Raw genomic sequence first — 46,522 nt, forward strand, 5'->3', positions numbered from 1 at the left:
AATATGGGCACGTCCCATGCGGTGGCTTACCATACCCTGGATGGCTTTGAGATATGTGGTATTGTATCTACCGGTTCCAGCAAACGGGTATTAAATGATAAGCTGGGCGGCGGTTACCCGCTTTACAGTAACTACGAAGAGGCGCTGGCTGCCACGCAGCCGGACGCGGTATGTATCTCCACTTACCCGGATACACACGAAAGTTATGCGATCAAAGCCCTGGAAAGCGGCTGTCATGTCTTCATTGAAAAGCCGGTGGCCGACTCGGTGGCAGGTGCTGAAAGGGTGGCTGCTGTGGCGCGCAAAACCGGTAAAAAACTTGTGGTAGGGTATATCCTGCGGCATCATCCTTCCTGGGAACGTTTCGTGGAAATTGCCCACCAGCTGGGTAAACCACTGGTGATGCGGATGAACCTTAACCAACAAAGTTCCGGCAGCAAATGGGGCGTACACCGCAACCTGCTGCAAAGCCTGAGCCCTATTGTGGATTGCGGCGTGCATTATATTGATGTAATGTGCCAGATGACCCGCTCCAAACCGGTGCAGGTGAGCGCTATCGGCGCCCGGTTGTCCAACGATATTCCGGCCGATAACTACAACTACGGCCAGCTGCAAATCCGTTTTGAAGACGGTTCGGTAGGCTGGTACGAAGCAGGATGGGGACCTATGATCAGCGAAACGGCTTTCTTTGTAAAAGACGTCATCGGCCCGCAGGGCTGCGTATCTATCGTGGCAAAAGAATCCGGCGCCGCTGGCAACTCGGATAACATCGAAGCACATACGAAAACGGAATCACTCCGGCTGCACCATGCGGCATTAAATGATAAAGGGGAATTTGCGAAAGAAGATACCTGGATCAATATGGAAGATGAACCGGACCACCAGGAACTGTGTAACCGTGAACAACGTTATTTTCTGAAAGCCATCCGCGAAAACATCGATCTGACAGATCATGTACAGGATGCGGTTAACAGCCTGCGCATTGCCTTTGCCTGCGATGAGTCGGTCCGCACCGGGAAGATCGTCAGCTTATAAATTATAGAAGCCCGCCACCGTGCGGGCTTTTTCTCTACCACCACCAGCCGCAGGCGCCGGCTACCAGGGCAGCGAACAACGTGTTACCAAAATTCACGGCGTCGTTACCGATATAATGTTTCCTTTCCAGTGCCGCCCCCAGTATGGAGTCCATCAGGTTGCCCAATACTCCCGCTATCACGATAAAGGCTATACGGCGATCGAAACCTGCCGCTAATGCATATACGATAGCTATCACCACCGCCCCCGCAGCGCCCAGCAGCGTGCCTTCCAGGCTGATGACACCATCCAGCCCTTTGGCTTCTTTCCTGAAAGTAAGAATATTAAAAAAGCGCCGGCCATAAACGGTGCCCAGCTCGGAAGAGAGGGTGTCTGCCGTAGCGGAGGCCAGGCTGCCGGCCAGCATGAGGCCGTACAGCTCGCGGCGCGCTGTATCCGTCAGCATCAGCAAAGCCATGAGAGCGGCTGCGCCACCGTTGGCAAATACCTGGCTGGCCTTTCTTTTCTCGGGATGCGCTCCCTCCGCGGTAATGGCGGCTTTCAGCTGCTTCTGATGGGAGGTGGCTAAAGTACCCAGCAGAAAAAATGTTCCCAGCTGCGCAATGCCGGGATATCCGGCGCCGGTAAAGACCAGGAGACCGACAAGCCCCGCTGCCAGCGCGGCAGACACAGAGAGCTTGCCCGTACGGATACAAATCGCCATGAAGACGAGCAACAGCAGGGTAAAAAGACCGTAATGTTGAAATGTTGTTTGCATAAAACGAGGTCAGCAAAACTAATTAATTACTTTTGCTGGCTGAAAATTTTATATGAAAACAATATTAAACCTGGAAGAAATCGGGATGTTCCTGGCCGCAGTAATATTATTTAATGCGAAGGTGCCTTACAGCTGGTGGGTATTCCCGGCCTGCCTGCTGCTGCCGGACCTCAGCATGGTCGGCTATGCGGCGGGTAATAAAACAGGCGCCTGGGTATACAACTTTTTTCATCATAAAGGGGTGGCTATCCTCACCTGCGTGGCAGGCATCTACCTGTCACTCGACTGGCTCACATTTACCGGCATCATCCTCTTTGCGCACTCCTGTATGGACCGCGTATTCGGTTATGGCCTGAAATACCTGACAGGCTTTAAATACACGCATCTGGGAGAAATCGGTAAAAACGCAAAAAAATAAAAAGCCGGAATGAAAACACTCCGGCCGTTTATTGATATTGATTGTAAGTTTAAAAGAGATAAAATTCGCTAATCAGCGAAATCAGCACTAATCCAGGCTATCACAGTTAGAATTTAAACGCTACGCTGGCAGAAAATCTCCGTGGCATCATTCTCTCTACCGTGGTCCATCCGCTGTAGTATGCTTTATCAGTGATATTATCCAGTTTTAAAGCGATCCGGTAAGCATTCACCTGGTAGAACAGCCCTGCATTCAGCACGGTATAGGAAGGCAACGTAAATGTGCCGGTAGCTTTGCTGTTCACCACCATATTTTCGCTGCCATAGTTACCGCCGAAGCCGATGCCCAGTCCATGCAGTTTGCCGCTGGTAGCGGTATAGCTGATCCACCAGTTCACCAGGTGCTCAGGACCGGCACTGGTAGGACGGCGGTCCAGTATACTGGAATCAGATTTTACCATTTTACTGTCGTTATAACCATATCCGGCCACCATGTTCAACCCTGGCAGCGGATTGGCGATCAGGTCCAGTTCTACGCCTTTGCTGCGCTGGGAGCCATCCTGGATGGTAACCTGGTAGCGGTTGCCGCCTTTCTCCACATCGATGCTGCGGGTCATATTGGACACGAGAATATTATAGTAGCTGGCGCTCATGCTCAGCTTATTATTGAATACATTCAGTTTCACACCGCCTTCAAACTGGTTGGCCTGCTGGGGTTTGAGGACACCGCTGTATTCCGGTAACGGCTGCGTTACAGGTGATACGTTCTGGAAACCATTCATATAGTTGGCAAACAGGCTCACCTTATCTTTTACTACCTGGTATATTAAACCAAATTTCGGGGAGACGGACGTCTGACTATAATCATCGTCGCTTTTTTCACCCGTCGTATAGTCCTTGCTGGGTTTGGCAACGAAGTGATCTACCCGTACGCTGGCCATCGCAATTAGCTGATCCGTGATGTTTAACACGTCGGACACATAGGCGCTGTAGGTGTAGTTGGTCGTCGCATTTTTTACCTGTCCGCCTTTTGCCTGTGCCAGCAGGGCGTCTACCGCGGGCCTGTTGAGCTGGGAATACCGCGGATCTTTCGGATTGATGGCATTTACCAGATCAAAGCGCACATAAGGGGAGTTATCGTTCTGGGTGTATTGGCTTAAGAAGTCCAGTCCCGCTACGAGGCGGTTACGCATACTGCCGATGCGGAAATCACCGATGAAGTTCTGTTGAACATCCGTAGCGGTGGTAGTGGAATTCTGGTGCGTTACATAGCGGCTGAGCAGCGTATCGTTGGGCACTGCAGCACCCTGGTCGAGGAACATCACATAGGAGTAGTAACCATTGCTGCGACGGGTACTTCTGGATACGCTTGTCTGCGAGGTCCATTTATCGGACAGTTTATAGTTAGCCTGTCCGAAAATGTTCACGGACGGTGTTTTCATCACAATATCATTGCCGGTAAAAGAGCGGGTGAAGTCGATCCCCAGCTGGTCGGGCGTTCTGGCAATCAGCTGCCGGCCACGGTTGAGGAACACCATGGTAGGGTTGGTGCTTTCGCCGCTATAAAATTCGGTATTGACCAGGAAAGACAGCCGGTCGTTTACCCGGTAAGAGAGGCTGGGGGCCAGGAACCAGGAGCGTTTGAATCCGGCGTCCTGGAAGCTGCCTTCGGAATGGTAGGCCGCATTGGTACGCAGGAGGGCTGACTTATCCTTGTTCAGCGGAGTATTGAGATCGGCTGTTACACGGTTAAGACCGTAGGTACCGCCGGTATAGCTGATTTCGCCGCCAAAGGCGTCGTAAGGTCTTTTGGTAACGATGTTGATCAGCCCGCCGAAAGATACCAGGCTGCTGCCGAACAATGTGCCGGAAGGGCCTTTGATGGTTTCAATACGTTCTATATCAGCCGGATCGGGCGTACCGTTGGAGATGCCGGCAATACCGTTGACCATAGTGGGCTGTACCGCGAAACCACGCATGGTATAATAACCGGCGCCATCGCCGCCACGGCCGGTGGAAGACCAGAGCCTGGTTACACCGGGCGCATTTTTCAGGGCATCATCAAAACTGCTGATCACCTGTTCTTTCATCAGTTCTTTCCCTACTACGTTGTACACCTGCGGATTTTCCAGGTTTTTGATGGGCAGTTTAGCGATAAAGTCACTTTCTTTATTGGCCAGTTTATTTTGTCCGCCCACCACCGTCACTTCCGACAGCTGTGTTTTGGATACCTGCAGCCGTACGGTGATGCTGGCAGTATGATTAGCCGTTACCGTTACTGTTTCCGCTACCGGCTCATAACCCAGCAGGGATACCTGTAATACGTATTGCCCCGGCTCCAGGCGGCGGAAAGCAAAATCTCCTTTTGCATCGGTGACAGTGCCCCGGCTATGCTGTTCTATGCGAACGCTCACAAAAGCGGCGGCTTCTCCCTCGCTGGTAACGATATTCCCTTTAATTCCTCCGGTGCTGCTTTGTGCATGTACACCGGCTATAAAGCTGAAGAGCATCAGTAACAATGCTGATATTTTTCTGATCATGGTAGTACTATTCTGTTGATAGATAGAGGTATGACAATCACGGCCGCAAAATTCTATCAGCAAAAAGGAAGTATACCATCCGATCGGGAAAAATATTTACGCATTCGGGAATTATACATGACGGTTCAACTGACTTATCTGACAATTCAGCAAAAAATGGCTGGCCAGGCCGTAGGGAGGTTGCACTTTTGTACCGTTCCATCAACAGCTTATCATGAAATTTGACAAAGTGCATAACAAAGGGCAGGCGAGGCTCTTTAAAAGCAGGTACCTGGAAATGCTGACCAAAACACATCCGGCAGTGATTTTCGGGATGTACCTGCCTGTAATCGCGTACATGTTATATTATAGTCACGCTACACTGGGGTATTCCATTTTCAGGATTATACTGACTTATTTCGGCGCCATGTTCTGCTGGACGTTGTTTGAATACGTGGCTCACCGGTTTATTTTCCATTTGGTGAGTGAACAACCGGCTGTCCGCCGGGTGGTGTATACCTTGCATGGTAACCATCACGAATACCCGCGCGACCGGCAGCGGTTGTTTATGCCGCCGGTGCCGAGTGTGATCATCTCTTCGTTTTTATTCTGTATTTTCTATGTCCTCCTGAGCAACCATGCGTTCATGTTTTTCCCCGGGTTTGTGTCGGGATACCTGTTATACGGAAGCATGCACTACGCCATCCATGCCTGGGCGCCACCATTTAAATGGCTTAAACCGCTTTGGCGTAACCATCATCTGCATCACTACAAAAACGACGACCTGGGATTTGGGGTGAGCTCTACCTTGTGGGACCGTGTGTTCCGGACAATGTTCATGTTTTGCGCGGTACTCTGTTTATCATCCGGCGCGTATGCGCACCAGCAGGCAGAAGGAGCGTACCGGCTGGTGAAAAAGGACAAGTCCATTTTCCTGTATGAACGGTGGATTACAGCCGGCAATGACGAAAGTGTGCGGGAAATCAAGGCGGTGTTTACCGTACGTTCCGATGTGCCTTCCGTGGCCCGGCTGTTGACCGACCAGCGGCAAGGCGTGGTGTGGAACGCCCGCGCCAAAGCATACCAGGTACTGCCTCTGAGTGAAGGCCGGGAATGGATCACGTATCTGAAATACAATATTCCCTGGCCTTTCGGTGACCAGGATTGTTGCCTGCTTTTCCACCTGAAAATGCGGAATGAACGCTCCGGCGAAATCAGCTTTGAAAGCACCCTTAACAACCGTTTCCCTGTCTCCGGTGATGTAACCCGCATCACCGGTACCCGGGGCCGGTGGCTGATGGAAGACCAGGGCAACGAGGTGATGCAGATCACCTATACCATCACTACCAACCGCAGCGCCCGGATTCCCCGCTGGGTGTCTGATCCGATTGTTCGTAATAATATGTTTGAAACCATGTCCACCTTCAGAAGTATCCTGGAAAAGCGCTGAGCAACTTGTCCTGTATTTGATTATTTTTGGTAAAACCGCCGATGAATGATCTACCGGGAGTTTGCACCACATCCGCAACTGGCGCCATATGTTGAATGTTACTGGAAAGCCGATGCCGACAGGCCGCCTTTCCGGGAGGAGGAGTCCCTGATTCCTGATGGCACCATTGAGCTGATGTTTAACTTTGGTGATAATTATGCCCGCATCAAAGATGGCGCCCGTCAACCGGTAAAAGGGTCTCATGTCATCGGCATCCGCCAGCATGCTTTGCGTATCTCCCAAACGCACCACCAGCATGTGTTCTCCGTTCGTTTCCGCCTGGGCGGCGCCTATCCTTTGTTCCATATTCCTACGTACCTGCTGGCCAATGATTTCTGGAGCCTGCCCGATATATTGGGCAAAGACTACACCTACCTGGAAGAACGGCTATACGAAGCCGCTACCGATGAGCAGCGGGTAGCGGTAGCAGATCGTTTTCTGCTGGACCGGCTACAGTTCGGTGATCAAACGCACCGGTTTTTGCAACAGTGCACCACCTGGATGCTGCAACAGGAAAACGTTACCATAGCCGATACCTGCAACGCTTTTGGGGTTTCCTACAAAGTGCTGGAACGCCGTTTCAGTCAGGCAGCAGGACTAACACCCATTGAATTGCTGAAAATTCGCCGCTTCAATAAAGCCATTCTGGCTATGTACAGCTGTCGTTACGCATCACTGACTGCTATTGCCTATAGCTGCGGATTTTATGACCAGTCTCATTTTATCCGGGAGTTTAAACAGCTTTCCGGGACCACCCCGCGTCATTTTCTTCAGGAACAATATACCATTGTACAGGTGATACAGCCCGCGTTGGCGACGAGGTTGGCTAAATCGTACAATTTATAATCATCTGCATTCATCATCTTCGTAAAAAATATATGTCATGGAAGGAAAAAAATATGAACTGATTCCCTATCTCTCTTTTGGTGGTAATTGCGAAGAAGCAATGAATTTTTACGCCGCCGCACTGGGTGGGACTTTTAAGGTGTGGACCCGTTACGACAATCCGAATATGAATGCGCCGGAAGCATATCGTGACAAAGTACTCCACAGCAGGCTGCATTTTAATGACCTCGCTATCTATGCCAGTGATACCTTTCCGGGTAAGGAAACGAAGGGCAATAGCGGCGATGTGTCATTATCCCTCACTTTTCCGGATGATAAGACCGCCCAGGCGGCTTTTGATAAGCTGTCGGCAGGCGGTACGGTCAATATACCGTTTGGCAAGCAGTTCTGGGGGGATTGGCACGGCAATTTTACGGACAAGTACGGTGTTAAGTGGATGGTAAATTGTTGATAAAGCAAACGGAGTTTCTCCATCAGGAAGAAACTCCGCTTTTTTTTATCATTATTTCACCTGCGATAAGGCGATCAGATTACCGCACTCATCTTCAAAGATGGATTCTATACCCCAATCGGCCGGTGTGGGTGGTTTACGGAATACTACGCCTTTGGCTTTCAGCCGTTCATAATCGGCCTGTACATCTTTGGTCCCCATCATAAACGCCGGAATATTGGAGGCGTACAGCCCCTCCATATATGCTTTGGCGATAGGATTATAAGATGGTTCCAGCATCAGCATGGTACCATTCGGGTCTTCAGGAGATACTACGATGGCCAGCATGGCTTCCGGCATATATACCTTTTCCAGGTAACCGAGTTTTTCTGTGTAAAAGCGAAATGCTTCCAGGGGATCTTTCACATGGATCCCGATCATACCTATTGTCATATGAGCAGATTTTTAATAATGTGTGATCATTGAAGAAGTATCCTTCCCTTTTTTACGTTTCAGGATCAGGGCGCTGATCAGCGCGATGGCCGCCCCGATGGGCAGTACTTCCCAATAGGTGATGAGAATCACCATCAGTGGATTCTTGTACCACTGCCTGAACTGTTCCATTTCCGCTGCCTTTTTGCTGAGAGTGGCAGCGTCGGCGCCAGCGTCCTGCGTGGTTTTCAGTACATGGGCACTGTATTTATCCATGAAATCGGGGACAAAGAGATAAAAATCGAACAGCCACACCACCACGTATATCGTGGACGCAACCAGGGCAATCAGCAGGCCTACTTTAAAGGCCTTGCCGAACGTGATGGTTTTGTTGTTGTACTTGTCGCGATAGTTTTTAATGCCTATAAAAATGAAAGAGAAGGCCACCAACATACCGGCATAACCGAGGAACATGTTGCCCATGTAGTTGGGGTCATTATAACAGGCTATCACAGAAAATACCATCATCAGGCTCACGATGGCGCCGGCAATCAATCCGAAAACGAGCACATTTTTTTTCATCTGGTCAGGATTTAGTAGTAGGTGCAAAAATGCTGGTCCCGCCTCATTTTTCGTTCATACTTTAGGGTGATTTTTCCCTTTTATCCCTTTTTCCTGCTTTTGGGTGATGATGATTAAGATATGATATTCAATCGTTTAGCTTTATCCACTGCTTGTGTTCTTCTTTTGACGTCCAGTTTTTCGAACAGGCGGGAGGCGTGTGTTTTAACCGTATTCAGGGACACAAATAACCGGCCGGCAATCTCCTGGTTGCTCAGTCCGTCCGCCATCAGTTGCAATACTTCCAGTTCCCGCGTGCTTAAACCGAGGCGGTCCTGTTCATCCGTATTTAAGGAGGAAGGCAAGGGTGCTGCTACCGGTACCGGTTTTTCGATGATCACCGTTTCTACCCTGGGCTTTGCCAGTTTTAAAGCCAGCCAGATACCCAGCGCCGTAAAAAGCAGGGCTATCACGCCAACATAAACTTCGACAGCGTGTTGTATAACCAGGAAACGCAGTTCCAGCCATTTCAGCAGAAAAAGCAATACGGCCAGTGAGAGGCCATACAGTATATTTTCCCGGTTCCTGGTAATTGCGTGCCACTTCATATGTTATTCTTTTGCCGTTATCGTAAAGTTATCATATTTAACGAAAAGTAACATTTAAGTATTCATGTGCGTTGTACTGCTCTGTCGGCCACTGACGAAGGCCGGCTCCCGAATGTTCAATTGCATACTAGATAAATAAATTACATTTGACACCAGAAAAATTCAAATTTCCCATGAACAGACGTACTGTTATTGCATTGCCATTGGTTTGCCTCACGCTGCAAAGCCATCCGTTAGTAAGCCGGGCAGCAAATGTTCACCCCGCTACTACAACTATGGAAACAGCTGAGCAGGCAAAAAACGCCAAAGTGATCGATTACGGCCAGGGTATAGATCTGATCGTGAAAGCACTGGGCCTTAACATCGACAATATCCGGTTTATCAAAGCGCCGAAGGCAACGGATTATTGCCAGTATGCAGACGACAAGGCTGCTTACGCTTCTTCCGTGATCATCGCGGCCAACAACGGCATCACACTGGACAAAAAACAACGTTTCAATGTACCGATGACCCGGGAACAGTTTGCCCTGGCGCTGTATGAAGGCATTGAACGTACCGGCCCCTATCCGATGAACATGATGTGGATCAATATCGGCGATGCCAATTCCTTTGTGAACAAGGACAAAAGCAATAACGCCGTACAGGCGCTGATTAAATTTGGTGTGGTAGCGCTGGAAAAAAACAATTTCCGTCCCCGTGCTTTGGTAACGCCTTCCGAAGCCAAGGCAATGGTAACTAAAGCAGCTGCTTTTGTGAAAGAACACAAAGAGCGCTCCAATGCCCATCAGCAGGAAAGTGAGGTAACGGTAACGACTACCCCGGTGAATGCGCAGGTAAATACGGTGGTATTGTCAAGAGGCAGCAAACCTAATTCCGGTTACCAGATTGCCATTACCGGCATCGATTTCGCCGAAGGTACTGCTACCGTACGTTACAAACTCTCCGATCCGGAGCCAGGTAAAATGTATATGCAGATGATGACCGAGCCTAAAGCGGAAACCTTTGTGGGTAGTAGTTATAAAGTGGTATTACAGCAGGATAAATAAAGAAGCTTGTACCGGTGAGCAAGCAACCTGCTCACCGGTATGCTCTGCCTACAGGAACAAATCCGGTTGCAATTTTCCTCCCGGTGTTACTGCATAATGTGCCAGATCCGTTATCCCTTCCGCCTTTAACACGGCTTCATCAATGAAATTATTGCCGGTGCAGGATGCCGCCGGTTTTCCCAATACATAGTACGCTGCATCTGCCATGATATCCGGTTTACGGCTGACTTTCATCAGCATTTCCCCACCCAGCAGGTTTTTGATGGCGGCAGTAGCGATAGTCGTGGCGGGCCATAGCGAGTTGGCTGCGATACCGTATTGTTTCAGCTCTTCCGCCCATCCGAGGGTGAGCATGCTCATATTGTATTTGCTGATGGTATAGGCTACGTGTGGTCCCAGCCATTGCGGCGCCAGGTTCACCGGCGGCGACAGGGTGAGAATATGTGGATTGTTGCCTTTTTTAAGATAGGGAATACAGTGTTGGGTGACGAGGAAAGTACCTCTCACATTAATATCGTACATCAGGTCGAAACGTTTGCTGGGCGTTTGTTCGGTGTTGGTCAGCTGAATGGCTGAAGCGTTATTGATGACCACATCGATGCCACCGAATTTGTCGACCGCCTGTTGAACGGCCTGTTGTATTTGTGCTTCTTCGCGGATATCCACTTTAACGGGCAGGGCTTTACCACCGGCTTTTTCCACGGCTTTCGCCACTGAAAAGATGGTACCGCCCAGGCGGGGATCTTCTTCCGTGCTTTTAGCTGCAATGACGATGTTAGCGCCGGCGGCGGCCAGTTTCAGGGCAATGGCTTCACCGATGCCTCTGCTGGCGCCGGTAATGAAGATAGTACGGTTTTGAAAGCTCATATCAGGCTGCTTTTGTTGGGTGTAAGAAATTGTTATGGCCGGACGGGTTTGCCGGCTTTGTATACCGTCACAATGTGACGGGTGTTTTTGATGTCTTTTTCAGGATTGTCTGCCAGCACCAGCAGATCGGCCACCTGGCCGGGGGCAATGGTACCGGTATTGGGCAATTTCAGTACCCGGGCGGCATTGCGGGTGCCTGCGCTGATAGCTTCCAGGGGTGTAAGGCCTGCCTGCACCATCAGCTCCAGCTCCAGGTGTTCGGAGAAACCCTGTGCTCTCACCGGCGTGGCGCCGGAATCGGTGCCCAGCGCCACCAGGATACCGGCTTTGTATATTTTGTACAGGTTACGCAGCGCTGTTTCAAAGGCGGCTTTGTTTTTATCGAAGCCTGGATTGCGCTGCAGTTGTTGCCGGTATTCGGGAGAGGTGATCATTTCATATACACCCGGTTCCAGTGAACGTTTGAAGAACTCGTCGTGTAGCCATTCCGGTTGGCGTGTATAGATGTACGCGTACTCATCCAGAGATAACGTAGGGACATATACGATACCTTTCTTTTTCAGGGTTTGCAATAGTTGATCATCGATATCACGGTCACGGATACTGTGCGCGATGATGTCCATGCCTGCATCGGCCAGCTGTTGGGCATCTGCGGCGTAATATAAATGGGAGGCTGCCCGCAGGCCATGACGATGTGCTTCCGTGATAACCGTTTTATACACCGCCGGTTCCATCTTTTTGAAACGTCCGCCAAAATCATCTACCCATAACTTCACCACATCCGGATGTACCTGCGCCACTTTATCCATCGCTGGTGCTACATCGGCGGCAGTAGCCGGACGGTTGACCAGATCCATGCCGAAATCCACGGGGGGCGCGGCATTGGGTACACCGAAGCCATAGCCGGCGGAATGCAGGCGGGCGCCGGGTAATAAGCCGTTGGCGGATGAGTCGCGCAGACCGCTTTCAAACAGCATAGGCCGGTCGGTTCCCATGGCCAGCACATGCAATACGCCATAGCCGGCATATTGCTGCAACTGCCGCAGGATATTCTCCCGGGTATAGTTGACGGCATTGGTGGTGGTACCTCTTAATGTGCCTACATGTGTATGCACGCTGATCAGCGCGGGCATGACGGTTTTGCCGTTGAGGTCTGTCACGGTTGCGCCAGGGGCCGACAAATGAGGGCCTACCGCTGCAATGGTATCTGCCTGTATCAGTATATCGGTGTGCGGCAGCGGCTTGCGGCCGTTGCCATCTATCACGGTGGCGTTTTTCAGCAGTACCGTTTGTGCCGATGCCGCTGTTCCTGCAAACAAGGTTGCCGACACCAGCAGCGCAGAAAAGGTTGTTGTCATCCTCATCAGTTTACGGATCTATCTTAAATATAACCCAGACTGCATAAACTACCATGTAAAATTTTGCAGGATGTTTCAGGGATTTTGCAGAGAAAACAGCCGATATCACACAACAGGGCTTTTTCGCGTACCGGGGCGACCTATTTTTGAATTCCATCATCAACATGCATTTATGAAATACTGCGTTGAAGTGTCAGGGCTGGCCTACCAGTTTGGCAAGGGGGACCCTGTTTTACGCGACATACAATTACAGGTGCCACAGGGCGCTATCTACGGTTTTCTCGGACCTAACGGCGCCGGCAAAACGACGACGCTGCGCCTGATCACCGGGTTACTGCGAATGCAGGCAGGCAGTGTACAAGTACTCGGGCAATCCTTTCCCAGGCATCGCCTCGACATCCTGCGGCAGGTGGGTTGTTTGATTGAAAGTCCGGCTATCTACGAACACCTGAGCGCCACGGAGAACCTGCTGGTATTGCAGCGTATTTACCAGTGTCCGCGAAGCTACATCGCGGACGCGTTGCAAACCGTTGGACTGGCGGCAGTCGCCGGTAAAAAAGCCGGCCAGTTTTCGCTGGGCATGAAACAGCGGCTGGCGCTGGCGATGGCTTTGCTGCATCGCCCAAAGCTGCTGATACTGGACGAGCCCACCAATGGCCTCGATCCCAACGGCATCATTGAAATGCGGGAACTGCTGAAAAAAATCAACAGGGAACAGGGTATCAGTATTTTGATATCGAGTCACCTCTTGCCCGAAATAGAGCGTTTGGCCACACATATTGGTATTATCAGTAAAGGCCGTATGGTGTTTGAAGGCAGCCTGGAGCAGCTGTCAGGCTTACGGCAGCAGGTACAGGGTTGCCTGCTGGACACGACGGACAATACCGCAGCCTTGCAACTGTTAAGTACATACGAAATATGCGTGGTTACCGATACCGGCCGGATACAGCTACCAGCCTTACCGGTAGCGGCCATCGCGGAGCTAAACACTCATCTGGTACAACGTGGGATTGGTGTTTACGGTATTCAGCCGGTTAAAAATGATCTCGAAACAATTTTCATGGACCTCGTCAACGCATAAACGATGTTAGCATACCTCCATAGTTTTCAGAGTGAATGGATCAAGAGAAGGCACAGTGCGGCCACCTGGCTTACTGTTTTGGGAGCCGCGCTGGTGCCATTGATCGTATTATGTTACCGTTTTTATTATTTTGAACTGCTGGCCGCGCAAAACGCGTCGGCTGATATTTGGGAGCAGCTGTACAATCGCTCCTGGCAATACATGGGATTTCTTTTGTTGCCTATGGGTGTTATTCTGATCACAAGTTTGATTACGCAAATGGAGACCCGCAGCAACGCCTGGAAGTTGCTGCATATAACGCCACAGCGACTGACAACGATCTTCTTTGCCAAACTGACTGTCATTTTGGTCATGCTGTTGTCGTTTTTTCTGTTGTTTAACATTGGTATTTACCTGACGGGCGTGTTACCGGCTCTGTTGGTAAAAGAAGTGCCATTTCCTACGGAGCCTTTCCCCTGGCTGAAGTATCTGTATGGTAACGGAACGTTTCTGATGGCGTGTCTGCCAATAGTAGCATTGCAGTACCTGATGGGATTGCAATACCGGAATTTTATAGCGCCGCTGGGGGTGGGACTCGGCCTGTATATAGTGTCCTTTATCGCATTCAAATGGGAATATGCCTATTTTATTCCCTACATTTATAGTATACTGGCATTTATTGATGGTATGCATCAAACAGTAAGGCCGGTGAACATTTATCTGCTATCGGCAGGTTATTTTGTGGGATTCAGCGCGTTAGCGTATATCTTATATATCCATAAAAAAGAGAAAGGATAATCGATGAAAAGGACAGCGGCTATTCTCTTCAACATCGGCTACTGGATTATGTATTGCCTGTTGCTTTTCATTTTGCTGGCGATCATGAGCAAAGGCCATATCAGGTCTGTTGAATGGACTAGCCTGGTTCCGGTGGGTATTTTTTGTTTCCTGCCTGCTTTGTTGGGGTTCTATAGTTTTTACGCGGTGTTATTCGACCGGTACTTACATCCGCAACGGATTGGCTGGCTTTTAGCTGCCGGCATGGTTACCGTAATGCTTTGTGGCCTGGTGACGGTATTGGCATTATTGCCCTGGAAAGGGATGGTTAGTATATGGCTGCATTTGGAACTCACGGTGGTATTGGCATTGCTGGCGGCCATTCATGGTATCATCGGGTTGGTGCTAAAGGGATTCATCAGCTGGTATAATGACATCAAACTAAAAGAAGAATTAAACAGGAAAAACTATGAGATTTCGATGGCCCTGATTAAGGCACAGATCAACCCTCATTTCCTGTTTAATACCATCAACAACATTGATGTACTGATTGCCAAAGACGCTGACAAGGCTTCGCTTTATCTCAATAAACTGTCCGGTATCATGCGGTTTATGCTGTATGAAACGAAAGCGGAAATGATACCGCTATCGCGGGAGATGACCTACATTGACCAGTATATTGACCTACAGCGCATCCGTTCTTCCAATGCGCGGTATGTGACGTATGAAGTAACCGGAACGCCGGACAACCGTATGATTGCGCCGATGTTGTTTATCTCCTACATCGAAAATGCTTTTAAACATGCGGAACATAAGAAGTCTGAAAATGCGATTTATGTCCGTGTGCAGATAGAAGCGGAGCGGTTGGTATTTGTTTGCCGTAACCTGTACAGCATTGTTGATGCGGCGCCATCGGAGCATAACGGGCTGGGCAACGAACTACTGCGAAAACGATTGGCTTTATTGTACCCCGACAGGCATGTACTGGATATTACCCGGGAAGCGGGCGTTTACCAGGTAAATCTAACTATTCAGGATATATGAAGATCAATTGTATCATAGTGGAGGATGAACCGCTGGCTATGGAACGTGCCCGGGAATACGTGGCTAAACTGCCTTACCTGCACCTGATGGCCACTTTTGATAATGGCGCGGATGCCATGGTATACCTGCGTTTACATACCGTTCAGCTGATCTTGCTCGATATCAATATTCCTGGTATCTCCGGTATTCAATTGCTGGAAACAGCGAATACCCGCTGTGAAGTGGTATTAATCACCGCCTACGAAGAATACGCCCTGAAAGGATATGAGCTGAATGTCACCGATTACCTGTTGAAACCCTATACGTTCGATCGTTTTGTGCAGGCCATGGACAAAGTGCTGTATAATCTGCAAAGACAGGCCCCTGCGGCCCCGGCATTTATCTTCATAAAAACTTCCTGGCGGCTGGAGAAAGTAGCACTGGACGATATCCTGTATATAGAGGGCCGTCGTGACTACCGTAAAGTATATACGCAGCAGAAACAAATTATGACCCTGCAGCCGTTTGGCTGGTTTGAAAAAGAACTGCCGCCAGCCCAGATTTGCCGGGTGCATAAGTCGTATATGGTGGCTGTTGGGAAGATAGACAGCATAGAAAAGGAAGGTATCCGGATTGCAGGTATTACCATCCCGGTGTCGGAAACGTACCGTAAGCAGTTTTATGCGTTGATTACACGGGGATAGTGGATATTGTTTAGAAGGTTGTTACTTTGTGTATGTACAAGTTGCAACCCAAGCCGGTGATCGTTACCCTGGAAATAGCTTCAGCAGACATGGAGCAGTTCAATACGCTGCGTGCTTTACATTTTCCCGGTCATGCCAATTACCTGGAGGCCCATCTTACCTTGTTTTACCGGTTACCGGGTATGGAAGCAGCTATTCCGGAGATATTGCAACAATATGCTCAACGGCCTGTTATGCCCCTACAGGTAAGCGGTGTTGTTAACTTCGGTACCGGTGTGGCCTATACGTTACAATCTTCTATGCTACAGGAGCTGCATGCTTCACTACAAAAAGACTTCGATCCCTGGCTGGTGAAACAGGACCGGCATCCGCTCCGGCCGCATATTACCATTCAGAACAAAGTGACGGCTTTTAAAGCGGCTCAGCTGCACGCTCAATTAACGGAAAGTTTTACTCCTTTTGATATTACAGCTGTCGGCTTTGGAACCTGGGCTTATTTGCGCGGCCCCTGGAAAGCGTTGGATAGGTTTATGTTTGAGGAAAGATAGTGCGGACGATGTTTTCAGCTTAAGACAATAAAAAACGCCTCTCACACGAGAGGCGTTTTCCTTATAAAATAAAGTTCTGCTTACTGTTGGGCTGCTTTTTTCTTTTTCGCGTGATCTACGATCGCGCCCGTACCAGCGCCTACGCCTGCACCGATGATAGTGCCGATAGCGGCGCCCTTCAGGTGGTCAGGGTTGACGATAGCGCCGGTGATAGCGCCGGCACCTGCACCTACAACGGCACCTTTAGCGGTGTGGCTCCAGCCTTTTTTCTTAGGGGCAGGAGCTGGTGCGGGAGCAGCAGCTGGTGTATTGTCGGCCGCTACAGAGTTGGGTGCCGCATAGTTGTTGCGGTCAGGCGCTTCTACTGTTTGGCGTTTATGGGCAGTGTGTTTGATAGCATTGATAGAATCGATTACCTGTTGTTTGGCCACATTCACGGCGTTGATGGAATCGAGGGTCTGTTTTTTTGCCTGTTCAACTGCGGCTGCAGTACTTGCACTGTTGTTGTTACATGCGAAGAGTGTTACTACAGTGGCTAAGGCTAAAACTATCTGTTTCATGGTTTAAATTTTTTAAAAAACTTTAGGTTTAACCTGCTGCCAGCGAAAATTATGCCATATGTGTAAAAAATGATATAAAAATATAGTTCTATGACCTATATGGTTATTGTAAATTTAATATATGATTGACCGTTAGGCTTTTGTGAGCCCCCAAAATTATATCCTGACAACAGCAGGCCGGAGCCGGCGGGCGATGAGCCAGGCGACGAAAATATTCGGTACCCAGCAAAGCCATGCTACCACCCGGTAGGCGATGATGAAAAAATGCAGTTCATATACCAGCAACGGGAGCCATAGTCGCAGTGTTACCGCAGCCAGGGAGGCGGCGTAGCTATAAATCATGAGTCGTTCATGCTGTAACGTGTTGCCTTTGCGGATAGTCGTGTAGGCCAGCAGGGTAGTGGTGAACCAGGTGATGCCGAGGCCGATGAAGCCGGTTTGGGCAATGGGGCCACCGGTAGCGGTGAAACCAATACAGGTGGCGGCAACGCTGCTGATCAGCACAGCGATCACATATACCTTGCCCAGGCGCCGATGCCATTGTACATTCCGTTCCCGCAGTTTCCGGCTGAATTGCAGCCAGCCAATCAGCAAGGCCAGTCCACCGGGGATAATATGCGCATAGAAGCCAATGCGCCAGAGCAGGTTTGTGAGCAAGGCCGGGGGCTTGGACTTCAGCAGACCGAATTTTTCACCCAGTATAAAATATAGGGAAGGATAAAAGCCTATAATGATGGCCAGGAGACATATTAGTATCCAGGAGGCGCTCCGGAGAATTTTGGTGGTGGCGTGCACAGTCATGGGGTAAAGGAAGTTTATCTGCATAAATTGCAAATAAAATCCCGTATTAACAACGCTGATTTTCACCATGATAAAGGGGCTTCCCGAAGGGATTGTGTGTCAATCTCTTTTTTTCAGGCAGGGGATGTTTGTTGTTGGCGTGTATTTTTCCTGTGCATGCCCGGTGTGATGCCCCGGTGTTTTTTAAATAAGCGGGATAGATAACTTTCATCGGTGAACCCAAATTCCTGTGCTATTTCCCGTACACGCATATTACTATAAGAGAGCCTGATCTCTACCAGTTTCAGTTTGTAGCTGATGATATAATCCTGTATGCTTTCGCCGGTATGTTTCTTAAAGTATTCGCCGAGATAATTCACCGACATGTTGAAAGTCTCCGCCAGCACCGGCATACGCAGCATTTCCGGTTGATAGATATGTTCCTGGAGATGACTGATCATGCGCAGTACGGAAAATTGTCCGCTGTTTTCCTGTACATCCTTCGACTCTGACATCAGGAGGTTACGGGCCACCAGGTTGAGCAGGATAGAGATGGACTGGCGGATGATAAGCTGATAACCTTTTCCCCGTTGCTGGTGTTCACGGGCGATGCTGCAGAGCAGGGAACGGGCCATGGCTTCGTCTGCCGTATCGCGAAAGATGCAGGCGGATTTAGCATGGTAGTTATGGAAGATATAGTCTGTTTTTTTCATCCAGTCGCACAGTTCCACCCGGTCCGCTTCATCCTTCAACTGAGTGATAAAAAGCTGTGTGAAGCGAATAATGATAAAAGTGGTTGCTTCTGTGATATCACAATGGTACTGATCCTCCGGGGCCACGAGGAATAGTTTGCCAGGGCTGTACTCATAGCGGTTGCCATTGATATAATGATATCCTTTTCCGTCACGGATATAGACCAGCTGAAAGGCGGGTTGGGGGAGCCGTGTGCTTTCCCAGGTATCTTTTTCTTCCAGTATGATGTCGTATGGTTCGTGTATCAGTTGGTGAAACATATCACAAAAGTACTGACAAAACCCCTTAAAGTGCAATTTTTTATTGTACAAATGGGGCTTTCTTTGCATCCATTAAAGCAAGGAATTTTATGGATGCAATGGAAAGCCGCCGTTGGTGGGCATTGGCGGTGCTATGTATGGGTGCGTTTTTGTCGCCGCTGGATTTTTTTATTGTCAACGTGGCGTTACCGGCTATCAAGGATAGTCTGCATGCTTCGGAGGGGGCGTTACAGTTGGTCATTGCTGGTTATGGTGCTGCGTATGCCGTGTTGGTAGTGACTGGCGGGCGGCTGGGAGATATTTACGGGCGCAAGCGGATTTTCCTGCTAGGTATGGCGATGTTTACCCTGACATCGGGTATTTGTGCGATGGCGGGGGATATCCGGGTGTTGATAGCAGCGCGGGTGGTACAGGGGTTATCGGCCGCATTGCTGGCGCCGCAGGTGCTGTCTACTATCCGGCTGATTTTTCCGCCGAAGGAACAGCCGCTGGCGATGGGAATTTTCGGATCTGTATTCGGGCTGGCCTCTATCGGGGGGCAATTGCTGGGCGGTATCCTGATGAAGGCGGGGATTTTCGGCTGGACCTGGCAGAGTGTGTTTATGATTAATATACCCGTGGGCATGATCACAGGGGTAGCGGGGATGTTTATATTGAAAGAGAATCGTCCAACCGTACGGCAAAGACTGGATATTCCCGGCATGTTGCTGATCACACTGGCACTGGGTTTATTTATCTATCCGGTGATTATGGGAAGGGAAGCACACTGGCCGGTGTGGATATTTGGCTGTTTGCTGGCATCGCTGGCGGCAGGTGTGTGCTTCGTGTACACGGAGCGGTATACGTTGCAACAGGGGCGTGCACCATTGATACATCTGCCTTTATTCAAAGACCGGCATTTTGTGAACGGGCTGGCGATTATGTATTTGTATAATCATACCGCAGCATTCTTTCTGGTGTATCCTTATTATCTGCAGCATGAATTGCATCGCGATGTGTTGTCAGCCGGATTGGCGGTGTTGCCTTATGCTGCGGGTTTTTTCGTAGGGCCGTTGATTAGTCCGTTGCTGGCAAAACGGATGGGCGTGCATATTGTCAGCCTTGCCCAGGGCCTGCTGGCAACGGGTTTCGTACTGGTAGTAGTAGGTTTATGGTATTCTCCGGAGCCGTCGGGTATCGTGCGGTCCGGGTTGTTTCTTGCGGGTATTGGTCACGGTATGGTGATGCCTTCCATTATGCGTATCATACTGGCGGAAGTGGCGTCGTCAGTAGCGGGGCAGGCTGCCGGTATTGTGAGTACTGCTATCCAGGTAGGCAGTGTGATGGGCGTAGCGTTGCTGGGAACATTATTCTTCGCATTGCTGGACGCTTTTGCCGCACCGGTAGCCGTGGGCGTTACGCTGGGCGTTCTGGCGGCTTTGCAGGTGACGGGGCTGGTGTTGGTCTTCGCGCTAAAATCATCTTCAAAAAATCAAAAAATCATATATGGACAATCTTAGTAAAGCAAAAGAAGAAGTTACCCGGTTTTGTGAACATATCGGCGGCTGGTTCCGGGGAGAAGAAGGTATCGCTGCTGCAGGTACTGCCGGGCTGTTGACCAATTTTAGTCCTGATTTCAGGATGATAGCACCGAATGGCGCCCGCAAAACCCAACAGGACCTGGAAGCCTGGATGCCGGAAGTGTTGGGCCGCTTTCCTCATATGCGTGTAATCGTCACCGATATGCAGGGTTACGCCACAGAACACCATGCACTGCTGACTTACACCGAGATCCAGTCAGACGGAGAGCAGGAAAATATCCGTTACTCCAGTGCGGTGTTTATCCGCGACGGTGACCGTATGTTATGGCTGGACCTGTGGGAGCGCTCTTAAGTTCTGAATAATGCTGTCGAGGAAAATGATGGTATTGGTATAGTCTTGTGGACGGGTACCTTTCAGCATCTGATCCCGGAGTATTTTTTGCCTGGCCTCGATGTCTGCATATGCATCTGCGCCGGCGGCGGTGAAGCGCAGGACCTCGTTGTGCCAGGTAATCCATTCCCGTTTTTCCAGCGAGGCAATGATTGTTTGCAAGATATCCTCTGTGATAAAACAGGCCACCTGGGGGTAGTAGTCTTTCGTGCATACTTCCCCGTTATCGGCGATGTTTTTTAGCAGTTGCCAGTGAAAGCGGGTCAGTCCGTAGCTTTCAAAGGCGTTGGCAAAGGTAGCGGTGATGAGGCTGTCGGCTTCTTTCAGGTACCAGCCTATGGGTTTATGATGTTCCATGTGTTAGTTGTTGCTGGCGGTCGTGATTTCAATCATGATGTTATCATAATGGAAATAGAATCCAAAGGTTTTACGAATTTTCTGCGGCTGCTGCGGAAGGGGGATGCCTCCTTCGTGTAGTTGTTGCCAGGTGTGGTGTACGGCGGCCTGGTCCGGCAGGTAAAAGCCGATATGAAATGCGTCGGGGTAAGCAGACAGACCGCTTTCATTGAACCGGTTGTGCATGAGTACCAGCAGGAAGTCGTCCGGACCGTTTAATACAGCGAGGCTATCGTTGGGTTTGGTATCGGCAGCTTTGAAGCCGAGATAGGTCTGAAAGAACTGGCTCGCTTCCAGGATATTGCTAACGGTTAGGTTTAAGTGGTTGATTACCATTTTATTGGATCTTTAAAAAAGAACAATTGTTCGTTTATATGATGCAAATATAAGCGAACAATTGTTCTTTTTTAAAAATTTATTTCTGGCTATTTTACTACCACCGGCAGCCCGGTAAAAGTGCTGTATTGTTGGATAGCTTTTTTCAGTGCGGGTAGTTGTGTTTTTTTCAGTGCTTTGATAGGATTGAGTTCCAGGGAGATATCTTTTTTATTGACGGTACGTTTCCAGGTACCGGTGATTTGTCCATCGGCCACGATTACAGGACCGAGGCTGGCCATGGGAGCGAGGCAGCCGTCGATTTGCAGTTGTTGTATATCCCGTTTTTTATAGGCTACGGTAAATTCATCGTAAGCCGGCAACAGGAAAACGGAGGGTTTCTTAGCTGCTGTTTGGGTTGGGGGCATCCAGTAGGTTTTGTCATCTGCTTCCACGGCAACGAAGTGTTCTTTCACGGCTTCCAATCCGCTTTTGGCTTCTGTGATCGTTAACCCCGACCACCAGGCGAAGTCCTGAATGGTAGCAGGACCGTGGCTGTTGAAATAACGTTGAGCCAGGGTAGCCATGGAGTCCGCCTTGGAAAGCACCGGCGCCGGCGGAACATGTTCTTCCAGTAATACATAGGTGAACTGTTTGCCATGCCGGGGACCGCTGCAGATAAGTCCATCCAGCTCCGCGTATGCCAGGATAGAACCGAGACGGTATTCATCTGTTTCGATACCGGCTTTTTGCAACGCCGGTACTATCTCTTGTCGTGTAAGCTGTTTTTTACCCAGCAATACTTTCTCCAATACTTTCTGACTTTTGTTGATAACCGCCTGGGTAACACCCCAGCGGTTATTATTATACGCACACAACGCCTTTACCCGCGGCGCACTTAATTTCAGCATCCAGCGAAGATCTGCCGGCGCCACAAAATGCCAGGTAGGCCGCAACACATGGGTACGGATAATTTCCCAGTTACCCATTGCATCGTCCAGCATACCATCGGTGGCAGCAGTCAGCCTTTGGCCGATAGCCCATTTGGCTGCTGCATAATCCTGCGCCTGCACGACGCCCATCCAGGATACCAGTTCACCCGGCTGGCTGTGTTGTGGTGTGAGCAGATACTGTTGCTGTAATCTATGTTGTGTGATATCAAATACGTTCATCGTCCTTAAGTTAAAAGTTCTGTTCCTGACTACAAAGAAATAAAGTAACAGTGACAAGCGTATGTCAGCAGGGGGAATTATTTTTTTGTTGGATTTTTTTTGAAATTTTTTTGGAGATGAAAATCTTTTTCCTACCTTCGCGCTCCCTTCAAGGGAATGATTCCGTAGCTCAGTTGGTAGAGCAATACACTTTTAATGTATGGGCCCTGGGTTCGAGTCCCAGCGGGATCACAGACAACTTACAAACCTCGCGCTGGTCGCGGGGTTTTGTTTTTTGGTTGTGTTTAGTCGAGTTCCTTTTGTATAACCCCGGTTTATTTACTGTACAGGTTAATCAGCTTTTACTAAGATACGAAAATATGATTGGGATTTATTTTTAAGACCAGTCACATCCAGCGTTTGTGAAATTTTATTAGGACTAAGAATACGTATAACATCGTGTAAGTACGTCGGATCAGCTGCAATAAAGAGTTTGTTTAATATAGTGAGTGAGAGGTTTGTTAATTTGTGTAACCTCATCATCGTTTAAGTTTGTGTGAAAATATGTTTTGTAGTCACATTTATTTGAGCAGGTGTTATCCGCCCTGATTACTTACAATAAGGCAATACTTTGGTGAAAGCAGAAAGTAGAAACCAATCCGAATATTTGCATTTATTAAGATCCAAATTCCCTATTGCCTTTTCTTTTACATACCCGCAAACTAATGCCTTCAAGTCATTTGGAATATGCTGCTATTTTGGATCAACTTTAGATCATCTGTGAAGCAGCTGACGGGTATATTTCGCGAATATGGCTACGGATTGTGGCATGACAGGCCAAAGATAAGAGGTGTTTAATCTTTCTCAACGCAATGAAATTGCAGCGGAAAAACATCTGTAGCAAGTTGATCTGGCAGACTGTGCATTAACTAATTTAATTAGATTAACTAAATAGAAATTTTTTTATTTAATTTTTTTTATTCTGAACAAAAAACTAATTTAGTTATCGAAGCATAAGAGTTAACTATGTTTGTTAGTGGATAGTAAATGATATTGGATTTTCTTCAATACTAAGCCAGTTTTGAAATCCTAAGAGTGAATGAATACCCTAGCAATTTTTTATTCCACCTGTTGATGTTTGTGACAAACCTCGTTTGTTAATAATATCTGTCGCAGCATTTTTTTGTAACTATTTGCTCGTAATATAGTATGTAAGTGACAGTAGCGATAGCTGTGCCCTCGCGGTTTTCAGGCTATTGTCATCATTTGTTTACCCAGGTCTATGGTGGAATCAGCCCAAAGACAGATCGCCGCGAACCTTTACATGGACCAGCATTCATCATGAAGGCAAACGAATTTACAGATTATTGATTGTTTATACCGCAGTGGAGACCCTCGTAGAAACTGTCACTTATACGTACTCCTTCATCTCCGCCTCAATAGAGAGAGAGCTTTGATAGCGTTGCTTTTCACGACTTGTAGTCGTTTTGACGTAGCTCATTATAATTAAACAGCAATAGCCTATGACCCAGTTTCATCCTTCCTGGTATTTGATCTATACCAGATCCAAGCAAGAGAAAAAAGTCGCAGAACAATTGTCCAGGTACAACATCGGAAATTATTTGCCCCTGAAGAGGGAAAAACGTAAATGGAAGGACCGCTTGAAAACGCTGGAAGTTCCATTGTTTCCTTCCTACGTATTTGTATTCCTGGAAGACTCCTGGCAGTATACAGTCAGCCTGCAACTGGAAGGTATGTGTTACTATGTCAAGTTCGATAACAAAATCACCCATGTCAGCCAACAGGAGATAGATAATATCCGTTTGCTCACCTCTGTAAACGGTGAGTTGGACGTTTCCTATGAACATATCCGGCCCGGTAAGAAATACCTGATACAGGAAGGCCCGCTCAGTGGTCTTTCTTGTGAAATCGTTGATTTTAAGGGACATCATAAATTCCTTGTGAGGATAGAGATCCTGCAAAGGGCTATCCTGATGGATGTTCCGGCCATCTATATCGGAGAAGCGATCCTGGAATAAGCTGTGGAATGCGACTAGCTGTAGCGATAGCTATCTCCCGATCGGATGATAAGGGTTTTCTCCTTTCATCTCTTCCACTTACATAAAAAACTCAATTATATGAGCCATAACATGATCGAGCAATCGGGTTTTCCCGGCATGCAGCACATGCAATTATTCAAGAAGGATAATAACATGGATGGCCGGGATAATCTCGATACAATACCTCAAGAACCTGCTGTATACGCTATTTGCGGCCGTGTAAACGGCGCGCCTGCCAATCCGCGGTTTGTAGGTGCTGCCATGAACCTGCAAGAAGCGGTGCGGGCGCATTTCAGTGCGTATGAACAGGATACCTGCCTGCGCACATTTATGCAGTCTATTAAATTGAAAGATCTCGTGTTTGAAATCATTGACACCCCTTCTCCACAACTCCTGGAGGACAAAGGAGCAGCCTGGATAGAGCGCCTGAAGCCGGCATGCAATGAGATGTTAAATAAAGTGTATTGAATCACATCAGAAGAATATTATTATTATGAATATACTGGGTATTGCTGCATTGTATCATGATGCGGCATGTTGCATATTGAAAGACGGCCACCTGGTAGCGGCAGCACAGGAGGAACGGTTTACCAGGATCAAACACGATCCGGACATGCCCTATCATGCCATGCAGTATTGCTTGAGAGAAGCCGGACTTACCATTGCCGACATCGATATGTTAGCCTATTACGAAATACCTCGCCTGAAATTATCCCGGCAATTGTATAGTGGTTTACCTGAAGTGAGTAACGAGATATTGCGTCACCTCTCCCCGGATGCGGTGGAGCGTCAGATCGCTGAAAAACTGGGCTACGACGGGCCGGTACAATTTGTACCGCATCATCTATCTCATGCGGCCAGCAGCTTTTTCTATTCCGGATTCAAAGAATCTGCCATATTCACGGTAGATGGCGTGGGAGAGTGGGCCACTACCACCTACGGTACTGGTATCGGTAAAGACATCGATCTGTTTGAAGAAGTGCATTATCCACATTCAATTGGCCTGTTATACAGCACGATCACCAGTTACCTGGGATTCAGTGTCAATGATGGGGAGTATAAAGTGATGGGATTGGCGCCTTATGGCAATCCCCGGTATATGGACTGCTTCCGCGAATTGCTGATGCCAGGTGATGGAGGCCAGTACCAACTGAACCTTCCCTATTTTGATTTTATGAACAGCCGGAAAATGTACGCCCCCGGGTTGTGTGATCTCTTTCAACATGCCGCAAGGCTTCCGGAATCAGCGCTGGAGCAATTCCACAAAGATGTTGCGAAAAGTCTGCAAGTATTTCTGGAAGAAGTATTACTGGAAAAAGTGAAATACCTGCACCGGAAAACCGGAATGGAAAACCTCTGTATGGCAGGCGGGGTGGCATTGAATTGTGTTGCAAATGGCCGGATCCAGCGTGAAGGCCCCTTCCGGGAACTGTTTGTACAACCGGCCGCCAATGATGCGGGTTGTGCACTGGGAGCAGCAGCTGTAGCCTATGTAACAGCTACCGGCCGGCGCCCCCCGGAGCAACGCCTGGCAAATGCGTGCCTTGGTCCCGCCTTCAGCGATGAGGAGATCCGCAACAGCCTTCGCGGTCTTTTTATGAAAGCAAGAAACTTTAGCAACAACCCGCAACAGCTCACCGAAAAGGTCGCCACATTACTGGCATCGGGTAAAGTTGTCGGCTGGTTTCAGGGACGTATGGAGTTTGGCCCCAGGGCATTGGGCGCACGCTCTATACTTGCCGATCCCCGTGACCCCGATATGCGCAACAGGATAAATGCCATGGTAAAGAAAAGAGAAGGATTCAGGCCTTTTGCACCGGTAGTTCTCGAAGAGAAAATGCAGGCGCACTTCGACCTCAACCTTCCTTCTCCGTTTATGTTGCAAACCTGCCAGGTGCGGTCCGCAATCGACCTTCCCGCTATCACTCACGTGGATGGCTCTGCAAGGGTACAGACAGTAAATGAACAGACGAATCCCGCGCTAACCTCGTTGCTGAAAGCTTTTGACCGCATCACCGGCTGCCCCATTTTATTGAATACCTCCTTTAACGTGAGAGGAGAACCAATTGTATGCACGCCGGTAGATGCTATTTTATGCTTTATCCAAACCGATATAGATTGTCTTGTATTGGGCAATTATCTATTCCTCCGTGAAGATAATAATCTCGATGCTGTTGCTCATATATACGGTATGTATGGCCATCAGCATAAAGAAGCGATCAGCTCACAACTATATACGTTTATATAACTATCCCCAAACATCATTAAAACAATGAGTGTATCAGAAGCAACCCGCAAAACTGCGGCAGATCAGCTGGCGGAGTTTATCGCCAGCGGAGAAGGTAATGTCACTGATGTGTTGGAGAAAATGAAGGCGTTCAAAACAGATAACGGGAACATACCTCAGCAGCTCCGGAATGATAATGCCGGAAAATATATCGGAATATGGAAAGAGGATGAACAAGGCACCTCTTATATCCGCGACAGACAACTAATGCCTGAATGGGTGAAATGGGCCGGCCTTAATAAGATTCCTGTCTCCACAAATAAAGAACGCCTGTTACTTACGGGAGAATCTGTGGGAAGGGGCTCTTTTTACGGAAATGAATATTCACCGGCCATCATACTGCAACACATACTTAACAGCGTAGCCGGCCATCAGGGATCCGAAATCACTGACCTGGCCAAATCCGGCATGACGCCTGGCGAGATGTTGTCATTGCTTGAAAATGCACAAGCGCTGAAGCCCTCACAGGTAGTGATCATGGCGGGGAACAATTTTTTCTATGGATTGTATGATGATTTCATCCACGGCTCCCTGCCTGAACCTCTGGCTGCCGGTGAACTATCCGGGCGCCGGCTGAAAGCATGGATCGACGAGGCATTGGACCATCAGGTACATGTATTGTTACAGGAGCTGCACCGCATGTTTGTAACAGCGGGCATACCTGTTACCTTCGTAATACCTGCTTTTAATCTTGCCGGCTGGAAGGTCACCCAACAGGAAAGCTGCACGCCGGCCTTGTCCGGCGAGGACCTTCTTCGCTGGGAACAACTCCTGGAAACTGCGCGTGACGCGCAAGCGCAGGGCGATCATGAGAGCCTGAAAAAAGCCGCTGAAGCATTGCTTGCTCTGGATGCATCACACCCCGCCAGCTATGAATGCCTGGGAGAAGCGGCATTGCTGCAACACCAATGGACAGCAGCCAGGCAATACCTGGAAACTGCCAGAGACCATACGTTGCTGTTCAGGTCGGTAGGGAAGCCGCGTATATTATCTTCCGTGCGCAATGCCATTCTTAAATACGCACCGCAATATCACATCGATACGATAGACTTGAACACACTGCTGGCAGCAAATGCGAAAAACGGCATCCCCGGGCATGACTTTTTCATGGATTACTGCCATATGAATATGAAAGGCATCCGCTTGTGTATGGTCGCTGTTGCGGTAACCATCCTTCACCAGCGTGGACTGCAACATATCAGCCTGGACATGCTACACAGCTATGCTGCTGAAATAGCCCCCCCGCGCGATGTAAATTGTATGGCACATATTTATGCGGCTATCCATCATGCACACAATGGACAAGGGAATGATAATATCATGTTTCATTTAAAACAGGCGTTCTCGTTTTCCAGGGAACTGGCTACGGTTTTCTGCAAGTCTTATATCACAATGGTGACATACAGGCTGTCTTCGCCACTTACCCGCGAGTTCATGAAAATCCTGGAAAATACAGCTACCTGTATTGAATATTATCCTGAAGCGGCTTTCCATCCCCGCTCGGGAAAGCTGCTGGACCTGGCGCTTACTGATGCCATGAGTAACATGCTGGTGGAGGCAGGTGCCATAGAACCCGCGGCAACAGCCGCATTGCGTTTATCCGAACACGCAGTGGAGTTGCATCGTGTGGTTGATCTGCTCGAACCGGCATATAGCAGAAGCTCTTACGACAACTATCCGTTTCCATCTAACTATTATACAGCCCGGGATATCAGGTCGTCATTCATATTTTTTACAGACGCCCGCCAATCCCTGCATGGGGAAATGATCTGTCGCTGCAAACATGCGAACAACGGCGCATTGCAATTGTCGGTGAACGGCCGGTCGCTGCTCACACAACCGCTTTCAAAAAGATGGATACCACTGTCATTTACGATAGATCAGTCGCTCCTGACAACCGGCATGAACAGGATAGATATTATTTGGGAACAGCAGTCTATTGACAGTACAGATCAAATAGCGGAAAACATCAGCGATGTGATCACATTGCTTAATCCCATACGGGCAGAGATACATCGTTTTACTATCAGCATATAGCTTTAAAAGAAGATCAACTATGCGCCCCTTGACTTTGCCTGCCTGTTTGCAACATGCTATCCGGAACGGAGAAACAAATATTGTTTTTATTAAAAGCAGCACCGAAGAAGACAGCCTGCCTTATAAAATACTTTATGAGGAAGCCTTGAAATGTCTTGGTTTCCTGCAGCAGTCTGGTATCCATGCTGGTGACGAGTTGATATTGCAGATCGAAGATAATAGGTCGTTCCTCATTTTTTTCTGGGCCTGCCTTTTAGGAAAGATCATTGCAGTTCCCTTATCAACGGGCATTACAGACGATCACAGGAATAAGCTGTATAAAGTATGGAATACACTCTCTCATCCGTTTCTGGCTACGGACGACAAGCAGTTAAACCAGATTGAAAAGTATGCGCAGAAAGAAGGGCTTGGCGGATGGAAGGATGAATTACGTGCAAGGATGATAAACCCGGAGACGGCTTTAGCTGCTTTACAGGCAGGAAGTGAGCTGTCCTGCACATTGGAAGATATTGCATATATACAGTTTTCCTCCGGTTCTACCGGTGATCCCAAAGGAGTTGTGCTCACCCACAGGAACCTCTACTACAACACATCCGACATCAATAGCCGCAGCCGTGTCGGCAGTAACGATCTCGCACTTAGCTGGATGCCGCTCACGCACGATATGGGCCTGATCTGTTTCCACCTTGCATGTGTGATGGCTGGTATTACACACTATATCATGCCGACACCTCTTTTCATCAGGCGGCCCTTGCTATGGCTGGATAAGGCCGCAGCGCACCGTGTGACGCAATTGTATTCTCCCAATTTCGGGTATGAGTACCTGATGAATGCCCTGGAGAATCACGCTGCACCAGCCTGGGACCTCTCTTCGGTAAGAATCATTTTTAATGGAGCAGAACCCATTTCCATACATACCTGCAACAGGTTTCTTCATAAAACGAATCAATACGGCATGCAGCCGCAGGTGCTGCACCCCGGTTATGGACTGGCTGAGGCTTCCGTTGCGGTGGCCTTGCCGGACCCTGGTGATCCGCTGGTAACGTATAGCCTTCACCGTGACCATATTGCCATCGGGGAAGAAATACAGCAACTGGCTTTCGGAGATGAACATGCCGTTTATTTTGTGGAGAACGGATATCCCATCGCGAATTGCCAGGTGAGAGTATGTGACGATAGCGGGAATACCTTGGGAGAGCAGCGCATCGGACATCTGCAGATCAAGGGAGAGAATGTGACCGCAGGATATTATCGTAATCCTGCCGCTACTAAAGAGCTCCTTACACCCGACGGATGGCTGAAAACGGGAGACCTGGGCTTTCTCTGCAATGGCAGGCTGGTGATAACCGGCCGCGTCAAGAACCTGATCATTGTGAACGGGCAAAACTACTACCCGCAGGATATCGAAAGACAGCTAACAGATATTCCGGGTCTCGAAGCCGGCAAGGTCGCCGCCGCCGGTACGGCACGTATCAGCGGTACTGCAAAGCAGGAAGAACTATTGGTGTTTGTTTTGTTCAAAGCCTCACCACAGGCTTTCCTTCCATTGGCCTCAACAATCAGGAGCCGGCTCGCGGAAAAACCGGGACTCCTGCCAGATAAGGTTATTCCAGTCAACAAGATACCCAAAACCACCAGCGGAAAAGTGCAATACTTTCAACTGGTGCAACAATATCTGCGTGGAGATTTCGACGGCTTGCTGCAAGAGATAGCGCGGCTGCAACATGAGGAAAGAAAGACGTATGAAGGAACACCCGATCTGCAAACGAAGATCGCCGCCATACTTTCGGAATTAACGGGAACGCAGGTAGATATGCGGGCTTCCCCACTGGAATTGGGGATGAACAGCCTTCAGATGATGATGTTAGTGAACCGCTTGCAACAGTCGGGCATCCGGCTTGATCTCACCGAACTATTTAGCTTGTCTGCGCTCAGTGAGTTGGCAAGCCGCGCTACTGTTTCTATTCCTGCAACAAAAAAAGCACCCGGGCGGGAGCTACGTGAATATCCACTTTCCCATGCACAACACCGGATGTGGGTATTGTGCGAAATGCAGGGTATGTGGTCTTCCTTTCACCTGTCAGCCGCCGCAAAGATCTCCGGCGCTGTTAATATTGCCGCGCTGGAAAAGACGGTGGCATGGATGGTAAATGCACATGCGGCACTGCGCACGGCGCTCCGTTACAACGACGGCGTACCTGTTCAACAGGTGCTGGACAGCGACAGCATTTGTATAACGCATATAAATGCGCGGCCTGAAGAAATGGCCGGGATTGCCGAAAATGAGGCAGGCAGGGCGTTTGATAAGGGGAAGCCATTGTTCAGGACTTTAATAGCACACCTGGGGGCAGAGGAATACCTGCTACAATTTACTTTTCATCACCTGATCTTTGATGGATGGTCTTTCGGCATCTTCATGCGAGAGTTCAATAGCTGCTATGATCTTTTCTCCAGGGGTATGGAAGTAAAGACGCCGGAAAGATTTGCCTATAGCGATTTTGTAGACAGTGAACAAATATTGCTTGATAACGGGGCGTTTGAGCAAAGCCGCCAATATTGGGAGAATGAAATAAGTGAAGCTACCCCTGAACCGGGATTGTTACGGCAGTTCAAATACAGTGGAGAGGACCGCCACATGGGCAGTTGTGAAATATTTACACTCCCGCCGGAGCTGAAAACAGCATTGGAAAAGTTCAGCCTCAACGAATCTGTTACCCCGTTTATGACCTTGTTTTCGTTGTTGAGCTTATTGTATTATAAACTGACCGGACAACAGGATATGATACTTGGAACAGAAGCCGCTGGCAGAACCAGCCCGGAATGGGAACCTGTGATCGGCTGCTTCCTGAATACCCTGCCCATCCGGATCATGCTTGACAGCAGCGCAACATTCCGGGATTTGCTGTCACAGGTGAAGCGGAAATTACTGGATGCGTACCAACACCAGCAATATCCCGTTGATCTGGCATTACATGCCTCCAATCGAAACATAAACACCCAGCTCTTTGATGTGCTCATGCTCTACCAGAATTTTGAACACACACTGGATATGCATGAGCTGGGAGCGATGGCAGCGGAACCGCTTGTTTTGCCGGAACACGGCAGTATCGTGGATCTTCAGCTGGAATTCAGGGCGACAAAAGATGCCATCCAACTCCACATACGCTATAATACAGACTACTACGACAAGATATTTGTAACGCAGCTTTTTACACGTTATTGCCGCATACTGGAACAGGCAATGGATGCGCCGGAACAGCAGATAGCCAACTATTCCCTCTTATCTGCTGAAGAACAGCATACTGTGCTGCATCGTTTCAATCCATCTCTGGGTCCTCACCCTTTTGAAGCAATAACCGCCATCATTGAAGCGGATAAAGAAAAGAAAGCGGATAGAATAGCCATCATATGTGATGAACGAAGCATTACCTACCGCGACTTGCAGCTATCTGTCGACAGCGTGGCTGCAAGTCTGCAACATATCTGCAAGTGTTCACCAGATTGCCGGATCGCCGTGATGATGGAGCGTAGCGAGCGCATGATCATTGCCATCCTGGCGATACTGAAAGCTGGTGCTGCGTATGTGCCGGTAGAAACGACTTATCCGGCAGAAAGGGTGCAGTTTATATTGGAAGATAGTGGCGTAGAATGGGTAATTACAGACACCGATATACCTCCTGCCGGCGTCGTCCCTGTGATTGACTGGGATACCCTCGTCCATACCGGCGTGGACGTTCCCGCAACGCCGGCCGATATACAGGAACATCACCTGGCTTATGTGCTGTACACTTCCGGTACAACAGGACAGCCGAAGGGTGTGATGATAGAACATGGATCACTGAGCGACTATGTACGCACCTTCACCACATTTTATAGCATCAATAAAAATGACATCGTCATACAACAATCAGCACTTGCATTCGATACACATGTGGAAGAGATCTTTCCGACGCTCTGCAGTGGCGCCACGCTGGTGCTGCTGCCAGGAGGCGGAGCAGATATCTCCGCCATGGTGGAAACGATACAAAAGGAGCGAGCCTCTGTATTGAGCACCACGCCCCTGGTAATACAGGCACTGAATGCCCGGCCGGCAGCACTCGGCAGCCTGCGCCTGCTGATCAGTGGAGGAGATGAGCTGAAAGCCGGATATATCAGTCATCTTCTTGGTAAGACGGTCATCTACAACAGCTACGGGCCAACCGAGTCCACGGTGTGCGCAGCGTACCAGGAGATAAAGTCATTGCAGGATACGACATTGATCGGAAAACCGGTTGGTAACCGGCAGATATTTTTGCTCGACAGGGATAACCGCCTGCTACCGCCCGGCCTGGCAGGAGAAATATGTATCGCGGGGGCAGGGTTGGCGAGAGGATATCAAAATCTGGAAAAAGAAACGGCGGCGCGCTTTATATATCCGGGAGGAGCAATATCCGGACGTATCTACAAAACCGGAGACATTGGCCGCTGGGACAGTGATGGCCGCATCATGTTCCTTGGCCGGCGTGATGATCAGGTTAAAGTCAGAGGCTTCCGGATAGAATTGCCTGAAATCGAAAAAGCATTATCTGCACACCCTGGTGTAAAGGCCATTGCAGCCCGCACATGGGAGAACGGAGAAGAGAAGCAGCTGGCTGTTTACTATGTGTCTTCACCACAGCTACCTGTAGAGGAGTTGCAGGATTTTGCAGTCAACCGGCTGCCCTATTATATGGTGCCTGCATTTTTTATACCCATTGATAGTATGCCGCAGAATGTCAATGGCAAGATAGACAGGAACAGGTTGCCTCGACCTGCATCTGCAGAATGGTGCGGGGAAGAATGGCCCGCCACGCCTGCAGAAGTGGAGATGGCGCAGATATGGAGCCAGGTACTGGGGACAGAAAAGATACACCTTGATACTCATTTTTTCAGGGCTGGCGGTAATTCTATCAGAGCGGCACAGGTAACCGCAAGGTTGAAGGAACGTGGCTGGGAGCCTTTACGCCTCGGCGATTTTTTTCTTTACCCTGCGCTGCGGAAGCTGTCTTTACAGTTGCGGAAGGCAAAGAGGGGAAGCATGCCCGTGATGGTGGAGAAGACAGCCTATCCGCTTACATATGCACAACGCCGCTTATGGTACCTGCATCAGCTTGGACGACAGCGCAGCGCACTTAATTTGTGCTGGGCCTATCGTATCTCCGGATCCTTGCAGGTGGACGCTTTCCGGCAAGCACTGGAAATGCTGGTCCACCGCCACGACAGCCTGAGAACAATCATCAAAGATACTGACGGCGTTCCCGCTATGACCATATGCGACAGCACTACTTTTACGGGTTGGTTTGAGTGGATAGAAATTGACAGAGAAGAGGCGGTGAATGATCTCATACAACAAGAGCGCAACAGATTGTTTGACCTGTTAACAGGACCGCTGTTACATATCACACTGGTAAAAGACCGTAAAGATGAACAATTCATCTTCCTGATGAGCATTCATCATATGATTATCGACGGCTGGTCCATGCAGGTTTTTATACGGGATCTCAAGGCGCTTTACAATGCGTGCGTAGAAGAACGCGCACCTGTGTTGCCTCCTGTAACATTACGCTTTCACGATTATGCCTGGCACCAAAGCCTTCTGCAGGAAGATGCACAGATGGCGGCGCACCGGGATTTCTGGCGGCAAACGCTGCAACATCCTGCTCTTCCGCTGACATTTCCTGCTATACCGGAACAGGAAGCAGGTTCGATACCTTCCACTAACAGGCATGTAGTCACTTTTGCACCCGAATGGATAAAAGCCCTCGAACAGTTGTCAGAAGAGGAGAATGCCAGCCTGTTTATGGGATTGGTGACCTTGCTGAATGCACTTTTTTACAAATACACCGGGCAGGAAGATATCCTGATCGGAACAGATACTGCCAACAGGCAATATCCTGCGCTCGAAAATGCGATGGGATATTTTCTGAACGAATTGGTCATCCGCTGCACTTTCTCGTCGGCGTTAACTTTCCGGGACCTGGTGCAGCTTGTAAAAGCAAATATGTTGCAGGCATTTGCCCACCAGGAATATCCTTATGACAAAGATACCTTAGCACCCGGCCAAACTGTATCTGGCCGGCATTTGTTTGATGTATTGGTCTTATTTCAGCAATTCGGCCGCAATGAGCAAATGGATGCGCTTTCAGGGGATGTCATGATGCAGCCGTTGGACATCCCGCTCAAAGATATTATGCTGGATTTGCAGCTGGAATTTTTCCAGCCGGGTCCGGAACAACTCTTACTGGAGGTAAGATATAATACCAGCGTGTTCAGCGAAAGACTGATCAAACAACTTTTTCACCACTTCGAACTGTTCAGCAGCCGTCTGATGAAGGAGCCGGATCGGGCATTGTGCGAGCAGGAACTGCTGTCAGGGCAGGAGATAGCGGGATGGCTGGAAGACAGGAATAATACCGGGAGGAACAATGGACCTTTCATACCTGTTTCAACGCTCATAGCACAACAGGCAGCCATCACCCCGCTTGCACCGGCGATATGCTGCGGTACCGACCAGCTCACATACGCCGCATTAAATGAAAGGGCTAACCAACTGGCATATCAGCTGCTACAACAGGGAGCCGCTCCCGGAAAGCGTACCGGCGTATTGATGAGCCGCTCCATATGGATGCCTGTAACGTTGCTGGCTATCCTGAAGGCTGGTAATACCTATGTGCCGCTGGATCCGGAATATCCGGCAGAGAGGTTACAATTTATATCAGCAGATAGCAAAATAGACTGTATTATAACGGAACCGGATATATGCAGATTACAAGGTGAATGGCTGCAACAACAGCATTGTCTCTTGCCGGGAGAAGCTACCTTGCAACAGCCCATACACGATCCGGTTATTATCATCGAAAAAAATCTTACTGCCTATATCATCTACACCTCAGGATCCACGGGTGTTCCCAAAGGAGTGATGATCAGCCATGCGTCACTGGCAGATTATGTCCGGACCTTTTCCGACTTCTTTGAGGTATCCCATGAAGACCGCGTTATACAACAATCATCTATTTCATTTGATACCCTGGTAGAAGAGCTATTTCCAGTGCTTGTTGCAGGTGGGACACTGTATATTGCTCCTGCCGGCGGGAGGGATGCGGAAATGCTCTCGGCGATTATTGTACGTCATCAGATCACTATACTGAGCACAACACCGCTTGTGGCAGGCGCTCTCAACAGGATGACTACGGACGTGAGCAGTCTCCGGGTGCTGATCAGCGGGGGAGATGTATTGTTCCCTTCACAGATCGATCGCCTGTTAAGTCAGGTAAGGATCTACAATACCTATGGTCCTTCAGAATCTACCGTCTGTGCTACCTATCATAAAGTGTCTGGTGAAAACGACTGTACCCAGCTTGGCAAAGCAATCGCCAACAGGGAAGTTTACCTGCTGGATAAAGATATGAAGTTGGTGGCCGATGGGGTAGCAGGAGAGATTTGCCTGGGTGGGAACGGCCTCGCTACCGGGTATGTAGGTCTGCCTGAAGAGGAAGCGGACAGATTCGTTAAGAATCCATACAACAATGAAAGGCTTTATAAAACGGGAGATCTGGGCTATATGCTCCCCACAGGAGCGATCCAATTTGTCGGGAGAAAGGACCAGCAACTGAAGATAAGAGGATATCGCATAGAGCCTGGTGAAATTGAAAATGTATGCGCGAAACTGCACGGAATAGCAACAGTGGCGGTAACTGCGGTAGATGCGTGGGGTGCAACACCTGCACTGGCGCTGTATTATTCCACCTATGATAAAAAGCCGTTGGAGGGCCTATATGAGCAGCTTGCCGCTATCCTGCCTTTTTATATGCTGCCTTCGCATATAATACACCTGCTGTATTTTCCGCTAACGGCTACAGGGAAAATTGACCGTCGCGCCTTACCCGCTCCGGACAGCACCGCAGCGCGAGCTGTCGTACCATTCAATAATCACACGGAGATAGTGTTGGCGAAGATCTGGAAGGAAGTACTGGGTACGGCATTGGTTGACAGAAACAACCACTTTTTCCTGTCGGGAGGCAATTCCGTTGCGGCTACCAGGTTGCTGAATGCGGTGAGAAAACATTTTTCCCGGGATGTTCAGCTGAAAGATATCTTCACCAAGCCGGTATTACACCAGTTCGCAAATGTAGTACAGGAATCTCCTGCTATATCCATCGATAGCGTTGCTATTCTTGAAGAGCAGGATGTTTATACCGCCTCTGCTGCGCAGCGGCGTATGTGGATACTGCATCAGCTGGACACCGGCAAGACAGCCTATAATATTTCTATTAGCAACCGCCTGTATCAACACATAGATACTGTCAGCCTCGAACATGCGCTTCGCATCATGATAGCCAGACATGAAAGTTTGCGTACTATTTTCCTTGAAAAAGAAGGCCGCTTGTTGCAGCAGGTGTTACCGGCCTCCCTTACGCCCTTTCAACTTCAGGTGATAGCCGGGTCGGAAGAGCAATTGAATACCATTGCCGCCGCGGCGGCGGCAAAAACCTTTGAGCTCAACAGATGGCCCTTGTTTGCCGTAACACTGGTGGAGACAGGAGCGCAGCAAGCCACAGTGATGTTTACTTTTCATCACATCATTGCCGACGGTGCATCCATCAATATTTTAATGGACGAATGCTGGCGAATATATCAGGCATTGCGCGAAAATATGGAACCGGCCTTACCCGCGCTGGACTTTCAATACAAGGACTACAGCGCCTTCCAGCAACAGTTACTGTCGGGTCACAAGCTGGATCTGCAAAAAAAATACTGGCTCACTGTTTTTGAAAAGGATATTCCCGTACTGGAAATACCCGGTAAAAATAATTATCCGGCCACACGCAGCTTCAGGGGACATACGCACACAATCCTGCTGGAAAAGGCCATAGTGGAAGGCTTGAAGGCGATGTGCCTGCAACAGGAATCTACGCTTTATATATCTCTGCTAACAACGGTAGTGGCATTCCTGTACCGTTATACCGGGCAGCATGATCTGGTGATAGGGATACCTGTCACTGGCCGAACAATTGACGGCGCTGAAAAACAAGTGGGGCTTTTCGTTAACACCCTTGCATTGCGCATCGGTGTAGCAGCAGATGAATCCTTTAGTACGCTGTTCAGCAGCGTACATAAAGCCGCCATCAACGCATATGATAACCAGGATTATCCTTTTGATCTGCTGGTGGATAGTCTGCAGTTAAACCGTGACATCAGCAGGTCGCCCTTGTTCGATGTGATGGCTGTTATGTTGGAAAATGGGAGTACCTTGACACGGGCGGTGGACTATGCACCTATACATGCAAACATCAGCAAGTTCGATATCAATTTTGATTTTGAAGAGATGCAGGAAGGACTGGCCGTCAGAATTCAGTTGAATGCCGATATTTTCTCTGTGGAAGAGGGTGCAAGCCTGACAGGATATTACCGGGAATTGCTGCAAGCCTGCGTATATGACAGCAACAGGAGACTGGCCGCTATCTGCTATTTGCCGGAGGAGGAGCAGCTGGCCCAGCTTGCATATAACCCCGTACCGGTCACCCTGCCGGACAAAAGTATCCTGCAACTCTTTGAAGAGCAGGTATTGCGGCGCCCGGATGAAACCGCGCTGATATTTCAGCAAGATCGCCTCAGCTTCGCTGATTTCAATACACGTGTTAATCAGCTGGCGCATTATTTGAAGGAAGAGTATCACATCGCGCCCGGAGATCTGGTTGGGATCATGTTGCCCCGCTCTACGCAACTGATCATTGCCATCTGGGCTGTAATGAAGGCAGGAGCGGTGTATGTGCCCATAGACCCTGCCTATCCACGGGAAAGAAAAGAATGGATGGCGGCAGACAGCGGTATCAGGCTCCTGCTTGCTGACCCTGCATTTGCCGAAGGCCAGTGGCCTTGCCCGGTCAGCTATCCGGGATCTCTTGATCTGCATACATTTTCAGCAAATGATCTTCAATGGTGTCCGGGCCAGGACAGTGCAGCATATGTTATCTATACTTCCGGCACAACCGGCAGGCCAAAAGGTGTGATGATCGGGCATGATGCGCTGAAGAACCTGGTGATGTGGCTGGGCGGCCTGATCTACGAAAATCATATCACTCCCTTACGATGTTTGTTAACGGCATCTATTAATTTTGATGCCTCGGTGCAGCAACTTTTTGCTCCGCTGGTATTTGGTCATACCCTGGTTGTGATCGATGAACAAACCAGGAAAAATCTTCCGCTGTATGCCGGTATCCTTCGCGATGAACAGATACAGGTAACGGATCTTACTCCTTCGTTCCTGAGCACATTGTTAACGGAGCTTGAACAAACGCCACCTCCTCCTTTGTTGTACGTGCTTTGCGGTGGAGAACCGCTGGATGCTATGCTGGTAAGGCGTTTTGATTCATACTTTGACGCAGCCCGGCTTATAAATGTATATGGTGTAACAGAAGCGACGGTAGATAATACCTGGGAATGGGCGGGGGCAGACCGCAGCAGGAAAACCATCGGGAAGCCATTGATGAATACCCGCGTCTATCTGCTGGACAATCAACTGCAAATGGTGCCTTTGGGTATGCCCGGCCAGATCTGCCTCGCAGGTGCCGGAGTAGGGATGCATTATCTTAATACCCCGGAACTCAGCAACCGCAAATTTGTCAATACTACTATTGCCGGTATTGAAGAACGGATTTACCTCACAGGTGATGCCGGTAAATGGCTGCCTGACGGCACCATCGAGTTTATTGGCCGTATAGACCGCCAGATAAAATTGCGGGGATATCGTATCGAGCCAGGAGAAATAGAGGGAGCGATGTTATCCCATCCGGATGTACAGCAGGCTTATGTAATGCAGAGGGAAGATAACCTGGTGGCATATTACCAGGGAAAAAACAGCCTCCGGCCCGCTGACCTGGAAGCATTGTTGAAACAGCACCTGCCTGCTCATATGATCCCGGTGCATTGGGTGCCATTGACAGCATTTCCGGTAACACATAGCGGAAAGATCAATGAATCGGCACTGCCATTGCCAGTGCAATCGCCGGTTGCTGAACCACATGAGGCTGCCGGAGCGCTGCTGCAACAGATCGCCGCCATATGGAAAGAAGTGTTGAACAAACCGGCTATCGGCATCTTCGATAATTTCTTCCTGTCAGGAGGACATTCTTTAAGCGCCATGCTGCTGGCTTCCCGCTTATCGAAAGAACTGGATAGGGACTTCCGGTTGCAGGATATTTTTGTCAACCAGACAATTCATGAACAAGCTGCGCTGGCAAGATCACAGAACAGCATGAAAGGTAGCGCCCCCGGCGTATTTGAGGAACAGGATCATTACCCGCTGTCTCACGCGCAATACAGGTTATGGGTGATCGACCAGAAGGGGGGAGGCATCGCTTATCACATGCCTTCCCGCTACAGATTGAAAGGCGCACTGAACATAGCGGCACTGGAAGCAGCATTCAGCGCATTATTGATGCGCCATGAAATCCTACGTACCAACTTCAAACTGATTAATGGTGAGGTACGTCAGTTCGTCAACCACAACAGGCCATTCCGGATGATACATCCTGATCAGCCGGACGACATGAGTGTGGCGATGGACCTCGAAACAGACGCTTTGATAAAGGCCGCATTGTTGCGTGTCGCCCCTGATGAGTATCTGTTACGGTTTGTTATGCATCATATCATATCAGATGGCTGGTCGGCCGGTATTATCGAGCATGATCTCATTTCACTGTATAACTATTATGCGGCGCCGGGTAACGAGGCGCTGGCGCCGAAAAACAGGCAATATAAAGATTTTGTGCTGGATCAGGCAATCTGGCTGCAAACAAATGACGCCCGTGAACATGCCCGGTATTGGCAGGAAGAATTGCATGCCATGCAAAGCACGTCAGCCATTCCATACGACTATACGCCGACCGAAGAAGAATGGACCGGAAGTACGCTTGATTTCGAGCTGGATGCCGTCGCAGCAAATGATATCATTGATCTGGCAGGCAGGCAGGGTTGCACGGTACATTCCTGCCTGATAACAGCCGTGTACCTGACTTTGTATTCCTTTACGAGGTCGGCGGAACTGTTGATAAATGTGCCGGTGGCCGGCAGAAACAAGGAAGATATGCATGACCAGATAGGTTTTTATGTGAATACGCTGCCACTGTTCTTTCACTTGGATGAGCAGCAATCCTGTACTGCGTTGTTGTCTGCCGTTCACCGTAAAATACAGACGGCGCTTTGCTTTCAGCACTATCCGCCCGAATTATCCGAGTCCTATGCGCCACTGACGGAAGACCTCTTACGCCACGTGTTGTTTGTATTCAATGATACACCGGCGCGGGAACGGTCTGTAAGCCCTGTAGCGATTACAATTGAAGAAGAACGCATGACGGATACCGGTACCAAATACGATCTCACTATTGTGTGTAACAAACAGGCGAACAAAATAACAGGCTACATCAAATACAGGTCCTCCCGGTATAGCACGGTACGCATAGAGCGGTTGAAGGAACGGTTGCTGCTTGTATGTAAAGACCTCGCGGCCGGGCAATGGCAAACCGCCGCCGGCATAGTGGGATTGACCAGCACTTTAAGCAATGGCGCGGACATGGAAATAGATATCCCTCTCAATTTGTGACTATAACTTCCAATTTATATGAAAGAGAATTTCGAACCCTACCACCTGTCAGGAGGAGAGCGCATTGTCAGCTCAGAGATACCTGGCGCCAGATCAAAGGAGATACTGGAAAAGCAGCAGCGCAACGAATCTGCTATAGTTTCCTACAGCAAGCAGATACCTATTGCTATTAAAAGAGCGAAAGGTGCCATTATTGAAGATGAGGATGGGAATCATTATATAGATTTTTTTTCGTTGGCTGGCGTTGTCAACGTTGGACACTGTAATGATTTTGTATTGGAATATGTGAGGGAACAGCAGGATAAACTGATCCATGCACTGGATTTTCCTACGGAGAATAAAGTAGCGCTGATAGAAAAAATATTGAATTTGTTGTCACCTGATGTAAGGGATGAGTTCAAAGTGGCTTTCACCGGGCCTTCGGGATCTGATGCTGTAGAAGCAGCGATCAAGCTGGCAAGGATGTTCACCGGCAGGCAAGGTGTGATCGCGTTTCAGGGATCGTATCATGGCATGACCTCCGGCGCATTGTCGGCTACCAGCAATACATCATTGCGGTCGGGCCTGGGTGCATTGGTACCGGATATTCATTTTATACCATACAGCTATTGTTACAGATGTCCTTTTGATCTGCAGAAGGATACCTGCAGGCTGCAATGCGTGCAATACTTCAGGAGCTTGCTGGAAAATCCTCATAGTGGCATTGCGAAACCGGCAGCCATCATCCTGGAACCTGTTCAGGGAGAAGGCGGCGTGGTGATCCCTCATGATGGCTTTCTTGAAGGCATTGTGCAGGTAGCGCGGGAGCATAATATCGTTGTAATATTTGACGAGATACAGGCGGGTTTTTTCCGCACCGGCAAATTCCTGTCGTCACAACATGCCGGTGTTGTACCAGATATCTATACGATGTCCAAAGGCATCGGTGGTGTGGGCTTTCCCCTGGCTGCCATTGTATATCATCAGCGCATCGAAAAATGGTCGAGCGGAAAACATATTGGTACATTCAGAGGTAACCAGGTAAGTATTGCAGCTGGTAATGGCGCCTTTGATTTCGTAGCACAAACTTCCCTGCCGGATCATGTATTGAGGATGGAATCATTGCTGAGGGACAGACTGGAACAACTGCAGCGACGAATGCCCTTCATCGGTGAAGTAAGAGGTCGTGGGCTGTTTTTTGGTATCGAATACGTAAAAGATAAAAATTCCAAAGAACCGGATAGTGATATTGTAAGGAAGATACGTTTGCTCTGCTTCAAAAAAGGATTGCTTTTCGAGATCGGTGGCCATTACAATAATGTGATCCGTTTCCTGCCTCCGCTGGTGATTACACCTGCGCTGATCGAAAGGGCCATGGCCATTTTTGAAGAGGTGAACCTGTCCCTGTCGGGTTTGCACGCACAGGATACGGCTACCGTTCATAAATAGATTTTATCCGCTTTTATATTCCGCTACTATGATAGAGATTGTTAATAGTATCGACAGAGATACTTTCTACAGGAAATTTGTCGCGCCCGGAAAGCCGGTATTGATAAAAGGAGGGACCCGCAACTGGCCAGCTCTCGAAAAATGGAACTACGACTATTTTAAAAAAATGGGTGATGCCGTAAGCGTACCGCTTAAAACGGGAGATGTGTCTAAAGGAAATAAAACCATTATGACGGTCGCAGAATATACTGCACTGCTGGAACAATATGAAAGACTGCCGGCCGATGCCCGCCAGCAATCTCCCCGGCCCCCTTATCTCCATGACGTGCCTGTGTTCCTGCTCCTGCCTGCACTAAAACAGGATGTGGATCCTTTCCCTTCCTACCTGTTACCGTCATGGTACGGAAGTGAATGGTGGAAATTTGTACAGTTTTTTATGGGAAGCACGGATAGTCTTACACCCTTGCATTTTGATACATTATGTACACATAACCTGTTCTTTCAGGTGCATGGCAGCAAAAAGTTTTACCTGGTTGCTGCTAAAGATCGCGACAAATGCTATCTCAAAAGCTGGCGGTGGGCAGGTGTAGACCTTGAACATCCCGACCTCGGAAAATATCCCTTACTCAAAGAAGCTGAAATAGACGCCGTGGTAGTGGAGCCTGGCGATATCCTTTTTATGCCTTCAGGTACCCTGCACCAGGTGAGAGGTCTCAGTTATTCCATATCATTCAATATTGACTGGCATACCCCCGGCAGCGTGATGTCCGGGCTCTTGTCAGGCTTCAGGGGAGCGCCGCGGCGGAATGTACTTTACAACAGTGTTGTAGCCGCAGGCCTGTACCTCGGTATCCCTTCCCGGTATCTTTTCAGGTACTATCAACCTTACCTCAACTACGTTTCTTAATGGTTCCCGGAAAATATTATTTCGTATGGACAAACAACAGCAACTAGCGCTGGATTATTGGTTCGGACAGTTAAGAAAACAGGACTATGCCACTGGCTTTGTTCCTGATAAAGGCCCGCTGTGCACAATTACCTGCCCCATGTCAGGTGATGTGATGAATAAATTGCAACAAGCAGCTAACGGACAGGATATTTCCTGTTTCATGATTGTCATGGCTGCATGGATGTCGCTGCTGCACCGCTATGGATGGCAGCAGCCGGTACTATTTACCGCCCCGGTGCGGTATAAAAATATTTTAGCCCCTGAACATAGCAATCAAAAGCTTTATTTCTTCCTGTCGGAACACCACACTGACCGCGGTTTTAAAGAATTGGTAAATGCACTTGCCGGACAATTCAAATCAGCGGTTCAACATCAGGACTATCCTTTCTCCCTGCTGGAAGAACAGCTGGCTGCCAATGGTGTGGACCTGCTCCTGAACCATTGCGGACTGGGAATATCACATGAACGGCTACACGAAATATCATTTGAGGCTGTACAAACGGTGCTCGCCCTGGCTGTGTCAGCGGAGGGGCCCTGGAAAATATACTTTCGAAAAGGTGTATTGCCGGAAGAGGTGATACAAAAAATGCCGCAACATCTTGAACGAATATTATTGTCGGCGCTGGAAACGCCCGGCTTGCCTATAACATCATTACCGCTGTTGTTGCCGGAGGAAAAAGAAGTGTTGCTTGCATTGTCAGGAGAAAGTACTATGCCGGCCATGCCATACGAATTGTTGCATGGCTGGGTTGAAAGCGCTGTGAAAGGCCATGCACGGCAGGCGGCCATCGTGGATGGTGAAATAAAACTTACGTTTGAAGCATTGAATGCTTCGGCCAACCGTATGGCCAACTGTCTCATAGCGGAAGTGGGCATCAGACCCGGTGATGTAGTAGGGTTGATGGTTAACCAGGACCGGTTTGCCATCATCACGATATTGGCTATTCTGAAGGCAGGTGGCGTTTATCTGCCGTTGGACCCCGGTTACCCTTTAACAAGGGTACACTATATGTTGAAGGATGCCAATGCTGTTTGCCTGATCAGCAACGAACCTGTAGCAACGGCAGACATCACTGTTTTCGGTCATGGGCAGTTACAAATGTCGGCGGCATCGTATCCGGAAATGTATGCTGCGCCAGCTATCACGCCGGAACAATTTGCCTACATTATCTACACCTCCGGATCTACCGGGCAACCGAAAGGAGTGCCTGTCAAACACAAACAGGTCTGCCTCCTGTTGTCCGCTTTGCAGGAGATAATGCAGTTCGGCACAGGCCTGCAATTTATACTGAATGCTTCGCTTGCCTTTGATGCATCTGTCAAAGAGATTTTCCTGCCACTTGTTTCCGGAGGTACCTTGCATCTGTATGCAGAGTATCCCGATGTAAACGGCTTCGTTCACTATCTCTCAGCACATAAGATCGAAGTGCTGCATGCTTCTCCATTATATTGGGAGGAGATGTTGCGGATAATGGAAGAGCAGCAACTCCGGCCTGCACTTCGTTATATTTCTTCCGGAGGAGATGCGCTCACCCGTCCGTTGGCTCAAAAGATCAGGCAGCGGTTTCCGGATGCTTCGTTGATGAACCTGTACGGACCAACTGAAGTCTGCATTAATGCCACGGGTAGCAAGATGGACCGTGTTATAGCCGATCCGGTAACAATAGGCAAGGCATTGCCGGGTTATAGGGCATTCGTACTTGATCCATACGGTGGACTATTACCAAAAGGAATTTCCGGTGAGTTATGTATAACAGGGCCAGCTATTGCAGAAGGTTACCTGAATAATGAAGCCGCTACGCAAAAGGCGTTCGTGGAATACGATATCGATGGCCTCAGGCGCTTTTATCGTACTGGTGATAAAGTGCGATGGAGCCGGAACGGTGAACTGGAATTTCTGGGCCGGTTGGATCAACAGGTGAAAATCAGAGGCTACCGCATCGAACCGGAAGAAGTGAGAGCTGTCTTGAACAGTCATCCTGGCGTGGAAGAAGCGTATGTACTTGCTCATAAAGAAAGAAATGGTGAATATGCGCTGGTGGCTTATTTGCGTCTAATGTCCACCACCACGACAGAACAGGTGAAAGCATATTTATCGGAACAGCTGCCCAGCTTTATGCTACCTGGTAAGTGGGTAATCGTGACGCAGTTTTACCGTAATACAGCGGGAAAGATAGACAGGAAGCGGTTACCGGATCCTGATGCCGGGCGGGCATCGGCAGCTCCGGAATCGGACACTGAAGCGCGCCTGGTACGCATATGGAAAGAAGTGTTGTTGTTGGAACATGTTGGTACGGAAGATGATTTTTTTGAGCGTGGTGGTCATTCACTCAACGCCATGCGCCTGTTATCGGCTATCATCAAAGAATGGCAGGTAAAAGTGGAATTGAAAGATATCTTCAGGAACCCTGTATTAAAAGAGTTGGCTGCCCGTATCGAACAACTGTCGGGTAAAGCGCTGACAGTACCTATATCACCGGCGCCTGCTGCAACGTATTATCCGCTTTCCCCCGCACAGAAGCGGCTGTGGATCATTCAT

At 49.0% G+C, this 46,522-nt stretch carries 34 protein-coding genes and 1 tRNA gene (1 of these 35 only partly in view); 22 read left to right on the forward strand and 13 right to left on the reverse strand.

Annotated elements, in window-relative coordinates; genetic code table 11:
* Nucleotides 1-1,035 carry the 3' portion of a Gfo/Idh/MocA family protein gene (locus ICL07_RS29170; RefSeq protein WP_188091585.1) on the forward strand. It extends 48 nt beyond the left edge of the window, so only the last 1,035 of its 1,083 coding nucleotides appear in the window; its start codon lies beyond the left edge, outside the window; it ends in the stop codon at nucleotides 1,033-1,035.
* Nucleotides 1,036-1,069: 34 nt separating this feature from the next.
* On the opposite strand, the gene ICL07_RS29175 is transcribed toward ICL07_RS29170, so the two are convergent.
* Nucleotides 1,070-1,792: a DUF92 domain-containing protein gene (locus ICL07_RS29175; RefSeq protein ID WP_188091586.1), complete on the reverse strand. Its 723-nt coding sequence runs from the start codon at nucleotides 1,790-1,792 to the stop codon at nucleotides 1,070-1,072.
* A gap of 52 nt (nucleotides 1,793-1,844) precedes the next feature.
* On the opposite strand from ICL07_RS29175, the gene ICL07_RS29180 reads away from it, so the two are divergent.
* The gene (locus tag ICL07_RS29180) at nucleotides 1,845-2,210 is read left to right on the forward strand and encodes a DUF4260 domain-containing protein (protein WP_188091587.1); all 366 of its coding nucleotides are present in this window, start codon (nucleotides 1,845-1,847) and stop codon (nucleotides 2,208-2,210) included.
* Between the two features lie 106 nt (nucleotides 2,211-2,316).
* On the opposite strand, the gene ICL07_RS29185 is transcribed toward ICL07_RS29180, so the two are convergent.
* Nucleotides 2,317-4,749 (reverse strand): TonB-dependent receptor, encoded by a 2,433-nt coding sequence (locus ICL07_RS29185; protein ID WP_188091588.1) that lies wholly within the window; start codon nucleotides 4,747-4,749, stop codon nucleotides 2,317-2,319.
* A 214-nt stretch (nucleotides 4,750-4,963) separates the two neighbouring features.
* Between ICL07_RS29185 and ICL07_RS29190 the strand changes: the two genes are divergently transcribed.
* The 3 genes from ICL07_RS29190 to ICL07_RS29200 are packed head-to-tail and all read left to right on the forward strand — an operon-like array spanning nucleotide 4,964 to nucleotide 7,514.
* On the forward strand, nucleotides 4,964-6,178 hold the full coding sequence (locus tag ICL07_RS29190; protein ID WP_188091589.1) for a sterol desaturase family protein: 1,215 nt from the start codon (nucleotides 4,964-4,966) through the stop codon (nucleotides 6,176-6,178).
* Between the two features lie 45 nt (nucleotides 6,179-6,223).
* Nucleotides 6,224-7,063, forward strand: a complete 840-nt coding sequence (locus ICL07_RS29195; RefSeq protein ID WP_188091590.1) for a helix-turn-helix domain-containing protein — start codon at nucleotides 6,224-6,226, stop codon at nucleotides 7,061-7,063.
* A 37-nt stretch (nucleotides 7,064-7,100) separates the two neighbouring features.
* On the forward strand, nucleotides 7,101-7,514 hold the full coding sequence (locus ICL07_RS29200; protein WP_188091591.1) for a VOC family protein: 414 nt from the start codon (nucleotides 7,101-7,103) through the stop codon (nucleotides 7,512-7,514).
* A gap of 51 nt (nucleotides 7,515-7,565) precedes the next feature.
* On the opposite strand, the gene ICL07_RS29205 is transcribed toward ICL07_RS29200, so the two are convergent.
* From ICL07_RS29205 to ICL07_RS29215, 3 genes are all read right to left on the reverse strand, one after another.
* Complete coding sequence (locus ICL07_RS29205; RefSeq protein WP_188091592.1) at nucleotides 7,566-7,946, reverse strand: VOC family protein; 381 nt, start codon at nucleotides 7,944-7,946, stop codon at nucleotides 7,566-7,568.
* Nucleotides 7,947-7,958: 12 nt separating this feature from the next.
* Entirely contained in the window at nucleotides 7,959-8,507 is a 549-nt protein-coding gene (locus tag ICL07_RS29210) for a DUF4199 domain-containing protein (RefSeq protein WP_188091593.1), read from the reverse strand.
* Nucleotides 8,508-8,620: 113 nt separating this feature from the next.
* Nucleotides 8,621-9,094: a response regulator transcription factor gene (locus tag ICL07_RS29215; RefSeq protein ID WP_188091594.1), complete on the reverse strand. Its 474-nt coding sequence runs from the start codon at nucleotides 9,092-9,094 to the stop codon at nucleotides 8,621-8,623.
* A 173-nt stretch (nucleotides 9,095-9,267) separates the two neighbouring features.
* Here ICL07_RS29215 and ICL07_RS29220 point away from each other — a divergent pair, with 173 nt between their 5' ends.
* Nucleotides 9,268-10,140 carry a protease complex subunit PrcB family protein gene (locus tag ICL07_RS29220; protein WP_188091595.1) on the forward strand — a complete coding sequence of 291 codons (873 nt, stop codon included), beginning with the start codon at nucleotides 9,268-9,270 and terminating at the stop codon, nucleotides 10,138-10,140.
* A 48-nt stretch (nucleotides 10,141-10,188) separates the two neighbouring features.
* Here the strand turns inward: ICL07_RS29220 and ICL07_RS29225 are convergent, their stop codons facing one another.
* Nucleotides 10,189-11,007 (reverse strand): SDR family oxidoreductase, encoded by an 819-nt coding sequence (locus ICL07_RS29225; RefSeq protein WP_188091596.1) that lies wholly within the window; start codon nucleotides 11,005-11,007, stop codon nucleotides 10,189-10,191.
* Nucleotides 11,008-11,039: 32 nt separating this feature from the next.
* A complete protein-coding gene (locus tag ICL07_RS29230) occupies nucleotides 11,040-12,365 on the reverse strand; it encodes an amidohydrolase family protein (RefSeq protein WP_188091597.1) in 1,326 nt (441 codons plus the stop codon).
* A 172-nt stretch (nucleotides 12,366-12,537) separates the two neighbouring features.
* Between ICL07_RS29230 and ICL07_RS29235 the strand changes: the two genes are divergently transcribed.
* Genes ICL07_RS29235 through ICL07_RS29255 form a run of 5 tightly spaced genes read left to right on the forward strand, consistent with a single transcriptional unit; the run spans nucleotide 12,538 to nucleotide 16,477 of the window.
* Nucleotides 12,538-13,446 (forward strand): ABC transporter ATP-binding protein, encoded by a 909-nt coding sequence (locus tag ICL07_RS29235; RefSeq protein ID WP_188091598.1) that lies wholly within the window; start codon nucleotides 12,538-12,540, stop codon nucleotides 13,444-13,446.
* A gap of 3 nt (nucleotides 13,447-13,449) precedes the next feature.
* Nucleotides 13,450-14,223 (forward strand): ABC transporter permease, encoded by a 774-nt coding sequence (locus ICL07_RS29240; RefSeq protein WP_188091599.1) that lies wholly within the window; start codon nucleotides 13,450-13,452, stop codon nucleotides 14,221-14,223.
* Between the two features lie 3 nt (nucleotides 14,224-14,226).
* Nucleotides 14,227-15,246, forward strand: coding sequence for a sensor histidine kinase (locus ICL07_RS29245; protein WP_188091600.1), 1,020 nt, complete (start codon nucleotides 14,227-14,229; stop codon nucleotides 15,244-15,246).
* Nucleotides 15,243-15,929, forward strand: coding sequence for a LytR/AlgR family response regulator transcription factor (locus ICL07_RS29250; RefSeq protein WP_188091601.1), 687 nt, complete (start codon nucleotides 15,243-15,245; stop codon nucleotides 15,927-15,929). The genes ICL07_RS29245 and ICL07_RS29250 overlap by 4 nt, the downstream gene beginning before the upstream one ends.
* A gap of 32 nt (nucleotides 15,930-15,961) precedes the next feature.
* Nucleotides 15,962-16,477, forward strand: a complete 516-nt coding sequence (locus tag ICL07_RS29255; protein WP_188091602.1) for a 2'-5' RNA ligase family protein — start codon at nucleotides 15,962-15,964, stop codon at nucleotides 16,475-16,477.
* An 80-nt stretch (nucleotides 16,478-16,557) separates the two neighbouring features.
* Here the strand turns inward: ICL07_RS29255 and ICL07_RS29260 are convergent, their stop codons facing one another.
* The 3 genes from ICL07_RS29260 to ICL07_RS29270 form a co-directional block, all read right to left on the reverse strand.
* Nucleotides 16,558-17,037 (reverse strand): glycine zipper domain-containing protein, encoded by a 480-nt coding sequence (locus tag ICL07_RS29260; RefSeq protein ID WP_188091603.1) that lies wholly within the window; start codon nucleotides 17,035-17,037, stop codon nucleotides 16,558-16,560.
* Nucleotides 17,038-17,193: 156 nt separating this feature from the next.
* Entirely contained in the window at nucleotides 17,194-17,862 is a 669-nt protein-coding gene (locus ICL07_RS29265; RefSeq protein WP_223152136.1) for a DUF2306 domain-containing protein, read from the reverse strand.
* Nucleotides 17,863-17,951: 89 nt separating this feature from the next.
* Nucleotides 17,952-18,830, reverse strand: coding sequence for an AraC family transcriptional regulator (locus ICL07_RS29270; RefSeq protein WP_188091604.1), 879 nt, complete (start codon nucleotides 18,828-18,830; stop codon nucleotides 17,952-17,954).
* Between the two features lie 89 nt (nucleotides 18,831-18,919).
* On the opposite strand from ICL07_RS29270, the gene ICL07_RS29275 reads away from it, so the two are divergent.
* Both ICL07_RS29275 and ICL07_RS29280 read left to right on the forward strand, forming a co-directional pair.
* Complete coding sequence (locus tag ICL07_RS29275) at nucleotides 18,920-20,329, forward strand: MFS transporter (RefSeq protein WP_188091605.1); 1,410 nt, start codon at nucleotides 18,920-18,922, stop codon at nucleotides 20,327-20,329.
* A complete protein-coding gene (locus tag ICL07_RS29280) occupies nucleotides 20,316-20,702 on the forward strand; it encodes a hypothetical protein (RefSeq protein ID WP_188091606.1) in 387 nt (128 codons plus the stop codon). The genes ICL07_RS29275 and ICL07_RS29280 overlap by 14 nt, the downstream gene beginning before the upstream one ends.
* Here ICL07_RS29280 and ICL07_RS29285 read toward each other — a convergent pair.
* The 3 genes from ICL07_RS29285 to ICL07_RS29295 form a co-directional block, all read right to left on the reverse strand.
* Nucleotides 20,673-21,098 (reverse strand): hypothetical protein, encoded by a 426-nt coding sequence (locus ICL07_RS29285; RefSeq protein WP_188091607.1) that lies wholly within the window; start codon nucleotides 21,096-21,098, stop codon nucleotides 20,673-20,675. The genes ICL07_RS29280 and ICL07_RS29285 overlap by 30 nt on opposite strands.
* Before the next feature lie 3 nt (nucleotides 21,099-21,101).
* Nucleotides 21,102-21,473, reverse strand: coding sequence for a VOC family protein (locus tag ICL07_RS29290; RefSeq protein ID WP_188091608.1), 372 nt, complete (start codon nucleotides 21,471-21,473; stop codon nucleotides 21,102-21,104).
* 89 nt (nucleotides 21,474-21,562) lie between these two features.
* On the reverse strand, nucleotides 21,563-22,624 hold the full coding sequence (locus ICL07_RS29295) for a winged helix DNA-binding domain-containing protein (RefSeq protein WP_188091609.1): 1,062 nt from the start codon (nucleotides 22,622-22,624) through the stop codon (nucleotides 21,563-21,565).
* A 158-nt stretch (nucleotides 22,625-22,782) separates the two neighbouring features.
* Here ICL07_RS29295 and ICL07_RS29300 point away from each other — a divergent pair.
* The 9 genes from ICL07_RS29300 to ICL07_RS29340 all read left to right on the forward strand — a co-directional run.
* Nucleotides 22,783-22,855 (forward strand) — tRNA-Lys (locus ICL07_RS29300).
* 1,271 nt (nucleotides 22,856-24,126) lie between these two features.
* Entirely contained in the window at nucleotides 24,127-24,642 is a 516-nt protein-coding gene (locus tag ICL07_RS29305; protein WP_188091610.1) for a UpxY family transcription antiterminator, read from the forward strand.
* Between the two features lie 99 nt (nucleotides 24,643-24,741).
* The gene (locus ICL07_RS29310) at nucleotides 24,742-25,131 is read left to right on the forward strand and encodes a GIY-YIG nuclease family protein (RefSeq protein ID WP_188091611.1); all 390 of its coding nucleotides are present in this window, start codon (nucleotides 24,742-24,744) and stop codon (nucleotides 25,129-25,131) included.
* Between the two features lie 25 nt (nucleotides 25,132-25,156).
* A complete protein-coding gene (locus tag ICL07_RS29315; RefSeq protein WP_223152137.1) occupies nucleotides 25,157-26,911 on the forward strand; it encodes a carbamoyltransferase family protein in 1,755 nt (584 codons plus the stop codon).
* A 24-nt stretch (nucleotides 26,912-26,935) separates the two neighbouring features.
* Nucleotides 26,936-28,987, forward strand: coding sequence for a hypothetical protein (locus ICL07_RS29320; RefSeq protein ID WP_188091612.1), 2,052 nt, complete (start codon nucleotides 26,936-26,938; stop codon nucleotides 28,985-28,987).
* Between the two features lie 19 nt (nucleotides 28,988-29,006).
* Entirely contained in the window at nucleotides 29,007-41,606 is a 12,600-nt protein-coding gene (locus ICL07_RS29325) for a non-ribosomal peptide synthetase (RefSeq protein WP_188091613.1), read from the forward strand.
* An 18-nt stretch (nucleotides 41,607-41,624) separates the two neighbouring features.
* Entirely contained in the window at nucleotides 41,625-43,034 is a 1,410-nt protein-coding gene (locus ICL07_RS29330; protein ID WP_188091614.1) for an aspartate aminotransferase family protein, read from the forward strand.
* Between the two features lie 28 nt (nucleotides 43,035-43,062).
* Nucleotides 43,063-43,941 (forward strand): cupin-like domain-containing protein, encoded by an 879-nt coding sequence (locus tag ICL07_RS29335; protein ID WP_188091615.1) that lies wholly within the window; start codon nucleotides 43,063-43,065, stop codon nucleotides 43,939-43,941.
* A gap of 25 nt (nucleotides 43,942-43,966) precedes the next feature.
* The coding region (locus tag ICL07_RS29340; RefSeq protein WP_188091616.1) for a non-ribosomal peptide synthetase at nucleotides 43,967-46,522 on the forward strand (2,556 nt) is incomplete at its 3' end.

The sequence above is a fragment of the Chitinophaga qingshengii genome (assembly GCF_014529935.1).
Lineage (GTDB): Bacteria > Bacteroidota > Bacteroidia > Chitinophagales > Chitinophagaceae > Chitinophaga > Chitinophaga qingshengii.

Excerpts from the sequence above, each read along its gene's own strand:
- ICL07_RS29175 (WP_188091586.1), bottom strand. The coding sequence starts at position 1,792 with ATGCAAACAACATTTCAACATTACGGTCTTTTTACCCTGCTGTTGCTC.
- ICL07_RS29180 (WP_188091587.1), top strand. The coding sequence starts at position 1,845 with ATGAAAACAATATTAAACCTGGAAGAAATCGGGATGTTCCTGGCCGCA.
- ICL07_RS29185 (WP_188091588.1), bottom strand. The coding sequence starts at position 4,749 with ATGATCAGAAAAATATCAGCATTGTTACTGATGCTCTTCAGCTTTATA.
- ICL07_RS29190 (WP_188091589.1), top strand. The coding sequence starts at position 4,964 with ATGAAATTTGACAAAGTGCATAACAAAGGGCAGGCGAGGCTCTTTAAA.
- ICL07_RS29195 (WP_188091590.1), top strand. The coding sequence starts at position 6,224 with ATGATCTACCGGGAGTTTGCACCACATCCGCAACTGGCGCCATATGTT.
- ICL07_RS29200 (WP_188091591.1), top strand. The coding sequence starts at position 7,101 with ATGGAAGGAAAAAAATATGAACTGATTCCCTATCTCTCTTTTGGTGGT.
- ICL07_RS29205 (WP_188091592.1), bottom strand. The coding sequence starts at position 7,946 with ATGACAATAGGTATGATCGGGATCCATGTGAAAGATCCCCTGGAAGCA.
- ICL07_RS29210 (WP_188091593.1), bottom strand. The coding sequence starts at position 8,507 with ATGAAAAAAAATGTGCTCGTTTTCGGATTGATTGCCGGCGCCATCGTG.
- ICL07_RS29215 (WP_188091594.1), bottom strand. The coding sequence starts at position 9,094 with ATGAAGTGGCACGCAATTACCAGGAACCGGGAAAATATACTGTATGGC.
- ICL07_RS29220 (WP_188091595.1), top strand. The coding sequence starts at position 9,268 with ATGAACAGACGTACTGTTATTGCATTGCCATTGGTTTGCCTCACGCTG.
- ICL07_RS29225 (WP_188091596.1), bottom strand. The coding sequence starts at position 11,007 with ATGAGCTTTCAAAACCGTACTATCTTCATTACCGGCGCCAGCAGAGGC.
- ICL07_RS29230 (WP_188091597.1), bottom strand. The coding sequence starts at position 12,365 with ATGACAACAACCTTTTCTGCGCTGCTGGTGTCGGCAACCTTGTTTGCA.
- ICL07_RS29235 (WP_188091598.1), top strand. The coding sequence starts at position 12,538 with ATGAAATACTGCGTTGAAGTGTCAGGGCTGGCCTACCAGTTTGGCAAG.
- ICL07_RS29240 (WP_188091599.1), top strand. The coding sequence starts at position 13,450 with ATGTTAGCATACCTCCATAGTTTTCAGAGTGAATGGATCAAGAGAAGG.
- ICL07_RS29245 (WP_188091600.1), top strand. The coding sequence starts at position 14,227 with ATGAAAAGGACAGCGGCTATTCTCTTCAACATCGGCTACTGGATTATG.
- ICL07_RS29250 (WP_188091601.1), top strand. The coding sequence starts at position 15,243 with ATGAAGATCAATTGTATCATAGTGGAGGATGAACCGCTGGCTATGGAA.
- ICL07_RS29255 (WP_188091602.1), top strand. The coding sequence starts at position 15,962 with ATGTACAAGTTGCAACCCAAGCCGGTGATCGTTACCCTGGAAATAGCT.
- ICL07_RS29260 (WP_188091603.1), bottom strand. The coding sequence starts at position 17,037 with ATGAAACAGATAGTTTTAGCCTTAGCCACTGTAGTAACACTCTTCGCA.
- ICL07_RS29265 (WP_223152136.1), bottom strand. The coding sequence starts at position 17,862 with ATGCAGATAAACTTCCTTTACCCCATGACTGTGCACGCCACCACCAAA.
- ICL07_RS29270 (WP_188091604.1), bottom strand. The coding sequence starts at position 18,830 with ATGTTTCACCAACTGATACACGAACCATACGACATCATACTGGAAGAA.
- ICL07_RS29275 (WP_188091605.1), top strand. The coding sequence starts at position 18,920 with ATGGATGCAATGGAAAGCCGCCGTTGGTGGGCATTGGCGGTGCTATGT.
- ICL07_RS29280 (WP_188091606.1), top strand. The coding sequence starts at position 20,316 with ATGGACAATCTTAGTAAAGCAAAAGAAGAAGTTACCCGGTTTTGTGAA.
- ICL07_RS29285 (WP_188091607.1), bottom strand. The coding sequence starts at position 21,098 with ATGGAACATCATAAACCCATAGGCTGGTACCTGAAAGAAGCCGACAGC.
- ICL07_RS29290 (WP_188091608.1), bottom strand. The coding sequence starts at position 21,473 with ATGGTAATCAACCACTTAAACCTAACCGTTAGCAATATCCTGGAAGCG.
- ICL07_RS29295 (WP_188091609.1), bottom strand. The coding sequence starts at position 22,624 with ATGAACGTATTTGATATCACACAACATAGATTACAGCAACAGTATCTG.
- ICL07_RS29305 (WP_188091610.1), top strand. The coding sequence starts at position 24,127 with ATGACCCAGTTTCATCCTTCCTGGTATTTGATCTATACCAGATCCAAG.
- ICL07_RS29310 (WP_188091611.1), top strand. The coding sequence starts at position 24,742 with ATGAGCCATAACATGATCGAGCAATCGGGTTTTCCCGGCATGCAGCAC.
- ICL07_RS29315 (WP_223152137.1), top strand. The coding sequence starts at position 25,157 with ATGAATATACTGGGTATTGCTGCATTGTATCATGATGCGGCATGTTGC.
- ICL07_RS29320 (WP_188091612.1), top strand. The coding sequence starts at position 26,936 with ATGAGTGTATCAGAAGCAACCCGCAAAACTGCGGCAGATCAGCTGGCG.
- ICL07_RS29325 (WP_188091613.1), top strand. The coding sequence starts at position 29,007 with ATGCGCCCCTTGACTTTGCCTGCCTGTTTGCAACATGCTATCCGGAAC.
- ICL07_RS29330 (WP_188091614.1), top strand. The coding sequence starts at position 41,625 with ATGAAAGAGAATTTCGAACCCTACCACCTGTCAGGAGGAGAGCGCATT.
- ICL07_RS29335 (WP_188091615.1), top strand. The coding sequence starts at position 43,063 with ATGATAGAGATTGTTAATAGTATCGACAGAGATACTTTCTACAGGAAA.